Below are 46,988 nucleotides of genomic sequence, written 5' to 3'. Positions count from 1 at the left end.
TGTCCCCTTCGTCTAGTGGCCTAGGACACCGCCCTTTCACGGCGGTAACAGGGGTTCGAGTCCCCTAGGGGACGCCACGTTTACCCGCTCTGCGGGATTTTTAAGGGTCATTCAATCATTGAATGACCCTTTTGTTTTTCTGGCCTTCGGCCAATTTCTCTTTCTTCCTCAGCCTGCGCTTCTGACCGACGGTCACACTGGCGACTTGCGGAAAATTATTATGAGAATAATATTTTTTCCGTAATATTCGGAGGTAACGATGAACGACAAAAAAGCTCAAACCCGCGAACGTATTCTCCAGGCCGCCAGTTCTGCACTGATCCAGCGCGGCCCGGCCGAACCGAGTGTGGGTGAGGTGATGGGGGCTGCCGGCCTGACTGTAGGCGGCTTCTATGCGCACTTTGAGAGCAAGGATGCGCTGATGCTGGAGGCTTTCACTCAGTTGCTTTCCCATCGACGCGGCCTGCTCGATGAAATGGATGCAAGCCTCAGCGGCGAAGAGCGCCGGGCGTTGGCAGCGGCGTTCTATCTGTCGCGCAAACACCGCGATTCCACCGAGCAGGCGTGCCCGATTCCAGCCTCGGTCGGCGAACTGGGGCGTTTGCCCGAGAGCTTTCGCAAGGCCTTGAACGAACACATGGAGCTGATGGTCGCGCAACTGGCTGCCAGCCCCGAAGATACCGACAAGGCCCTGGCCGACATGGCGCTGATGGTTGGCGGCCTGTCCCTGGCGCGGGCCTTGGGGCCCGGCGAGTTGTCCGATCGTTTGCTGCGTGCCGCCAAGTCGGCGGTGCTATGACCTGAAGTGCAACGGCGAGGTAGGTGATGAGCAGATTGAGCTGGATTCGTGGCGTCAATGGCACTCTGGGGTGGGTGGCGCCGCAATGGGCGGCGAATCGGATGCGTCATTTATTCATGACCCCTCGCGAGCTGCCGCCACGAAAGTGGGAGTTGCCCCTGCTGGCGCGTGCCGAGCGCCTGACCTTGCGTTTCGGGCTTTCAGCCTTGCGTTGGGGCCAGGGGCCGACGGTATTGCTGATGCACGGCTGGGAAGGGCGGCCCACGCAGTTTGCCAGCCTGATCGAGGCCCTGGTGGCCGCCGGTTATACTGCGGTGGCGCTGGATGGCCCGGCCCATGGTCGTTCCCCGGGCGATGAGGCAAACGTGGCACTGTTTGCCCGGGCGATGCTGGAGGCAGCAGCCGAATTGCCGCCCCTGCGCGCGGTGATCGGCCACTCCATGGGCGGTGCCAGCGCCATGCTCGCGGTGCAATTGGGCCTGCGCACCGAAACCCTGGTCAGTATTGCCGCGCCGGCACGTATCCTGGCCGTGTTGCGCGGTTTTGCCAGCTACATGCGGTTGCCGCCCAGGGCGCGTTCCGCCTTTATCCGCCAGGTGGAGAAGAAGGTCGGAATGCGCGCCGCCTCCATGGACGTGGCCCAGTATCAGTTGGATATGCCCGGCCTGATCATTCACGCCGAAGATGACCTCTTCGTTCCGGTCAAGGAATCGGAGCTCATCCACCAGGCCTGGTTCGACAGCCGTCTCCTGCGCTTGAGTGAAGGTGGCCACCAGCGGATATTGGCCGACTCCCGCGTGGTGGATGCGGTGGTGGCGCTGGTCAGTGGACGGCATCTGCAAGCGCGCCAATCGGCCTGAGCATCCGTTACACTGCCCCGGTCAAAAAAACTGACCGGGAGTCGGGCATGAGTTGGGATCTGGCAACGCCATTCGTCATCGATCTGCAGGTGGCCGCCGAGGATATCGATGGCCTCGGGCACGCCAACAATGCGGTCTACGTGACCTGGCTGGAGCGTTGCGCCTGGCGACATTCGCAACGCCTGGGGCTGGACCTGGCCGAATACCGGCGCCTGGACCGGGCGATGGCCGTGGTGCGGCACGAGATCGATTACCTGGCGGCGGCCTATGAAGGCGATGAGCTGCAACTGGCCACCTGGATCGTCGATTGGGACCAGCGCCTGAAGATGACCCGGCGTTTCCAACTGATGCGCCCGAGCGACGGTACGACCCTGTTGCGGGCCCAGACCACCTTTGTCTGCATCGAGCTGTCCACCGGCAAGCCCAAGCGCATGCCCGCCGAGTTCCTGGACGGTTACGGCCCGGCCCTGCAGGGCGCCTGATACCTCCCTGTGCCCGTGCAGGCGCCGGCTTGCCAGCGAAGGCGCCTGCAACGGCTGGCTCGCCCCTGTAAAACTCCTGCTGAAGGTCGAAACCCAGTAAACTGGCGGACGTTTTTTTGCCCGTTTTCTTGTCGAGTGTGTTTCATGCAAATTGCCCTGGCGCCCATGGAGGGGTTGGTCGACAACATCCTGCGGGATGTACTGACTCGTGTTGGCGGGATCGACTGGTGTGTCACCGAGTTCATCCGCGTCAATGACCGCCTGTTGACGCCTGCCTACTTCCACAAGCTCGCCCCCGAACTGCTGCACGGTGCACACACCGCGGCCGGCGTGCCGCTGCGAGTGCAGTTGCTGGGTTCGGACCCGGTGTGCCTGGCAGAGAACGCGGCCCTGGCCTGTGAGCTGGGCAGTGAGGTCATCGACCTGAACTTCGGTTGCCCGGCCAAGACCGTCAACAAGTCCCGGGGCGGGGCGGTGCTGCTCAAGGAGCCCGAGCTGCTGAACCAGATCGTCGAGCATGTGCGGCGTGCGGTGCCGGCGCACATTCCGGTCACGGCGAAAATGCGCCTGGGCTTCGACAGCCCGGATGGCTCGTTGGTCTGTGCCACAGCGCTGGCCGAGGGTGGCGCCGAACATATCGTGGTGCACGCGCGGACCAAGGTCGACGGCTACAAGCCGCCGGCCCATTGGGAGTGGATCCCGCGGGTGCAGGAAGTGGTCAAGGTGCCGGTGTTCGCCAACGGGGATATCTGGAGCGTCGAGGACTGGCGCCGTTGCCGGGAAATCAGCGGCGTCGAGGACATCATGCTGGGTCGCGGGCTGGTCTCGCGTCCCGATCTGGCCCGGCAGATCGCCGCAGCCCGGGCCGGTGAAGAAGTGGTGGAAATGTCCTGGGCCGACCTGCAGCCGATGCTCCAGGATTTCTGGGCTCAGGTAGTGGTGCAACTGACCCCGCGTTCGGCGCCGGGGCGCCTGAAGCAATGGCTGGCGATGCTGACCCGCAACTATCCGGAAGCGGTCGAACTGTTCACCGCCCTGCGCCGGGAAACCGAGCTGGATCAGGTCGGGCGCCTGTTGGGCATGCCCCGGAGCGAGGCGGCGTAAAAAATTTTTAAGGCATGTCTTGAAACGCTGGAGCCCATCCCTATCTCTTGGGTACGCGATGCCGAATTCGGGTCGCGGAGATAACCACTCGCTGAATAATCAGGAGAAACACCCATGAGTACTGCATTTTCCTTGGCTCCACTGTTCCGTTCCTCTGTCGGCTTCGACCGTTTCAATGATCTGTTCGAGTCGGCACTGCGCAACGAACCAGGCAGCAGCTACCCACCCTACAACGTTGAGAAACACGCTGACGATCAATACCGCATCGTCATTGCCGCCGCCGGTTTCCAGGAAGAAGACCTGGAACTGCAAGTGGAAAAAGGCGTGTTGACCGTGAGCGGTGGCAAGCGCGATGCCAATGAAAGCGTCACTTACCTGCACCAGGGCATTGCCCAGCGTGCATTCAAGCTGTCCTTCCGCCTGGCCGACCATATCGAGGTCAAGGCCGCGGCCCTGAGCAACGGTCTGTTGAATATCGACCTGCTGCGGGTTGTGCCGGAAGAGGCCAAAGCCAAGCGCATCCCGATCAACGGTGCGCAGCAGGCGGCTCTGCAACACTAAGACCGCTGCAAAAAAAGGGCGCCCTGGTGGCGCCCTTTTTCGTGCCTGTCATTCCAGCAGCTTCTTGAATTCGCTCAGCGGCAACGGCCTGCTATGGAGGAAACCCTGGTACAGGTGGCACTCCAGGCCCTGGAGGAATTCGAGCTGCTGCGGGGTTTCCACGCCTTCGGCGATGACCTTGAGGTTCAGGCTGCGGGCCATGGCGACAATGGCCCGGATGATTTCCGCATCGTTGGGGTCGTGGGTCGCATCGCGGACGAAGGACTGGTCGATCTTCAAGGTGTCCACCGGCAAGCGCTTGAGGTAGGTCAGGGACGAGTAGCCGGTGCCGAAGTCGTCCATGGCAAAGCTCACTCCGAGTTTCTTCAGCCGGCGCATCTTGTTGATGGTGTCTTCCAGGTTCTGGATCACGATGCCTTCGGTGATCTCCAGCTTCAGCAGGCTCGAGGGCAGTGCGTAGGCGTGCAGGCTGTGTTCGACCCGCTCGACAAAGTCGGTCTGGCGGAACTGCCGCGGGCTGATGTTGACGCACAGGCTGAAGTGCTGGGGATCCACCAGTTTCTGATCGATCAACTGGCTGAAGGCCAGGCAGGCCTCGTCGAGAATCCAGGTGCCCACTTCGAGGATCAGGCCGCTGTCCTCCAGCACCTTGATGAACTCGGTCGGCGACTGTGCGCCCAACTCCGGGTGTTGCCAGCGCACCAAGGCTTCGGCGCCGACGATGCGGTTGTCGCGGGCGTCCACCTGGGGCTGGAAGTGCACGCTGAATTCGCCCCGGGACAGGGCCAGGCGCAGGTCGGTTTCCATGCGCAGGCGTTCGCTGGCGGCTTTTTGCATGGTGTTGTGGAACATCTGGGTGGTGTTGCGCCCTGAATCCTTGGCCCGATAAAGGGCGATGTCGGCGCGCTTGAGCAGGTCGGTGGGGGTCGAGCCGTGGTCGGGAATCAGTGCCACACCGATGCTCGGGGTGACCTGCAGGCGCTGGCCATCGAGGAACATCGGTTCGGACAGCAGTTCGCGCAGGGTGTCGGCCAACTGGCGGACCTGTTCGCTGACTTCGTTGCGCGTGCCCTCAAGGCCACTCAGCAGGACCACGAACTCATCGCCGCCCAGGCGTGCCACGGTGTCTTCCATGCGCACGCTGGCTTCGAGCCGGGCGGTGATGATTTTCAACACGGTGTCGCCCACCGGGTGGCCCAGGGAATCGTTGATGTGCTTGAAGTGATCGAGGTCGAGAAACAGTAGGGCACCGCGCAGGTTATGGCGCTTGAGCAGGGCAATCTGCTGGCTCAGGCGGTCCATCAGCAGGGCGCGGTTGGGCAGGTTGGTCAGGGGGTCGTGGTAAGCCAGGTGGCGGATCTGTGCCTGGGCGTTCTTCAGCAGGCTGACGTCCCGGGCGGTCATTAGCAGGCAGGGCGTTTCGTTGAGAGTGATGGGTTCCACCGAGACTTCCAGGGTGAGGATTTCCCCGCGCTTGTTGCACCCGAGCATTTCCAGGTGGTGCACCCGGCCCTTGATCTGGAGCTCCGCCAGCAAGGTGGAGAGTTGCGCTTCTTCGGCCCAGATGCCGATCTGGTACATGGTGCGGCCGATCACCTCGTCGTTGCGGTGGCCGGTCAGGCGGCAGAAACCATCGTTGACTTCCAGATAGCGGCCCGTGTCGCGCTCGGTGATGCTGATGGCATCAGGGCTGGAGTGAAAGGCCTTGGCGAACTTCTCTTCGCTGGCCTTGAGGGCCGCCTCCGAGCGCTGCTGCTGGGTGATGTCCCGCAGGTTGGTGACGATGCAGGGCTGCTTGTCCACGGTGATCAGGCGGCTGGAAATGATGCAGGTCAGCGGCTGGCCGTTCTTGTGGTGGACCACCACTGCCACATTATTCAGCGCCTGTTCACGAATCACCTGCTCGATGCGCCGCAGGCGCGGCGCGGCGTCTTCCCAAAGGCCGATCTGTTCGGCGCTGCGGTTGAGCACTTCGTCCAGGGTCCAGCCGAAGGTCTGGGTGAAGCTGGAGTTGATCTCGATGAACTGACCGGTTTCCAGCAAGGTCACGCAGATCGGGTCGGGGCTGACCTGGAACAGGCTGGCGAATTTCTCTTCGGAGGTGATCAGGCGCTGTTCCCGTTCCACCTGCTCGGTGATGTCCAGCAGAGTGCCGGCCATGCGCAGCGGGCTGCCCTGTTCGTCGCGGTAGAGGCGGGCGCGGCTTTCCAGGTAGCGCGAGCTGCCGTCCTCCAGTTGCACCCGGTAGGTCAGTTGATAGTTGCCCGCCGGGCCTTCGCGCAGGCTGCGGTAGGCATCGCGCATGGAGTTGCGCTCTTCGGTGGGTACGCCTTCGAAGAAGGCGTCGAAGGATTCATGGAAGGGGATGGGTTCCAGGCCGTGCAATTGCGCGGCGCGGGCCGAGCCGTAGAGCATGCCGCTGGGAATGTGCCAGTCCCAGGTGCCCAGTTGCGCCGAATCCAGGGCCAGGTCCAGGCGCTCCTGGCTGTCCTTGAGCGCCTGTTCGGATCGTTTGCGCTCGCTGGTGTCGAGAAAGGTGCTGAGCAGGTAGGCCTTGCCCTCCAGTTCAACCTTCTGGGCACTGAGGATGCCGTCATGGATCTGCCCGTTGCTGGCGCGAAATTGCACTTCGAGGCTGGCGGCCTGGCCCTTCTTCTGGACCGCCTTGATCAGTTGGGCGCGCTGTTCGGGGTTGACCCACAGGCCGATCTCCAGGGTGGTACGGCCGATCACGTGCTCGGCGGGCCAGCCGAACTGGCTTTCGAAGTACTGGTTGGCCTCGCTGATCAGGCCATCTTCCAGGCGGGTCAGCAGCACGGTGTTGGGGCACAGGTGAAACAGCGTGGCAAAGCGCTTTTCCGAACTGCTGAGGGCTTCTTCGCGTTGGCGCTGGTGGGTGATCTCGCGGATTACCCCGATCATTCGCGGCTTGCCGTGCTTGTCCGGTAACACGCTGCCGTTGATCTCCAGCCAGTGCAGGCTGCCGTCGGGCCAGCGGATGCGGTGGTGCATGGCGTGTTCCAGCGGCGCGCCGGCCAGCACTGAATGAAAGGCGCGAATCGTCCTGGCCCGGTCCTCGATGGGCAGCAGGTCGAGGTATTCGAGGTTTTCCGGCAAGGGCTGGCGCGGGTCGAAGCCGAACAGCGCCTGGGTGCCCCGGGACCAACTGATCTGCCCGCTTTCAATATCCCAATACCAGGCCCCTAGGCGCGCACCATTGAGGGCGGCGAGCAGCTGCGGTGCGTTTTCCCAGCTTTGCTCCGACTCCCGGGGGTCGACAGCATGGATACGCGGCAAGGGCGGAATACGGTCAGCGGGTTTGGGCATGGAGGTCAGGCCTTGAGCTGAGTCATTCGTCGGGTGCGGGATACTCATGGCGCTGCGGCGTGGCACGGGCGATACCCGGAGTGTTATGCCGGGTTCCCTGGCCAATCGACTTGTGCATCCAGTAAGGCCATGAAAGCCCGCGCAGCGTTCGAAAGTGTCCGTTCGGTATGCAGGATATAGCCTAGCTGGCGGTGCAGCTGTATGCCCGGTAAAGGAATGCGCGCCACCTGGTCGTCGAGCATGGTGCGTGGCAGCACGCTCCAGGCCAGGCCGATGGACACCATCATCTTTATAGTTTCCAGATAGTTAGTACTCATGGCGATGTTCGGCGTCAGGCCCTGGGCTTCAAACAGGCGTTGGACAATATGGTGGGTAAAGGTATTGCCGCCGGGGAAAACTGCGGGATGCAGGGCAATATCCGCCAGGCTCACCTGGCCGCTGCTGACCAGCGGGTGTTCCGGCGCGGCGACGAAGTCCAGCGGGTCGTCCCAGACCGCAGTGGCCTTGACCAGGGAGTGGGGCTCGGGGGCCAGGGTGATCACTGCCAGTTCGGCGCGGCCATGGAGGATTTCCTCGTAGGCCACTTCGGAGTCGAGGAACTGGATGTCCAGGGCCACTTGCGGGTAGCGCCGGGTGAAGGCCCGCAGCAATGGCGGCAGGCGGTGCAGGCCAATGTGATGGCTGGTGGCCAGGGTCAGGCGGCCACTGACTTCGCCGGTGAGGTTGGTCAGGGCGCGGCGGGTGTCATCCAGCACATTGATGATCTGGTAGGCCCGGGGTAGCAGGGCACGCCCGGCCTCGGTCAGGCCGATCTCCCGCCCCAGGCGGTCGAACAGCCGCACGTTGAGTTGCTGCTCCAGGCCGGCGATGCGTTTGCTGATGGCTGGCTGGGTCAGGTGCAGGCGTTCGCCGGCGCCGGAAAAGCTGCCGGTCTCGGCGATGGCTATAAAGGCGTTGAGGTTGGCCAGGTCCATAGTTGCATTCCAGTTGGTTATCCAAAGCATGAAAAATATGAATTTGAGTTATTTAATCTAACGCCATAGGATCGGCCTCACAAGCCAAAGGGTTATTGATCGGCGCACGATCGGAGCCCGGGGCATAGAAACAAGCTGATGAGGAATGGTCCGATGGCCGGCAAGACGCTCTACGACAAGCTCTGGGATTCGCATTTGGTCAAGCAGCGCGACGATGGTTCGGCGCTGATCTATATCGATCGTCACATCATCCACGAAGTGACCTCGCCGCAAGCCTTCGAAGGCCTGCGTCTGGCCGGGCGCAAGCCATGGCGAATCGATGCCAACATCGCCACCCCGGACCACAACGTACCGACCACGCCGGAGCGCAAGGGCGGGATCGAAGCGATCGCCGACCAGGTTTCCCGCCTTCAGGTACAGACCCTCGACGACAACTGCGATGAATACGGCATTGTCGAATTCAAGATGAACGACGTGCGCCAGGGCATCGTCCACGTGATCGGCCCGGAGCAGGGCGCCACCTTGCCGGGCATGACCGTGGTCTGTGGTGACTCCCACACCTCGACCCACGGGGCTTTCGGCGCTCTGGCCCATGGCATCGGCACCTCCGAGGTGGAGCACGTGCTCGCCACCCAGTGCCTGGTGGCCAAGAAAATGAAGAACATGCTGGTGCGCGTGGAAGGCACCTTGCCTTTCGGCGTGACCGCCAAGGACATCGTCCTGGCCGTGATCGGCAAGATCGGCACCGCTGGCGGTAACGGCCATGCCATTGAGTTCGCCGGTAGCGCGATTCGCGAGCTGTCCGTCGAAGGCCGCATGACCATCTGCAACATGTCCATCGAAGCCGGTGCCCGTGTCGGCCTGGTGGCAGCGGACGAAAAGACCGTGGCATACGTCAAGGGACGTCCGTTCGCCCCCAAGGGCGCCGAATGGGACTTGGCCGTCGAGGCCTGGAAGGACCTGGTGTCCGATGCCGACGCCAAGTTCGATACCGTGGTCGAGCTCGATGCCGCACAGATCAAGCCGCAAGTCAGTTGGGGCACTTCGCCGGAAATGGTTTTGGCCGTGGATCAGAACGTGCCGGACCCGGCCAAGGAAATGGATCTGGTCAAGCGCGATTCCATCGTCCGCGCCTTGAAGTACATGGGCTTGAGCGCCAACCAGGCGATCACCGACATTCAGTTGGACCGCGTCTTCATCGGCTCCTGCACCAACTCGCGGATCGAAGACTTGCGCGCCGCCGCGGTCATCGCCAAGGGCCGCAAAGTGGCTTCCACCATCAAGCAGGCGATCGTGGTGCCGGGCTCGGGCCTGGTCAAGGCGCAGGCCGAATCGGAAGGCCTGGACAAGATCTTCCTCGAAGCCGGTTTCGAATGGCGTGAACCGGGCTGCTCGATGTGCCTGGCGATGAACCCGGACCGCCTGGAGTCCGGCGAGCATTGCGCCTCGACCTCGAACCGCAACTTCGAAGGGCGCCAGGGTGCCGGTGGGCGTACCCACCTGGTCAGCCCGGCCATGGCCGCCGCCGCCGCTGTCAGCGGTCGTTTCGTCGACGTCCGTGAATTGATCTAAGGAGCGCAGCATGAAAGCTTTCACTCAGCACAATGGTTTGGTCGCGCCTCTGGATCGTGCCAACGTCGACACCGACCAGATCATTCCCAAGCAGTTTCTCAAGTCGATCAAGCGCACTGGCTTTGGCCCCAACCTGTTCGACGAATGGCGCTACCTGGACGTGGGCCAGCCCTACCAGGACAACTCCAAGCGCCCGTTGAACAAGGATTTCGTGCTCAACGCCGAGCGTTACCAGGGTGCCAGCGTGTTGCTGGCCCGGGAGAACTTCGGTTGCGGCTCCAGCCGCGAGCACGCGCCGTGGGCCCTGGAGGAGTACGGTTTTCGCAGCATTATCGCGCCCAGCTACGCCGACATCTTCTTCAACAACAGCTTCAAGAACGGCTTGCTGCCGATCATCCTGAGCGACGCTGAAATCGACGAGCTGTTCCAGCAGGTCGAGGCTACTCCGGGCTACCAGTTGCGCATCGACCTCCAAGCGCAGACCGTGACCCGCCCCGACGGCAAGGTGCTGAAGTTCGAGATCGATGCCTTCCGCAAGCATTGCCTGCTCAACGGTCTGGACGACATCGGCCTGACCCTGCAGGACGGCGACGCCATCGCCGCCTTCGAGGCCAAGCATCGCGCCAGCCAGCCCTGGCTGTTCCGCGACGCCTGATTGCCTGATCGACGGCAAGCCGGCCCCTACGGATGGCGTTGTAGGAGCTGGCTTGCCAGCGAACGCCGTTTCCCTTGCCCAAAAGGATCGCCCCATGACCAGCAACGCCCACAGCCAGGTAGTACAGAAGCAATTTGGCGAGCAGGCTTCGGCTTACCTGAGCAGCACCGTGCACGCTCAGGGTGCCGAATTCGCCTTGCTGCAGGCCGAGGTGGCAGGCAAGGGCACAGCCCGGCTCCTGGACCTGGGCTGCGGTGCCGGCCACGTCAGTTTTCATGTCGCGCCGCAGGTCAGGGAAGTGGTGGCCTACGACCTCTCCCAGCAGATGCTGGATGTGGTGGCAGGGGCGGCGCAGGAGCGCGGGCTGGGTAACATCCGCACCGTACTGGGCGCCGCCGAGCGCCTGCCGTTCGCCGATGGCGAGTTCGACTTCGTCTTCAGCCGTTACTCGGCCCACCATTGGAGCGACCTGGGCCTGGCCCTGCGGGAAGTGCGCCGGGTACTGAAGCCGGGCGGCTTGGCGGCGTTCATCGATGTCTTGTCGCCGGGCAGTCCGCTGCTGGACACTTACCTGCAAAGCGTCGAAGTGCTGCGCGATACCAGCCATGTGCGCGATTATTCGGCGGGTGAATGGCTGCGCCAGGTCAGCGAGGCCGGCCTGCACACCCGCAGTACCAGCCGCCAGCGCCTGCGCCTGGAGTACAGCTCCTGGGTCGAGCGCATGCGCACTCCCGAGCCGTTGCGGGGGGCGATCCGCCAGTTGCAGCAGGCAATGGGTAACGAAGTGCGTGAATATTTTGAGATTGCGGTCGATGGTTCGTTCAGTACAGATGTACTGGTGCTGTGGGCCGAGCGATAGACTTTTTCCGGGCACGCCTGCGGGCGTGCCGACAGAGCAAACGAGGAACGCATGAGCAAGCAGATTCTGATTCTCCCCGGTGACGGTATTGGCCCGGAAATCATGGCCGAGGCGGTCAAGGTCCTGGAATTGGCCAACGACAAGTACAGCCTGGGCTTCGAGCTGAGCCACGACGTGATCGGCGGTGCGGCCATCGACAAGCACGGTGTGCCCCTGGCCGATGAGACCCTGGATCGTGCCCGGGCCGCCGATGCGGTGCTGCTGGGCGCCGTGGGCGGCCCGAAGTGGGACAAGATCGAGCGTGACATCCGCCCTGAGCGCGGCCTGCTGAAGATTCGTGCGCAACTGGGCCTGTTCGGCAACCTGCGCCCGGCGATCCTCTACCCGCAATTGGCCGATGCTTCGAGCCTGAAACCGGAAATCGTCTCCGGCCTGGACATCCTCATCGTTCGGGAACTGACCGGTGGCATCTACTTCGGCGCGCCACGGGGCACCCGCGAACTGGAAAACGGAGAACGCCAGTCCTACGACACCCTGCCGTACAGCGAGAGTGAAATCCGCCGTATTGCCCGGGTCGGCTTCGACATGGCCCGCGTGCGCGGCAAGAAGCTGTGCTCGGTGGACAAGGCCAACGTCCTGGCGTCCAGCCAACTGTGGCGTGAAGTGGTCGAGCAAGTGGCCAAGGACTACCCGGATGTCGAGTTGAGCCACATGTACGTGGACAACGCCGCCATGCAACTGGTGCGTGCGCCGAAGCAGTTCGATGTGATCGTCACCGACAACATGTTCGGCGATATTCTTTCCGACGAAGCCTCGATGCTCACCGGTTCCATCGGCATGCTGCCGTCGGCGTCCCTGGACGCCAACAACAAGGGCATGTACGAGCCATGCCACGGTTCGGCGCCGGACATCGCCGGGCAGGGCATTGCCAACCCGCTGGCGACCATCCTCTCGGTGTCGATGATGTTGCGCTACAGCTTCAACCTGACCGAGGCCGCGGACGCCATCGAGCAGGCCGTGAGCCGGGTCCTGGACCAGGGTTTGCGCACCGGCGACATCTGGTCGGCCGGTTGCACCAAAGTCGGTACGCAGGAAATGGGCGATGCAGTAGTCGCCGCGCTGCGGAATCTGTAATCTTTCGGGCCCACTGCACAGACAGTGGCCCACTTTTGTATAGGTGTAGTTGCGATGAAACGTGTAGGTCTGATCGGTTGGCGCGGTATGGTCGGTTCCGTGCTCATGCAGCGGATGCTGGAAGAGCAGGACTTCGATCTTATTGAACCGGTGTTTTTCACCACTTCCAATGTCGGTGGCCAGGGGCCGTCGGTGGGCAAGGATATTGCTCCGCTGAAGGACGCCTACAGCATTGAAGAGTTGAAAACCCTCGACGTGATTCTGACCTGCCAGGGTGGCGACTACACCAGCGAAGTCTTCCCCAAGCTGCGTGAAGCCGGCTGGCAGGGTTACTGGATTGACGCCGCTTCCAGCCTGCGCATGGAAGATGATGCGGTGATCATCCTTGACCCGGTGAACCGCAAGGTCATCGACCAGCAACTGGATGCCGGGACCAAGAACTACATCGGTGGCAACTGCACCGTCAGCCTGATGCTGATGGGCCTGGGCGGCCTGTTCGAAGCCGGTCTGGTGGAGTGGATGAGCGCCATGACCTACCAGGCAGCCTCCGGCGCCGGCGCGCAGAACATGCGTGAGCTGATCAAGCAAATGGGCGCGACCCACGCGGCCGTCGCTGATGACCTGGCCAACCCGGCCAGCGCCATCCTCGACATCGACCGCAAAGTGGCCGAAGCCATGCGCAGCGATGCCTATCCGACCGAGAACTTCGGCGTGCCGCTGGCCGGTAGCCTGATCCCGTGGATCGACAAGGAACTGCCCAACGGCCAGAGCCGTGAAGAGTGGAAGGCCCAGGCCGAGACCAACAAGATCCTCGGTCGCTTCAAGAGCCCGATCCCGGTGGATGGTATCTGCGTGCGCATCGGCGCCATGCGCTGCCACAGCCAGGCGCTGACCATCAAGCTCAACAAGGATGTGCCAATCGCCGATATCGAAGGGCTGATCAGCCAGCACAACCCTTGGGTCAAGCTGGTGCCGAACCAGCGTGATATCAGCATGCAGGAGCTGAGCCCGACCAAGGTCACCGGCACCCTGAACATTCCGGTGGGCCGCCTGCGCAAGCTGAACATGGGCTCGCAGTTCCTGGGCGCCTTCACTGTCGGCGACCAGTTGCTGTGGGGGGCGGCCGAGCCGCTGCGCCGCATGCTGCGGATCCTGCTGGAGCGTTGATTCTCTGAGCGCTTGAAATAGCCCGCCCCTTGCACAAGGCGCGGGCTTTTTCATGCCCACCGCAGGAGTGGGCTTGCCCGCCAAGAGTGCTTCGTTCCAGCCACAGCTCCCCCCGCGAATTGCCTCGCCACCCCGTGCCGGGTAAAGTGCCGCTCCCCCCGTTTCGCCTGAGGTAGCACCATGACTCCTTCCCTTGATATTGCCGTGATCGGTGCCACCGGTACTGTCGGCGAAACCCTGGTGCAGATTCTGGAAGAACGTGACTTCCCCGTTGCCAACCTGCACCTGCTGGCCAGTAGCGAGTCGGCCGGTCATTCGGTGCCGTTCCGCGGCAAGAACGTGCGGGTGCGTGAAGTCGACGAGTTCGATTTCAGCAAGGTCCAGCTGGCATTCTTCGCGGCCGGCCCGGCGGTGACCCTGAGTTTTGCCCCGCGTGCCACGGCGGCCAACTGCGCGGTGATCGATCTTTCCGGTGCCTTGTCTTCGGCCCAGGCGCCCAATGTCGTTCCCGAAGTCAATGCCCAGGTGCTGGCCGGCTTGAAAAAACCATTGCAACTGAGCAGCCCGAGCGCTTCGGCTACCGCCCTGGCCGTGGCGCTGGCGCCGTTGCAAGGCTTGCTGGACATCCAGCGGGTCAACCTGACCGCCAGCCTGGCGATCTCCAGCCAGGGCCGTGAGGCCGTCAGCGAGCTGGCCCGGCAGACGGCCGAACTGTTGAATGTGCGCCCCATGGAGCCACGCTTTTTTGATCGACAAGTGGCCTTCAACCTGCTGGCCCAGGTCGGCACTCCAGACGCCCAGGGCCATACCCTGCTGGAAAAGCGCCTGGTCCGGGAGTTGCGCGAGGTGCTGGGGCAGCCTTTATTAAAGATTTCTGTCACTTGCATTCAAGCGCCGGTATTTTTTGGCGATAGCTATAGCGTGACTCTGCAGTCAGGCAGCGCCGTTGACCTGGCGGCAGTCAATGCAGCACTGGAAGCGGCCCCCGGCCTGGAGCTGGTGGAGGCGGGCGACTATCCGACTGCCGTGGGTGACGCCGTGGGCCAGGATGTTGTCTATGTGGGGCGGGTTCGTTCCGGGGTCGACGACCCGACGGAACTGAATCTGTGGCTGACCTCGGATAACGTACGCAAAGGTGCGGCCTTGAACGCTGTGCAGCTGGCTGAATTGTTGATAAAAGACCTGCTGTAAAAGATACTTGGCAACAATTTGCAGAATGAATCTAGCTGGGCGCTATGCTTGGCAAGTTGCTGGAGGTGAGTGGCCGTCAGGTGCTCCCGGGGCATGCAAGAAATAATCGCGCGTCGTGGTCGTTGATGGTCCCGCGCAATGCCTGTTGGCAGCCGCTACAAAACCTTCTCGCTGGCCGAGGAATGTTCAAACAAAGGATGAGGCTATGGTTCAAGTTCGCAAACTGGTGTTAGCAATAGCGGCCGCCTCGGCGCTGTCCTCCGGTATGGCGCAGGCGCTTGGGCTTGGGGAGCTGACCCTGAAGTCGAGTCTGAACCAGCCTCTGGTAGCAGAAATCGAATTGCTCGATGTCAAGGACCTCACTGCCGCCGAGGTAGTGCCCAGCCTTGCGCCGGCAGAAGAGTTCGCCAAGGCCGGCGTTGATCGCCAGGCCTTTCTCAACGACCTGCGTTTCACCCCGATTCTCAATCCCGGCGGCAAGAGCGTGCTGCGGGTGACCTCGAGCCAGCCGCTGTCGGAGCCGATGGTCAAGTTCCTGGTGCAGGTGATGTGGCCCAACGGCCGCCTGCTGCGCGACTACAGTGTGCTGCTGGACCCATCGAAATTCTCCCCGCAGGCCGCCGCCGCTGCCCAGAGCGCGCCAGTAGGCGCCCCGGCGGTGAGTGCCCCGGTCACCCGCGCCAACAAGTCCGGCAAGCCGGAGCAGTACACCACCTCGGCCCGTGACACCTTGTGGGAAATCGCCGCCAAGAACCGCAACGGTGCCTCTATCCAGCAGACCATGCTGGCGATCCAGGCGCTGAACCCGGATGCCTTTATCGATGGCAACATCAATCGGCTGAAGACCGGCAAGGTGCTGCGCCTGCCCGATGTGGTGCAGAGCACCGCGCTGCCGCAGCCCAAGGCAATTGCTGAAGTGGCGGCGCAGAATGCTGCCTGGCGCCAGGGCCGCCGCGCCGGTGCCCGTGGCCAGCAGCAGGTGGACGCGACTCGTCGCGCCGGTGCCGACAAGACGCCCAAGCAGGTCAACACCAAGGACAACCTGAGCCTGGTGTCCGCTGAAAACGGCAAGACCCGGGGCAAGGGCGCAGCCGGCGATGCCAAGGCGCTGAACAACAAGCTGGCGGTGACTCAGGAAAGCCTCGACGCAACCCGTCGTGACAACGCCGAGCTCAAGGAGCGCATGGCGGACCTGCAAAGCCAGCTGGACAAGCTGCAGCGCCTGATCGAATTGAAGAACAACCAGTTGGCCAAGATGCAGGCCGAGGGCGCAGGTACTGCGGTACCTAGTGCCCAGCCAGCTCCGGCAATGCCAGCTGAGTTGGTGGCCAAGCCCGAAACGCCAGCCCCAGTGGTGGCGCCAGCGGCCCCGGCCAGCGAGCCGGCTGCCAAGCCTGCTGAGGATGCCGTTCCCGCCAAGAGCGACGAGGATAAATACTCCGATCTGCTGACCAACCCGATCCTGCTGGGGCTGGTGGGTGGTGGTGCGGTATTGGCCTTGTTGCTGCTGTTGCTGTTGCTGGCTCGTCGCCGCAAGGCTCAGCAGGAAGCGGAGAAGCACTTGCGCATGGCGCGGGCACTGTCGGAGGAGAGCGATTTCACCGAGGAAATGGACCTGCCGGAAAGCAGCTTCGAAGGCCTTGAGGTTCCAGCCCCAAGCGTTAATCTCGCTCCAGCTCCAGCTCCAGCTCCAGCTCCAGCTCCAGCGCCGGTGGTGGCGCCCGCTCCGGTAGCCCCGGTCGAGCGCGCCACCGATGTGCTGGGCCAGGCTCAGAATCACATCGATGCCGGCCGCCTGAACCAGGCCGCGGCGATTCTCGAAGAAGCGGTCAAGTTGGAGCCGCAACGCAGTGATCTGCGTCTGAAGCTGATGGAGGTCTACGCGCATCAGGGGGACCGCAGCGCCTTTGTCGCCCAGGAGCGGCAGTTGGTGGCCAATGGCGATAACCACGCTCAGGTCGAGCAACTGAAAAGTCGCTTCCCGGCAATGGTCGCGGTAGCGGCGGCAGCTGGCCTGGCCACTGCGGCCGTGGCAGCCGAACTGGATGCCGAGTACGTCAAGGAGCTGCTGCAGGACGAACCGCCAGCGCCTGAGCCGGCTGCTCCGGTAGAAGGCCTGGATGCGGATTTTGACCTGAGCCTGGATGACCTGGAGGCGGCTTCACCGGCAGTGCTCACCCCTGAACCTGAAACCGAGCTGGAAGACTTCCCGCTGGATGACGACCTGAGCTTTGGCTCGGTGCTCGAGCAGCAGCTTGCTCCCGAGGAAAACCTGGACGACCTGGGTGATTTCGATCTGGACCTGGGGGCTGATCTACCGGCGGCGAAGCCGAGCGATGAAGATTTCCTGCTGAGCCTGGATGACGACCTCAAGGACCTGCCGGCAGGCGACGTGCCTACCGTCACTGACCCGGCCCTGGATGACCTGGACCTGTCGGCGGACTTCGATCTGTCCCTGGCCGATGAGCTGGATGCTGGCGCGGACTCCAAGGACGCCTTCACTTCCGAGCTGGATGATGTCAACGCTGAACTGGATCGTCTGAGCCAGAGCCTTGATCAGCCGGAGCCGGCGATCCCCAGCTTCACTGCCGAGGATGCCGCTGCAGCGCCTGATGAGGCGGACTTCGACTTCCTCTCCGGCAGCGACGAGGTGGCCACCAAGCTCGATCTGGCCCAGGCCTATATCGATATGGGGGATAACGACGGTGCGCGGGACATCCTCGGTGAGGTGCTGAGCGAAGGTAACGAAGGGCAGAAGAGCGAAGCCCAGGAGATGTTGGGGCGACTGGCCTGAAGCAACCTGATGCTTGAACAGAACGGCAGCCGATGAGGCTGCCGTTTTTGTTGGTGGCGCTGCGGTGGCGGTGAGGCTCAGGCCAGCAGGTCTTCGTAAAAGGCACCGAAGGGCCGGGTAGGGTGGGAGATCTGGATTTCCAGGATCCACAGACCCACTTGCGGGCAGGCGGCGAAATCTCCCAGGTCCCCAGCGCGGTAGATGGCGTGGGGAAAGTCGCTGACCCGATGGCCCTTGATATCCAGATTGAGTACCCAGCCCATGGCTCGGGCCTGTTCCTGTGCATAGCGATAGAGTTCAGGGCCAGCCATCTGGTGGCTCTGCCAGTGGTCGTGGACCTGGTCGAACAGGCTTTTCGCCGCGGCGGCACAGGCATGCATTTCAGCGTCGTCGCCGACCACGAACGTCGCCCCGCAATCACCTTCATGGCGATCCCAGACCACGCCCAGGTCGATGAAGAACAGATCGTTTTCCTGGAGTAGCGGATCGCCATCGGAGCGTTGCTTGAAGGTTTTCAGGGTATTGGCGCCAAAGCGGATCAGCAGCGGATGCCAGATTCGCTCCATACCCATCTCCCGCAGGACTTCCAGGCCCATTTCCCTGGCGGCGGATTCCTGCATGCCTGGCTTGACCTGCCGGGCGATCTGCCCGATGGCCTCCCAGGTCATGCGCTTGGCATGGAGCATGCCCTCCAGGCTGTAGGCCAGGCCTACGGCTTCTTTGCTGGTTGCGATCATTCATCGGTTCTCGATCAGGGGGGGGGCTTTGTTGTTTTCGATATATAAAAAACTATATAGCGTTTGCCCGGGGGCGGATGCAATCGCCCTGTGGGCGGCTGTATGGCTGATCAATCTGCAAACAAAGCCCGACAGCCCGTGGCGTCTATTGTCTGCGGCCCTATAATGAGCGCCTTTGCGCATATCAGCAGGCTGTAAGTTCTTGGCAAATATAGATAACCCGGCCGCCGAAATGGCAGCCGAAGGCTTTTCCCGAATCGCCCTGGGTGTGGAATACAAGGGCTCGCGCTACCGCGGCTGGCAGCGTCAGGCTTCCGGTGTGCCCAGTGTCCAGGAAACCCTGGAGAAGGCCCTGTCCCGGGTCGCGGATTCTCCGGTGGTGGTGTCCTGTGCCGGACGCACCGATGCCGGGGTGCATGCCTGCGGGCAGGTGGTGCATTTCGATACTCAGGCCGTGCGTTCGATGAAGGCCTGGGTGATGGGGGCCAATATCAATTTGCCCCACGACATCAGCGTCAGCTGGGCCAAGGAGATGCCCGCGCATTTTCACGCACGGTTCAAGGCGATCGCCCGGCGTTACCGTTATGTGATCTACAACGATCAGATCCGTCCAGCCCATCTCAACGAAGAAATCACCTGGAACCACCGGCCGCTGGATATCGAGCGCATGGCCCAGGCTGCCGCGTTCCTGGTGGGCACCCATGATTTCAGCGCGTTCCGGGCCGGGCAGTGCCAGGCCAAGTCGCCGATCAAGGAGATCCATCACCTTCGGGTCACCCGGCACGGCAAGATGATCGTCCTGGATATTCGTGCCAGCGCCTTCCTGCATCACATGGTGCGCAACATCGCCGGGGTGCTGATGACCATCGGTGCCGGCGAGCGGCCGGTGGAGTGGGCGCGAGAAGTGCTGGAAAGCCGGATCCGGCGTACCGGCGGCGTCACCGCCCATCCTTTTGGTCTGTACCTGGTGCAGGTCGAATACAAGGACGAGTTCCAGTTGCCCGAGCGATACATCGGGCCACATTTCCTCAGCGGATTCTCGGAACTTGACGGCTGACGCCCGGAAAAGCATTTGCTACCATCCGGGACTTTCCGGATTTGCCCCCGAGGTTCATGACATGCCAGCTGTTCGCAGCAAGATCTGCGGGATTACCCGCATAGAAGATGCGCTGGCAGCAGTGGCGGCGGGGGCCGATGCCATCGGCCTGGTGTTCTATGCCAAGAGCCCGCGGGCGGTGAATGTGCAGCAGGCGCGGGCAATCATCGCCGCCTTGCCGCCGTTCGTGACCAGCGTCGGCCTCTTCGTCAATGCCAGTCGTTGCGAGCTGGGGGAGATCCTCGACGCCGTACCGCTGGACTTGCTGCAGTTTCATGGCGATGAGTCGGCGGCTGATTGCGAGGGCTATCACCGGCCCTATATCAAGGCGTTGCGGGTCAAGGCCGGGGATGACATCGCGGCGGCCTGCCTGGCCTATCCGCGGGCCAGCGGGATTCTGCTGGATACCTATGTCGAAGGCGTGCCGGGTGGAACCGGCGAGGCGTTCGACTGGTCCCTGGTTCCTCAGGGGCTGAGCAAGCCGATCATTCTTGCCGGTGGCCTCACGCCAGATAACGTGGCGGCAGCCATCGCCCGGGTGCGCCCGTATGCGGTGGATGTCAGCGGCGGGGTGGAGCAGGGCAAGGGCATCAAGGACCCGGCAAAGATTCAGGCATTTATGCAGGCAGTGCGTCGCAGCAACGAGTCGATGTGACGGCTGGCAGTCTGCCGCCGTCCATAACACCACTGTACAAAACAGGCAGGCGTCGCCTTCAGGCGGGGTCGGAATCGAGTGGCAACCGCTCTGGAGCGGGTTGTCGGGATGGCTGAGGAAAGGTTCGTTGCAGGCAGGTCGAGCCCGGTGCTGACCGCGGCAGCGAACTGATCATCGCCGCACACATGAATTTAGCTCAAGGGCATACACGGGGCTGCGAACCAGAGCGTTCGGGCCGCCGGTACTGGAGAAAGAAAGCATGAGCAACTGGTTAGTAGACAAACTGATCCCTTCGATCATGCGTTCCGAGGTGAAGAAAAGCTCGGTGCCTGAAGGTCTTTGGCACAAGTGCCCATCCTGCGAGGCGGTGCTCTATCGTCCGGAGCTGGAAAAGACCCTGGATGTTTGCCCCAAGTGCAACCACCACATGCGCATCGGTGCGCGTGCCCGTATCGATATCTTCCTCGACGCCGAAGGCCGTGCCGAACTGGGCGCTGACCTGGAGCCAGTGGACCGTCTGAAGTTCCGCGACGGCAAGAAGTACAAGGACCGCCTGACCGCTGCGCAGAAGCAGACCGGCGAGAAAGATGCGCTGATCTCCATGAGTGGCACCCTGCTGGGCATGCCGGTGGTGGTCTCGGCTTTCGAATTTTCCTTCATGGGGGGCTCCATGGGCGCCATCGTCGGCGAGCGTTTCGTGCGCGCCGCCAACTACGCCCTGGAAAATCGCTGCCCGATGATCTGCTTCTCCGCCTCCGGTGGTGCGCGGATGCAGGAAGCCCTGATCTCTCTGATGCAGATGGCCAAGACCTCCGCGGTACTGGCGCGCTTGCGTGAAGAAGGCATCCCGTTCATCTCCGTGTTGACCGACCCGGTCTACGGCGGCGTTTCCGCCAGCCTGGCGATGCTGGGCGACGTGATTGTCGCCGAGCCAAAAGCCCTGGTGGGCTTCGCCGGTCCTCGAGTGATCGAGCAGACCGTGCGGGAAAAACTGCCTGAAGGTTTCCAGCGCAGTGAGTTCCTGCTGGAGCATGGTGCGATCGACATGATCATCTCCCGTCAGGAACTGCGTCCGCGCCTGGGCAATCTGCTGGCTCAGCTGATGGGCCTGCCGACGCCGGAATTCGTCGCGGCGCCGGTCGAGCCGATCGTGGTGCCGCCGGCTCCAGCAAACCTATGACCCAACGTACCCTGGGCGAATGGCTCGCCTACCTCGAGCAGTTGCACCCCTCGGCCATCGACATGGGGCTGGCGCGCTCGCAGCAGGTAGCGTCCCAGATGGGGCTGGGCAAGCCGGCGCCCCGGGTGGTCACGGTCACCGGTACCAATGGCAAGGGCTCTACCTGCGCTTTTGTCGCTTCCCTGCTGCGGGCCCAGGGCCTGCAGGTGGGGGTCTACAGTTCGCCGCACCTGCTGCGCTATAACGAGCGGGTGCAGATCAATGGCGTCGAGGCCACTGACGAGCAGTTGTGCGAAGCCTTTGCTGCGGTAGAGGCGGGGCGCGGCGAAGTCACCCTGACTTACTTCGAGATGGGCACTCTGGCAGCGTTCTGGCTGTTTCAGCAGGCGGCGCTGGATGCCGTGGTCCTGGAGGTGGGGTTGGGTGGCCGCCTGGATACGGTCAATCTGGTGGATGCCGACCTGGCGCTGGTGACCAGTATTGGTGTCGATCACATCGAATACCTGGGCGATTCCCGCGAATCCGTGGCCTTCGAGAAGGCCGGGATCTTTCGTCCTGGCGCTCCGGCGCTATGTGGCGACCTGGATCCGCCGCAACCCTTGCTGGACAAGGCGCGGGAGCTGGGCTGCCCGTTTTTCCTGCGGGGGCGGGACTTTGATCTTGGGGGCACTGACCAGCATTGGCAGTGGCGTGGCCTGGATGCCCAGGGCAAGCCGGTCGAGCTGCAAGACCTGCCATTGCTGGATCTGCCTATGGAAAATGCCGCTCTGGCGTTGCAGGCCTATCTGCTCACCGGTTTGCCATGGCAGCCGGAGCGGATCAGCGCGGCCTTGCGCCAGACCCGGGTTACCGGGCGTCTGGATCGCCGGCAGGTCGACTGGCAGGGCAAGCGCCTGAACCTGCTGCTGGACGTCGGTCACAACCCCCATGCCGCCCAGTACCTGGCTGAGCGCCTGGCGCGCCGGCCTGTGCCGGGCAAGCGTCTGGCGGTGTTCGGGCTACTGGCGGACAAGGATCTGGAGGGCGTGATTGGCTGCCTGAAAGGGGCGGTCCGGCACTGGGCGGTAGCGCCTCTGGATACGCCGCGGGCGCGCCCGGTGGAGGATTTGCAGCAGGCTCTGGAGAACCTTGGTGCTCCGGTAGCGTCCTATTCCAGTGTGGCTGCCGCGCTGGAAGCGCAATGCGCGCAAGCCACTGCAGATGACGAAATTCTGCTGTTCGGTTCTTTTTATTGTGTTGCCGAGGCGCTTGAGTGGCTCGCCCGGCGCTCCACGGAGGAAGCTGCACATGGCAATGCTGGATAACGTCTACAAGCAGCGAATGGTCGGAGCACTGGTGTTGGTGGCCTTGGCGGTGATCTTTCTGCCAATGCTGTTCTCGCGCGAGGATGAGCAGCGTCATGTGACGGTGGATGTGCCGTCGGCGCCGCAAGCCGCGGCCATGCCGCAGGTCCAGGTCGAGCCGGTAGTTGTGCCTGAGCCTCAGGTACTGCCCGAGGGCTCTGTGCCAGCCGACGAGCACGAGCCTGTGGTGCAACAAGCGCCATCGACCCCGATCGCACCGGCCCCGGTGGTGGCTCCTGCTCCGACCGTGGCCAGCAAGCCTGCGCCTGTGGCCAAGCCTGCGCCGACACCGGCTCCGGTTCCGCCGCAGCCCGTGGCCAGTGCCAAGCCCGATACCAGCCAGAGCCGGGTCGATGCCAATGGCTTGTCCGTCAGTTGGTCGGTGCAACTGGCCAGTCTGTCGAGCCGTGAAAGCGCGGAAAACCTGCAGAAAACCCTGCGCAGCCAGGGTTATAACGCCTATATCCGTTCCGCCGAAGGCAAGAACCGGGTATTTGTCGGGCCGCTGATCGAGCGCGCCGAAGCTGATCGCCTGCGTGACCTGCTGGGGCGTCAGCATAATCTCAAGGGCTTCGTGGTGCGCTTCCAGCCAGAGCGTGGCTAAGGCTATCCGCTTGATTTTAAAAGCACAGTGAATCGCAGCTTACCGACAGCCAAGCGCTCTGTTAAAATGCGCCGCCTTATCCGTCTGTAGGCTGCACTGTGCCATTTACCTGGGTTGACTGGGCGATCGTTGCAATAATCGCCATCTCCGCTTTGATCAGCTTGAGCCGCGGTTTCGTCAAAGAAGCCTTGTCGTTGCTTACCTGGATCATCGCAGGAGTCGTTGCCTGGATGTTTGGTGGCTCACTGTCCGAGTACCTTGGCGGTTATATCGAAACTCCCTCGGCTCGCGTGATCGCGGGCTGCGCAATCATGTTTGTCGCCACCTTGCTGGTGGGGGCAATGGTCAACTATCTCATCGGCGAGTTGATTCGCGTCACCGGCCTCTCCGGGACCGATCGATTCCTCGGCATGGCCTTCGGCGCTGCGCGTGGCGCGCTGCTGGTGGTCGTGGCGATCGGGCTCCTGAGCCTGGGGCCGGTACAGCAGGATTCCTGGTGGCAACAGTCGCGACTGGTGCCACAATTTCTATTGGTTGCAGACTGGTCCAAGAACCTCATATTGGGGTGGAGCAGTCAGTGGCTGGCCAGCGGTATCAGCGTACCCGCTGAAATACCGTTCAAGGAGCACCTCTTACCGGCCAAAACGCCTCAGTAAGATGGGTTCAGTTCAGTTTCATTAAGTAGGGGTTGCGTCGCATGTGTGGCATCGTCGGTATCGTCGGTAAGTCGAACGTCAATCAGGCGCTGTATGACGCGCTAACCGTCCTCCAGCACCGCGGCCAGGACGCTGCCGGTATCGTGACCAGCCATGATGGCCGGTTATTCCTGCGCAAGGACAACGGCCTGGTGCGTGATGTGTTCCAGCAGCGGCACATGCAGCGCCTGGTAGGCCACATGGGCATCGGCCATGTCCGCTATCCAACCGCGGGCAGCTCGACCTCGGCCGAGGCTCAGCCGTTCTACGTCAACTCGCCTTACGGCATCACCCTGGCGCACAACGGCAACCTGACCAATGTGGAGCAGTTGGCCAAGGAGATCTACGAGTCCGACCTGCGCCACGTCAACACCAACTCCGACTCTGAAGTGCTGCTCAACGTGTTCGCTCACGAGCTGGCCCAGCGCGGCAAGTTGCAGCCTACCGAGGAAGACGTGTTTGCCGCCGTCACCGACGTGCACAACCGTTGCGTGGGTGGCTACGCGGTGGTGGCCATGATCACCGGCTACGGCATTGTCGGTTTCCGTGACCCCCACGGTATCCGTCCGATCGTCTTCGGCCAGCGTCATACCGACGAAGGCGTGGAATACATGATCGCCTCGGAAAGCGTTTCCCTGGATGTGCTGGGTTTCACCCTGATTCGCGACCTGGCTCCGGGCGAAGCGGTCTACATCACTGAAGAGGGCAAGCTCTATACCCGCCAGTGCGCCACCAACCCGCAACTCACGCCGTGCATCTTCGAGCACGTATATCTGGCCCGCCCGGATTCGATCATTGATGGCGTCTCGGTGTACAAGGCGCGCCTGCGCATGGGTGAGAAGCTGGCAGAGAAGATCCTGCGCGAGCGCCCTGAGCACGATATCGACGTGGTGATCCCGATTCCGGATACCAGCCGCACTGCGGCGCTGGAGCTGGCGAACCATCTGGGGGTCAAGTTCCGCGAAGGTTTCGTCAAGAACCGCTACATCGGCCGTACCTTCATCATGCCGGGCCAGGCGGCGCGGAAGAAATCCGTACGCCAGAAGCTCAATGCGATCGAACTGGAATTTCGCGGCAAGAACGTGATGCTGGTGGACGACTCCATCGTCCGTGGCACCACCTGCAAGCAGATTATCCAGATGGCCCGTGAAGCGGGCGCGAAGAACGTCTACTTCTGCTCGGCTGCACCTGCCGTGCGTTACCCGAACGTGTATGGCATCGACATGCCGAGCGCCCACGAGTTGATCGCCCACAATCGTTCGACCCAGGACGTGGCAGACCTGATCGGCGCCGACTGGCTGATCTACCAGGACTTGCCGGACCTGATCGAGGCGGTCGGTGGTGGCAAGATCAAGATCGAGACCTTCGACTGCGCGGTGTTCGACGGCAAGTACGTTACCGGCGACGTCGACGAGGCCTACCTGAACAAGATCGAGAACGCTCGTAACGATGCGTCCAAGGCCAAGACCCAGGCGGTCAGCGCCATCATCGATCTGTACAACAACTGATCCGAGCATTTTAAGAAGACATTAGGAGTAGGCGGCATGAGTCAGGATTGGGATGCCGGTCGGCTGGACAGCGACCTTGAAGGCGTAGCGTTCGATACCCTGGCGGTGCGCGCTGGCCAACACCGCTCGCCGGAAGGCGAGCACGGTGACCCGATGTTCTTCACCTCCAGCTATGTGTTCCGTACGGCCGCCGATGCGGCGGCGCGGTTTGCTGGCGAAGTGCCGGGCAACGTCTATTCGCGCTACACCAACCCCACCGTGCGTTCCTTCGAAGAGCGCATCGCGGCGCTGGAAGGGGCTGAGCGGGCTGTGGCGACCGCCACTGGCATGGCGGCCATTCTCTCGGTGGTCATGAGCCTGTGCAGCGCCGGCGATCATGTGCTGGTGTCGCGCAGCGTGTTCGGCTCCACCATCAGCCTGTTCGAGAAGTACTTCAAGCGCTTTGGTGTTGAAGTCGATTACGTGCCTCTGGCGGACCTGTCCGGCTGGGATGCGGCGATCAAGAGCAATACCAGGCTGCTGTTCGTCGAGTCGCCCTCCAATCCGCTGGCCGAGCTGGTGGATATCGCCGCGTTGGCGGAGGTGGCCCATGCCAAGGGCGCAATGCTGGTGGTGGATAACTGTTTCTGCACTCCGGCTTTGCAGCAGCCGTTGAAGCTGGGAGCGGACGTGGTGGTGCATTCGGCGACCAAGTTCATCGACGGCCAGGGTCGTTGCATGGGCGGCGTGGTGGCCGGGCGCAGCGAGCAGATGAAAGAAGTGGTGGGTTTCCTGCGTACCGCGGGGCCGACCCTGAGCCCGTTCAACGCCTGGATCTTCCTCAAGGGCCTGGAAACCCTCAACCTGCGGATGCGTGCTCATTGTGCCAATGCCCTGGCCCTGGCTGAGTGGCTGGAGCAGCAGGACGGCGTCGAGAAGGTGCACTACGCAGGCCTTGCCAGCCATCCGCAGCACGAGCTGGCCAAGCGTCAGCAGCGTGGTTTTGGCGCGGTGGTGAGTTTTGAGGTCAAGGGCGGCAAAGAGGGCGCCTGGCGCTTTATCGATGCCACGCGACTGATCTCCATTACCGCCAACCTCGGCGACAGCAAAACCACCATCACCCATCCGAGCACCACGTCCCACGGGCGCCTGGCGCCTCAGGAGCGTGAAGCGGCGGGCATTCGCGACAGCCTGATCCGCATCGCGGTGGGGCTGGAGGACGTGGTCGACCTGCAAGCCGACCTGGCTCGCGGCCTGGCAGCCTTGTGATCGAGTTGTCCACGCCCCAGGGCGGCGGCAACGGGCGTGTCGCGCTGGTGACCGGCGCGGCCCGGGGTATCGGCCTGGGTATCGCTGCCTGGCTGATCAGCGAAGGCTGGCAGGTGGTGTTGACCGACCTCGATCGTGAGCGTGGCTCCAAGGTGGCCAAGGTGCTGGGTGAAAGCGCCTGGTTCATCACCATGGACGTGGCCGATGAAGTGCAAGTGGCCCAGGGGGTGGCTGAGGTGCTGGGGCAGTTCGGGCGTCTCGACGCCCTGGTCTGCAATGCTGCTGTGGCTGACCCGCACAACATCACCCTGGAAAGCCTGGATCTGGCCTACTGGAATCGTGTCATGGCGGTGAACCTGGGCGGGCCGATGCTGCTGGCCAAGCACTGTGCGCCGTATTTGCGCGCCCATGGCGGCGCCATCGTCAATCTGGCCTCTACCCGCGCCAGGCAATCGGAGCCTGACAGCGAAGCCTACGCGGCGAGCAAGGGGGGGCTGCTGGCCTTGACTCATGCCCTGGCGATCAGCCTGGGGCCGGAGATTCGGGTCAATGCGGTAAGCCCCGGCTGGATCGATGCCCGGGATCCTGCGGTGCGTCGCGCAGAGCCGTTATCCGATGCCGATCATGCCCAGCATCCAGCAGGCAGGGTAGGGACGGTGGAAGATGTGGCCTCCATGGTGGCCTGGCTGCTGTCCCGCAATTCGGGCTTTGTCACCGGCCAGGAATTCGTGGTGGACGGTGGCATGACCAAGAAAATGATTTATCAGGAATAAGGGTGGTAGCGAGTTTGTGGCTGCAAGCCCAAGAGGAGCACCTCTGGCTCTTGGTGCGAAGTTTCTGCTTGCTGCTGTTTTTGAAAAAAACTTCAAGCCTGCTATTGACTTAGCTTCGTTACCTGCGTAAATTTCGCGGCCTCAGCGAAGCAAAGGGTGATTAGCTCAGCCGGGAGAGCGTCTGCCTTACAAGCAGAATGTCGGCGGTTCGATCCCGTCATCACCCACCATTCCCTGAGTCTCTTTCGCAAGAAAGAGGGAAGCTTCCAAGGAAGCCTCCAACCGACGCGCAGCGGTAGTTCAGTCGGTTAGAATACCGGCCTGTCACGCCGGGGGTCGCGGGTTCGAGTCCCGTCCGCTGCGCCATATTTTCCAGGTCGGGTTCGCCTGGCTTGAGATTGAGGAAGCATCGAAGCTCTTCAATCAGATGATTTAAACGGTTCACATGGACGCAAGTCCAAGCGATACGCAGCGGTAGTTCAGTCGGTTAGAATACCGGCCTGTCACGCCGGGGGTCGCGGGTTCGAGTCCCGTCCGCTGCGCCATATCAGCCTCAAGGATCACTGAACGCCTTGAAGCAACGAAATAAGCCAACAGCTTGTTTCGCATCGATAGCAAAGACCCTGGTCGCAAGACCGGGGTTTTTTGTTTTCGGGAATCGCTCTTTGGCAGCGTCTTTTGCTTGCTGCTGATCGAACACAAAAAACCGCCTGCTCGGCGGTTTTTTTGTGCTTGTAAGGAGGTTTGGCTTTCAGAAGCCGAGCTTGTCCCGAAGGCTGTAGTACCAAGCGCCCAGGGCGGTGAATGGCGTGCGCAGCAACTGGCCGCCGGGGAAGGGGTAGTGAGGCAGGTCGGCAAAGGCGTCAAAGCGCTCAGCCTGGCCGCGCAGGGCCTCCGCCAGGACTTTCCCGGCCAGGTGGGTGTAGGTCACGCCGTGGCCGCTGCAGCCCTGGGAGTAGTAGATATTGTCCCCCAGGCGCCCAACCTGGGGCAGGCGCGACAGCGTCAGCAGGAAGTTGCCGGTCCAGGCGTAATCGATCTTCACGTTCTGCAGTTGCGGGAAGGCCTTGAGCATCTTCGGTCGGATGATGGCCTCGATGTTCGCCGGGTCGCGGGCGCCATACACCACGCCGCCACCGAAAATCAGGCGCTTGTCGCCGGAGAGGCGGTAGTAGTCCAGCAGGTAGTTGCAGTCTTCGACGCAGTAATCCTGGGGCAACAGGCTGGCTGCCAGCTCATCGCTCAGGGGCTCGGTGGTGATGACCTGGGTTCCGCAAGGCATGGACTTGGCTGCCAGCTCCGGAACCAGATTGCCCAGGTAGGCATTGCCGGCAACGATGATGAATTTGGCGCGGACCTTTCCTTGGGGTGTGTGGACCACCGGATTGGCGCCGCGCTCGATGCGGATTGCCGGGGACTGTTCATAGAGGGTGCCGCCCAGCGACTCCACGGCAGCCGCTTCACCCAGTGCCAGGTTCAGTGGATGGATGTGGCCGCCGCTCATGTCGAGCATGCCGCCCTTGTATTGATCGCAGGCCACGATTTCGCGGATACGCCGCTCATCCAGCAATTCCAGCTGGGTGTGGCCGTAGCGCTCCCACAGGCGCTTCTGCGACTCCAAATGACCCATCTGCTTGCTGGTCAGTGCTGCGAATACACCACCGTCCTTCAGATCGCACTGGATCTGGTATTTGGCCACCCGTTCACGAATGATCCGGCCGCCCTCAAAGGCCATCTGCCCCAGCAGTTGTGCCTGCTTGGGGCCGACGCTGCGTTCGATCACGTCGATATCGCGGCTGTAGCTGTTGACGATCTGCCCGCCATTGCGCCCTGAAGCGCCAAAGCCGACCTTGGCGGCCTCCAGTACGGTCACACGAAAGCCGTTTTCCAGGAGGAACAGGGCGCTGGACAGGCCGGTATAACCCGCACCGATCACGCAGACATCGGTTTCAATCTCGCCTTGGAGCATCGGACGTTCCGGAGCCGCATTGGCCGATGCCGCGTAATAGGACTGTGGGTAGGGAATGTTCGCCATCCTGCGACCTCATGTGTTTAATATATTTTACGAGTGCGCCGATGCTACCTGAGTTGCAAATGAGCTGCCAGACAGAAGAAAAAACTTCTTCATCCCACGAAAATTAAAAAATTCGCATATTCATAGGCTTAGCTGCAAAAAAGGTGTTGACACCCCTTTGGAATTCCGTAGAATGCCGCCTCACAGCAGGCACGTAGCTCAGTTGGTTAGAGCACCACCTTGACATGGTGGGGGTCGTTGGTTCGAGTCCAATCGCGCCTACCAAACAAAATCCGCTCTGCTGGGCGGTCTAGAAGGGGTTCACCGAAAGGTGAGCCCCTTTTTTGTTTCTGGCCATTTTGATGGCTTTGCACGATCCGCCAAGAAGCCCACTGGCATTGCAGCGCTCGCTGCGATCTTGGCCAGTGATCAGTCGGGGCGGATGTGCTCCTGCCAATGTTCAAACAGCGCCTCGACATTGGCACTGGTCATCAGTGGCATCACTGCTTTCAACTGCTCGCTGCTCCAGTTCCACCACTGCATTTCCACAAGCATCTCGATACGCCGATCATCGAAGCGCTTGCGAATCGTCTTGGCGGGGTTACCGCCGATGATTGCGTAGGGTTCCACGTCCCGTGTCACCAGGGCTCGAGTGCCTATCACGGCGCCATCGCCGATCCTGATGCCCGGCATGACAATGGCTTCGGAACCGATCCAGACGTCATTGCCTATCACCGTGTCGCCTGCGGCTTGATATCCATTCTGCGCGCCCGCGAAGGCCGGTTCCTCGGGCATCCAGTAGAGCGGAAAGGTGCTGATCCACTCGCTTCTATGCCCCTGGTTGCCGGCCATGATGAATGCGGCTCCCGAGCCGATTGAGCAGAAAGAGCCGATTATCAGCTTGTCCGCACCTTCCTCGTGGGGCAGGTAGCGCGCGCACTCATCGAAACTATGGCCGTGGTAGTAGCCTGAGTAGTAGCTGAAACGACCTACTCGAATATTCGGGTGGGTGACTTGCCGATCAAGCGTGATGCCCTTGAAGGGGCTATCGAAGTAGTTGTTCATCGGGACTCTGCTCCATGTCTTCAGCGTCCTCTGCATTTGCCGCATCGGTCACCGGTTCAAGATCTTTTACGTATTGCCCTCTGTAGCCACCAACCTGGTTCGGGGAGCCGTCGTGACGATCGGCTTCCCGAACCAGGGCGGGTCAGTCCAGAGGGGTGAAGGCGCTACCACTGAAGGTGCGCACGGCATTGCCCCGTTCAACCCGGTGATGGGCGTCACGACGCTGCAAGCGCAGTTCCTGTACGGATTGCTCTTGCCGATCGGCAAGCCGTTGCTGGATCAGTAGACGAGCCAGGCGCTTGTTATCGTGCTGGCTGCGTTCGGACTGCACCTTGACGCTGATGCCGGTCGCTACATGGGTGGCACGTACCGCGGAGTCGGTCTTGTTCACATGCTGCCCGCCAGGGCCGGAAGCGCGCATGGCCTCGAAGCGGATCTCGCCGCCTTCGGCTTCTTCAGGGGCGCTGAATGGCTGGCCGGCGAAATACCAGTTCTTGCGTCGATGTGCGGGCCGCAGAGGGCTTTTGCAGATCCACAGCAGGGTGCCTGTCCAGCGTCGGGCCAGGTTTGCGGCGTGCTCGCCATCCAGGCTGACCAGCACCGAGCGATGGGCGTCGCGAGCCTGGCTGGCAACCTGCTCGATGATGCCGAGGCGCACGTTCTGCGCTTCGGCTTCGTGATGCAGGCGGCGTAATGCGTGGGTTACTGCCAATTCGCATTCGGCAGGCCCTTGGGCGGAGGACAGCTGTAGCAACATCATCAGCAGCACCCCCGGCGTTTGTAGGTCAGTACCGGTTTGAGTCGGGCGATGATCTTCACCAGGCCGGCGTCGCGCAGGCTGCCCACCACGCTGTCGATGCTCTTGTAGGCTTCGGGAGCCTCTTCGTACATCAGGCCGCGGTCCTCGCAGATCACTCGGCTGCCCAGCTGGGTGCGCTTGAGTTGATCGAAGCTGAAGCGCGTTGCCAGCCGGCCCTTGCAGTCGCTGCGCAGCCACTTGCGCCCGGCGCCGTGCGCCAGGGAGTAGAGGCTGAACGATTGGGGGAGCGGTTGCACCAGGTAGCTGTAGTCGCCACGAGAGCCGGGAATCACCACCGGACCCTGGTCCGATGGCGTGGCGCCCTTGCGATGCAGCCAGCCCGATACGCCGTCGACCTGCGCCGCAGACACCAGGTTGTGATTGATATCCAGCAGCGGCTGGCCCTTGGCCCGCAGATTGTGCAGCAGGCGCTCGGCGATCAGCCGTCGATTGGCCTCGGCAAAGCGCAAGGCCTGGTCGTGCTGCTCCAGGTACTGGGCGCCGGCGGTGCTGGTCATCAACAGGCCGTTGTGGCCGTGTTGGTCGACGTGGCTGCGCAAAATGGCCTCTCCCAGCCCTCGGGAGCCGCTGTGCACCAGCAGCAGCAAGGCTTTCGGGTCCAGTGCCAGTGCTTGCAGGGTGTCGGCGTCATGGACCTGATCGAGTTGTTGCAGTTCGGCGAAGTGGTTGCCGCCGCCGATGGTACCCAGGGAGTGCTCATGACCGCTGACGGGCAATGCCAGTTGCGCGCGTTGTTCATCCCACTGCTCATCCAGGGGCAGGTCGATATTGCCGATTTTCTTTTCCAGCTTGTCGAGGTTGAGGCGAGTGCTGGAGAGGTCGGTTTGCCACAGCGCCATGCCGCAGCCGATGTCGTTGCCCACCAGCGCCGGGTAGGCCACTTCGGTGGAAAAAAATGCTGCGCCCACCGGATAGCCCCGGCCTGGATGCAGGTCGGGCATGCCGACGACCTGGCGCATGCCGGGCAGTTGTGCGGTGGTGTGCAGTTGCTGGAGCGCTTTGTCTTCGATCCAGGTGGTGTCGGAGGCGATCAGAGAGACGCCGTTCGACAAATGACGGATGCAAGTGTCCATGTCCAATTCCTGATTGGAAAAAAATATTCAGGTAGTGGCAGGACGAAGCGGGGGTTAAGCGAAGGCGCTAGCGGGTAGCGGTTGCAGCGTTTAAACCAGGCACGTCCTGCAAGGGGTGATCAGCTGTTGCATGGTGGATCTCCTTGGCAAAAGTGTGGAAAGGGCGCGCAGGTTAATCTTTTGCCCGGGGGCTGGCAATGGTGTGGGCAAACAAAGTGCACCTTCTGCGGCCGATACGGTCGTAAAACCATCACCTTGTTGAATGAGGATGGTTATGCAGACCTTTGGTGAGCGCTTGAAAGAACAGCGCAAGGCGTTGGGGCTCTCCCAGCAGGAATTCGGTGCCATTGGCGGTGTTGAAGCCAACGCCCAGGGCCGTTACGAGAGCGGTGAGCGGGTGCCCAAATCGGATTACCTGATGGCCATCGGGCGCCACGGCGTTGACCTGCTTTATGTGTTGACCGGCGAGCGCTCGCGCTTGTCCGAGGGCAGCCTGAGCCTGGATGAAAGCACCATTATTCAGAACTACCGCCACCTCGGAGATGAGGACCAGGAGGCGATCGCCCAGCTGGCGTCCTCCCTGGCGGAGTGCTGAGTGGGCGCGGGGGAGTTTTTCTGCTGTTCGCGCGCCTTTTTAACGCGGCCTGAGCGATACTCTCGCGTTTTCAGGAGGAGGAGGCAGCATGCGGGTTTTGATGGCGGTAATGGTGGCGGCGCTATTGGCTGGTTGTGCGAGCTCTACCATGGATGAAGCTCGGGCCCGAACGCCCAACAAAACCCTGGCCTCGGCCAAGGCTGATCAACTGGTAGCGCAATGTGTGCAGTTCGCCTGGCAGGACGAGTCGGTCTTTGGTGTCGATGCCGCTGCCTATCTGCAACCGGGCAAGGCAGGGGGGTACACCGTGTATACCCGTTCCGCCGAGACTTTTGTCGATATCAAGGCCGAGGCAGCGACGACCACCGTCCACTTTTATGCGGTTGCAGACAGCTATGTCTCGAAGCGTCGCCTGGCGGCGCTAGCGACCTGTCTGTAACGCAGAGGATAGTCACTGGCGTTGGTATTTGACGCTATCAGGTACAAACCCGGCATCGGCCGGGTTTTGTCATTTCTGGGGAAGGGTTTCCAGCTGGTCAGGCCAGCTGTTATTGGCGATCTGTGGAAACACCCAATAAGCCTGTAGCAAAGCGTGTAATACATTGCCTCTTCAAACTGTCAGTTGAAATAAGGAAGTCCAGGGATTAAGGGGGCTGGGGCGGACTTTTGTAAATTGTCCTGAATGGTTAGTTTTTGTGGTGATGAAAAAAGCAGGGAAAAGTGCGCTAAGTTGAGGGTGCTCAATAAGGAGCAGTAGTTAATTAATCAATGGAGTGAAAGATATGAATAAGCCACAGGCTCAACTAAAACATGGTCGCGTTGTTTCTCCGTCCAGCCGCGGTGCGGTAGCGGTAGAACTGGGGCTGCTGGGAACCTGGCAGGTCAACGAGATGGAAGGCGGGAAAAACTTTCCGGCCCTCGCCGCCGGTCCTTTCCCAAAGCCTTACGACAGCGATGTGGCCAGTGTCGCGCCACCCGCCGACGGTCATATTCTCAGTGGCGGCAAGGTTGATGATCGCGATTGCATCAACTTCACCAACGAGGAAATGTCGAAAAAGATCAACCGGCCCTTCACTTGGCCGCTGGTGAACGTGAACCCGGGCCAGGTGTTCCAGGTGCAGTGGGAATACACCGCCCCTCACGTTACCCGGGGCTACAACTGGTTCATCACCAAGGACGGCTGGGACCCGAAACAGCGCATCAGTCGCGCCCAGCTGGAACCCCAGGCTTTTTATCAGGACTTCTACACCGAAGTGCCATTCGACAAGTTCGGTTCGGTATTGAAAGCCAAGACTCATCATGAAGTTGTGCTGCCCAAAAATAAAAAGGGCCACCATGTTGTAGTACTGGTGTGGATTGTTGCCAATACCGGCAATGGCTTTTATCAGGCTTTCGATCTGGACTTTAAATAAGTTTCAGGTAGTTAATATTTTCTGACAGTTCTGAAGGATTAGAACGTGGATAAGATCGATTTTGCATTAATCAAGAGTCAGGCCGCAGATGCTGCTTCCCTGATGCCGAGCATTGCCGGCAAGAAGGTGCTCATGGGCTTCTGGCACAACTGGGCTGCCGGTCACAGCGACGGCTACCAGCAGGGGCAATTCGCCAACCTGGATCTGGTGGACGTGCCCAAGGAATACAACGTGGTTGCAGTGGCCTTCATGAAGGGCAACGGTATTCCCACCTTCAAGCCCTACAACCTTTCGGACGCCGAGTTCCGGCGCCAGGTGGGCGTGCTCAACAGCCAGGGCCGGGCGGTATTGATCTCCCTGGGCGGCGCCGATGCCCATATCGAATTGCACAAGGGCAACGAACAGCCCCTGGCCAACGAAATCATCCGTCTGGTGGAAACCTACGGCTTCGATGGCCTGGATATCGACCTGGAGCAGAGCGCCATCGACTTTGCCGACAACAAGAGTGTGCTGCCTGCCGCCTTGAAGCTGGTGAAGGATCATTACGCCGGCCAGGGCAAGCACTTCATCATCAGCATGGCGCCTGAGTTTCCCTACCTGACCAGCAATGGCAAGTACGTGGCCTACCTGCAGGCCCTGGAAGGCTATTACGACTTTGTCGCGCCGCAGTTCTATAACCAGGGAGGCGACGGGCTCTGGGTGCAGGAGGCCAATGGCGGGCAGGGCGCCTGGATCGCCCAGAACAATGACGCGATGAAAGAGGATTTCCTCTACTACCTGAGCGAAAGCCTGGCCTCCGGTACCCGTGGTTTCACTCGCATTGCCGCGGACAAGCTGGTGATAGGCCTGCCAAGCAACGTCGATGCCGCGGCCACCGGCTATGTGATCGACCCGTCGGCGGTGAGCAATGCGTTCAAGCGCTTGCAGGGCGCCGGTCACGCCATCAAGGGGTTGATGACCTGGTCGGTGAACTGGGATGCCGGCATCAGTCGGCAGGGTGTGCCCTACAACTGGGAGTTTCGTCATCGCTATGCGCCGCTGATCCATGGCGATGGCGGTGAGCCGGAGCGCCCAGGTGCTCCTGGAAACCTGATGGTACTGGGCACCAGTCGCAGCAGCGTCAACCTGAGCTGGGGTGTTTCCGGTAGTGTGCGGCCGGTGGAGTTCTACACCTTGTACCGCGACGGCAATGCGGTCGCTCGCACCCCCTCTCCGGGCTTCGAGGATCAGGGGCTGAGTGCGGACACCCAATACAGCTATTTTGTGACCGCTACCGACACTCAGGGCCAGGAGTCGCTCCCCAGCCGCAGTGTGAGTGCCAGGACCGCAGGCGGTGCGGTCGATCCGAGCTTTCCCGAGTGGCGCACCAGCCAGCACTACCTCAGGGAGGATGGAGTGACTTACGAAGGCAATCGTTACCTGTGCCTTCAGGAGCACACCTCCAACCCGGGCTGGACGCCATCCGTAGCGTTCACCCTGTGGAGCAAGGTGCTGCAGGAGCGTCATGGCTGAGTTGTGACGGCCATTGATGAAGTTGAGTGGCCAGGCGGTTCTTGCGGAAGTTGTCGATCCGTGCGAGCCGCCTTTTTCGTTTCCGCTGGCCGGCAACAGCCCGGGTTATGAGCTATTACTGAGCTGCCCGGATGTGTCGATCAATCAAGCGGAGATGAGCTCGATGTTGCAGCAATGGTTGCTGGCGGCTGTGCATTTGCTGGCGTTTGCCAGTGCCTTTGCCGGGGTACTGGCGCGTGCTTCGGCATTGCGTCGCCTGAGCGGCGGCGCTGCGGCGCCCGGGCAGGTGTTGCGGGCCGACAATGTCTGGGGGCTGATGGCCGCGGTGTTGTTGATCACCGGGTTGTTGCGGGCTTTTGGCGGTTATGGCAAGGGTACGGAGTATTACCTGCACCAGCCGCTGTTCCATCTGAAGATGACGCTGTTCGTGATCATCCTGTTGCTGGAGGTCCTGCCGATGCTGACCTTGATCCGCTGGCGCATGGCCCTGGGGCGAGGGGTGGCGCCACAGATCGGGCGGGCGCTGCTGTTCGCCCGTATCAGCGATGTGCAGGCCCTGCTCATGGTGTTGATGGTCATCGCCGCCAGCGGCATGGCGCGTGGGGTGACCTGGGCTCAGTTGTAATCATTGGTAAGCGGAGCTGCACTGCATGGCTGCTTGAGAGTAGGCTCGCGGCTCTATCAATGAGCAATGGAAGCCTTCGATGTTTCAAATGAATGACCTGGTGCCGGAGATGCTGGTCACCGACCTGCAGCGCAGTCTGGCCTTCTACTGCGATCTTCTGGGTTTCAAGGTGGAGTATCAGCGGCCGGAACACTTCTTTGCTTTCCTCTCCCTCAATGGTGCCCAACTGATGCTGGAGCAGGATGACCAGCAGGAGTCGGAGTGGCGCGTGGGGCCCTTGCAGGCTCCATTTGGCCGCGGCATGAACCTGTCCATCGAGTGCCCGGATATTCGCCAGTTGGCAGCCGCCCTGGCTCGGGCGGGCATTGCCTTGCGTCGAGAGATTCAGGAGTGCTGGTACCGTCACGACGAATTGCTGCACGGCGAGTTGAACCTGCTGGTACTCGACCCGGATGGTTACCTGCTGCGCTTTACCCAGGACCTGGGCTTCAAGCCTGTGGAGCCTGCAGCGGGCGCCTGACCGCCGCACCGGTGCGCCGCCTGCAATGCAGCGGCGGCGTGTGTCGGGAATCAACGGTCGGGCTCGCTATCGCGAAAGGGCGATAATCAGTGGTTGACGACAGTCTGATGGGCGGGAATCTGCTGTGGCTGCAACCGGGCGAGGGTGTGCGGGCCGTCTGCGGGGAAAAGCTCAAGGCAAACAAGACAGGCGCTGCGCCAGCCGTTGTGCGCGGGCAAAAGGCTGGTGCTCATGCTGTTCAGGGGGTTTCGCGTTTGTCCGGAGCGGTCAGGCCTGCCTGAATGCGTTGATAGATTTCTTCACGGTGTACCGCGACGTCTTTTGGCGCGTTGATACCAATGCGCACTTGCTGGCCGCTGACGCCGAGAATGGTGATCGTAATGTCGTCACCGATGTTTATGCTTTCACCGACTTTGCGGGTGAGTATCAGCATGATCTTCTCCTTGATAGCTTTGTAGGGCACCAGATTCAAACAGTGCAGAGGTCGGTCTTAGGTATAGATTAGTGCGAAGTTCCACTGAGTGGGTGCCTCTTTCTGACGCGCAGAAGATCTATTAATTCCCAAGGCGCAACTATACATAGGCAATAAATATCATTCTTCCTGTTTCGGTCCGATTTTGTGACGAGGTCTCTCGGGTCATGAGTGCTAAAATCGCCATCTCAGACTTTCTAGGGGTTAGGTTGTGCGCACAGTAGCGATGATGATGGCGGTATTGGCGTTGGCCGGTTGTGGGGAAGGCAAGCGGGTCGAAGCGAACAAGAGCACGGCGGTGGCAGTACAGACCCAGCCGGCCTCGACCGAGCCGCAATGGGATGTGCTGGTGGGCAGCCCGCTCCCCCTGGCGGTGAGTGACCTGACCGGCTGGCTGATCGAGCACGGGGTGATTTCCAATGTGGTGACCGTGGACGGCAAGCGTCTGGTCGTGGTCGGTCCGTTTGCTTCCCAGGCCGAGGCCGAGGCGAAGAAGAATGAAGTGACCGAAAAGCTGGTCAAGGCCAAGAAGCGTGACATCGAAGTCACGGTCATCGAGCATCAAGCCGCGCAGTAAGCCCGTTTCCATAGGCTCAATGATCGCCCGCCACCCGCGGGCGATCTGCGTTCAGCCACAAGCCTTGAGGTTGACTGCGCCGACGAATTCATTGCCGCGCCCCATCACGCAAGCCACGCTCTGATTGCGCTGGCGCTCCCAGGCCTGTACTGGATAGGTCCTGTTCCAGGCTTCGAAGAGCTGCCGATCCTGTTTGGAAAGGCGCAGGCCGTACTGCTTGCTCATGTAGAAGTAGGTGCGGGCAATCATCCCGCGAATCGAAGGGCGAGGCATGACCTTCTTGGCCTTGAAGTCGACCTGGGTCAGGCACGAACCGTACTGGCCCGATTGTTCCGGCAGCCAGCCGAAGCTGAAATTGCTGCGATCACCATTCACTTCGCCAATGCTCGGTACCAGATTGTGCAGGTCGGCCTCGGCGCGCTGATAGACCGAATCGGTGCGTGTGCAGTTCTTGCGACCGCCTTGTTGCCAGCACTGGCGCTGATGGCCGATCTGCCAGGCCGGCACTATATGCTCCCATTCAATGCGTTCGGCGCGTTTGGCGTTCTTGCGCGGAACATAGCCGCAGGCCGCCAGGTTCACCCGGTTGCCGTTGTATTTGCAGCCGCAATAGAACTCGGTGGATTGGGGGGCGTAGAGCTTCCAGGCGACTTTCTTGGCTTCGCTGAAGGTGCGGGGTGCATCGGCTTGGGCGGAACAGGCGAGAAACAGCAACAGCAGGGCAAAACAACGGACACTCATCGACTCAATCTTCCTTCGGCACGACCCAGAAAATCTGCACACCGCCATCGTCGCGGTAGGCGAGGGTGACGTTGTCGTTTTCGGCGATCTCCTCCAGCAGGCGTTCCCACTCATCCTGTGGCTCATCGGCGAGGCGGAAGATCAGCGCTGCCTTGGCCTTTTGTGCGGTGGGAGAGTTGATGATTTTCTGGATGCGCACACCCAGGCGTTCGTAGGAGCTGAGGGGCGTTTGGGTCGTGGCCACGGAACATTCCTTATTAAGCTGTACGTGCATACAGTATTTAACTGTAGGGCATTTCGCAACTGCTTAAAATTCAAGAAGTTCCTCTGACAACGCTTTATGCATTTGTCTCACGAGGAGAGCAGATTTTTTTGCATGGGGGAAAGAGGGGGGAACCACCCGCCCGGGCGGGCGAGTGGTTGCAAGCATGCTCGACCGGGGCCGGTCGAGCAGAGGGGCTGTCAGTATTCCCAGAACATGCGTTGCAGTTCCTTGCTGTCCTGGGTCTTGGTCAGGGCGACCATGGCCAGGATGCGGGCTTTCTGCGGGTTCAGGTCATGAGCCACGACCCAGTCGTACTTGTCGTCAGGCTGTTCGGCGTTGCGCAGTACGAAGCCGCCGGCATTGACGTGGGAAGAACGAATGATCTGTACGCCATTCTTGCGCAGTTCCTGCAGGGCAGGGACCACACGGGAAGACACCGAGCCGTTGCCGGTACCGGCGTGGATGATGGCTTTGGCGCCACCTTGGGCCAGGGCCTTGTAGGCGGTGTCGCTGACGTTACCGTAGCCGTAGGCGATTTCTACGTCAGGCAGGCTCTTGATGTTCTTGATGTCGAATTCCGAATCCATGGTGTGGCGCTTGGCTGGCAGGCGGAACCAGTAGGATTTGCCTTCCACCACCATGCCCAGCGGGCCCCATGGGCTCTTGAAGGCTTCGGTCTTGATGTTGATCATCTTGCTGACATCGCGGCCGGACTGGATTTCGTCGTTCATGGTCACCAGTACGCCTTTGCCGCGGGCGTTCTTGCTGCCGGCCACAGCCACAGCGTTGTACAGGTTGAGCATGCCGTCAGCCGACATTGCGGTACCCGGGCGCATGGAGCCGACTACAACGATTGGCTTGTCGGTCTTTTCCACCAGGTTGAGGAAGTAGGCGGTTTCTTCCAGGGTATCGGTACCGTGGGTGATGACGATGCCATCGACGTCCTTGCTGTCGGCCAGTTCGGCAACGCGGCGGCCCAGTTGCAGCAGGTTTTCGTTGGTGATGCTTTCCGAGGCGATCTGCATGACTTGCTCGCCACGCACGTTGGCCAGTTGGCTCAATTCGGGGATGCCGGCGATCAATTGTTCGATGCCGACCTTGGCCGCCTGGTAGGTGGCACTGTTGGCCGCGCTGGCGCCGGCGCCGGCGATGGTGCCGCCGGTGGCGAGAACCACGACGTTGGACAGTTTCTGTTGGGTTTCAGCTTCTTTGGCTTGCAGGGCTGCAGGTAGAAGCAGGAGGAGGGCCAAAGCGCCCGGGGCGAAGGATTTGAAGGCAGATTTCATTATTTTCTCTCTAGTAGTGAGACGGTGCTGATGCAGGTTCATCTAGAAACACCCCGGCGGCAGATCTGTATGCGCCGGGGCAGCGAGGGTGGAGCAGGATCTGTACCAGCGCTACCTTGGCTGGATGACTATTTTAAGTTACTGATTTATATCAATTTTATTTCTGTTTTTATGCGTAAGAAATCATGTGGCGTCCGGGTTTCCGAACGTTTTCAAGGTGGCGCGTTCGGCAATCCGAAAATGCTCGTCACAAGTCCCGGGATGACTTCTCGCTCATCCATTAAAGATTGTTCTGCAGCGGTCGATGATCCTTCTAGGATTTTTCACCAGGAGTTCCCATGTCACTGTCAGTAGGATTTCCAGGGGCAGGAGCCATTCTGATCAATGGCAAGTCGCCCGCGACCATCGATGCGTTGAGTAATGCCGCCGCCGAACAGGCGTCTACGGCGTTGGGTACCGACGAGTCGGGCACTTTGCGGGTCGGCTCCAGCAAGCAGGCCGAACAGTCTGAAAGCGAAAGCCAAAGCGAAGACAAGCACGGCATCGTGGTAAAGATGCTGCTCAAGCGCATGCAGGAGCTGCAGCAGCAACTTCGCGAGCTGCAACAGCAACTGGCTGCCGCCCAGGCCGCCAACTACCCAACCCCTGAGGCCAAGCAGACGGCAGTGATGGCCATTCAAGGGCAAGTCGCCGATACCAACGGCGCGCTGGCGGAAGTCTCTGGCAACCTGGTCCGGGAGTTGGCCAAGGAGTCGTCTTCCGGTGGCCTGGTGAACACCACTGCCTGAATCATCAGCCTGTCCGGGAGCATTTTTCGGGCAGGTTTTTCTCCTCGTGGCCGGCTGCGGATGGCTACCCACTCTCTCTGATCGCACTTTGAACAGCGTTGACAAACGCTGGCGAGGTTCGCATAGTTCGTTTTACGCAAACGTTTGCGCGGCCTTCGGACAAGGATAATCGTCTATCTTTGCAAGGTTCGCCGTCGGCCAGTGGGGCTGCCTACCTGGCGGTTCCGTTTGACGAACGTTGCTCACAATAATCATAAGATCGGAGTGAACCCATGAAGCTGCCCTTTGCTGGACGTCTCCTCGCTGTCGCCGTTCTCGCCGCTGCATCCGCGGCCCTTCCTTTCTCCTCGGCTCAAGCCGATACCCCGCAGAAACCCAAGGTCGCCCTGGTCATGAAATCCTTGGCCAACGAGTTCTTCCTGACGATGGAAGATGGTGCCAAGGCCTATCAGAAAGAGCATTCCGCCGATTTCGACCTGGTGTCCAACGGCATCAAGGATGAAACCGATACCGCCAACCAGATCCGCATCGTCGAGCAGATGATCGTCTCCAAGGTCAACGCCCTGGTGATTGCCCCGGCTGACTCCAAGGCCATGGTTCCGGTGATCAAGAAGGCCGTGGACGCCGGGATCACGGTGATCAACATCGACAACCAGCTCGACCCCGGCGTGCTGAAGAGCAAGAACATCAGCGTGCCTTTCGTTGGCCCGGACAACCGCAAGGGCGCGCGTCTGGTGGGTGAGTACCTGGCCAAGCAACTCAAGGCCGGTGACGAAGTGGGAATCATCGAAGGGGTTTCCACCACCACCAACGCACAGCAGCGCACCGCCGGCTTCAAGGATGCAATGGAAGCCGCGCAGATCAAGGTGGTGTCGCTGCAGTCGGGCGACTGGGAAATCGACGCCGGCAATCGTGTGGCCTCGGCCATGCTCAGCGAATACCCGAACCTCAAGGCATTGCTGGCCGGTAACGACAGCATGGCGGTAGGCGCGGTTTCGGCAGTCCGGGCTGCCGGCAAGGCAGGCAAGGTGCAGGTCGTGGGCTACGACAACATCAACGCCATCAAGCCGATGCTCAAGGATGGCCGGGTCCTGGCCACTGCCGATCAGTTCGCTGCCAAGCAGGCGGTGTTCGGTATCGAGACCGCGCTGAAGATCCTCAAGGGCGAGAAAGTCGACAGCGGCACCAATGGCGTGATCGAAACTCCGGTTGAACTGGTCACTCAGTAGTCATTGCGGCGGTACAACGGCGCTCGCCCGGTTGGGCGGGCGCATGGAGAGTTTCCTATGTCAGTTTCTGCTGCCAACGCTGTCCTATCGGTCAGCGGTATCGGCAAGACTTATGCGCAACCGGTGTTGACCGGCATCGACTTGACGCTGTTGCGCGGTGAAGTGCTGGCGCTCACCGGCGAGAACGGTGCCGGCAAGAGCACCCTGTCGAAGATCATCGGTGGCCTGGTCAGCCCCACCACAGGGCACATGCAGTTCAATGGCCAGGATTATCGTCCGGGCAGTCGCGCCCAGGCCGAGGATCTGGGCATTCGCATGGTGATGCAGGAGCTCAACCTGCTGCCGACCCTGTCGGTGGCCGAGAACCTGTTCCTCGACAACCTGCCCAGCAGTGGTGGCTGGATCAGCCGCCGGCAATTGCGCAAAGCGGCGATCGAGGCCATGGCCCAGGTCGGTCTGGATGCCATCGACCCCGACACCCTGGTGGGCGAGCTGGGCATCGGCCACCAGCAGATGGTGGAGATCGCCCGTAACCTGATCGGCGACTGCCATGTGCTGATTCTCGATGAGCCCACCGCCATGCTCACGTCCCGCGAGGTAGAAATGCTCTTCGAGCAGATCACCCGCCTGCAGGCCCGCGGCGTGTCGATCATCTATATCTCCCATCGCCTGGAAGAGCTGGCCCGGGTTGCCCAGCGCATCGCGGTATTGCGTGACGGCTGCCTGGTCTGTGTCGAGCCGATGGCCAACTACAACAGCGAGCAACTGGTGAACCTGATGGTGGGTCGCGAGCTGGGCGAGCACATCGACCTGGGCGAGCGCCGGATCGGCGCGCCGGCCTTGACGGTGAGCAACCTCAGCCGCTCGGACAAAGTCCGTGATGTGTCCTTCGAGGTCCGCAGTGGCGAGATCTTCGGGATTTCCGGGTTGATCGGGGCAGGGCGCACCGAGCTGCTGCGCCTGATCTTCGGTGCCGATGTCGCCGACAGCGGCACCATCGCCCTGGGCACCCCGGCGCGCCCGGTGAGCATCCGCTCGCCAGTGGATGCGGTGGCCAACGGCATCGCCCTGATTACCGAGGACCGCAAGGGTGAGGGGCTGCTGTTGACCCAGTCCATCAGCGCCAATATCGCCCTGGGCAACATGCCGGCGATTTCCAGCAGTGGCCTGGTCAATGGCCAGGACGAGGAGCATCTGGCGCGGCGCCAGATCGACGCCATGCGTATCCGCAGCTCCAGCCCGGCGCAACTGGTCAGCGAGCTGTCCGGTGGCAACCAGCAGAAGGTGGTGATCGGCCGCTGGCTGGAGCGCGACTGTTCGGTGCTGCTGTTCGATGAGCCGACCCGTGGCATCGATGTCGGCGCCAAGTTCGATATCTACGGCCTGTTGGGGGAGTTGACCCGGCAGGGCAAGGCCCTTGTGGTGGTGTCCAGCGACCTGCGCGAGCTGATGCTGATCTGCGATCGCATCGGCGTGCTCTCGGCCGGGCGGCTGATCGATACCTTCGAGCGCGACAGCTGGACCCAGGATGAACTGCTTGCCGCGGCATTTGCCGGCTATCAAAAACGAGATGCGCTGATCGATGAAGCGGCGCCTAGGAATGCATCATGAAAACTGCAGCAAGCGGCAAGCGAGGCGGCCACTACTACGGCCTCGGCACTTACCTGGGGTTGGCGGGGGCGCTGCTGGGGATGATCGTGCTGTTCTCCCTACTCAGCAGTCATTTTCTGTCCTATGACACCTTCAGTACCCTGGCCAACCAGATTCCCGACCTGATGGTGCTGGCGGTGGGCATGACCTTCGTCCTGATCATCGGTGGCATCGACCTGTCCGTGGGCTCGGTGCTGGCCCTGGCGGCGTCGACCGTCAGCGTGGCGATTCTCGGCTGGGGCTGGAGCGTGGTGCCCGCGGCGTTGCTGGGCATGGCTTGCGCGGCGCTGGCGGGAACGGTGACCGGTTCGATCACCGTGGCTTGGCGCATTCCTTCGTTCATCGTGTCCCTGGGTGTACTGGAAATGGCCCGCGGCGTGGCCTACCAGATGACGGGCTCACGCACCGCCTACATCGGTGACGCCTTCGCCTGGTTGTCGAATCCGATTGCCTTCGGCATTTCGCCGTCGTTTATCATTGCCCTGCTGATTATTTTCCTGGCCCAGGCGGTGCTGACTCGCACCGTGTTCGGTCGCTACCTGATCGGCATCGGTACCAACGAAGAGGCAGTGCGTCTGGCGGGGATCAACCCCAAACCCTACAAGATCCTGGTCTTCAGCCTGATGGGGTTGCTGGCAGGTATCGCTGCACTGTTTCAGATTTCTCGCCTGGAAGCGGCAGACCCGAACGCGGGCTCCGGTCTGGAGTTGCAAGTCATCGCTGCGGTGGTGATCGGCGGCACCAGCCTGATGGGCGGGCGCGGTTCGGTGATCAGTACCTTCTTTGGCGTCTTGATTATTTCCGTGCTGGCTGCGGGCCTGGCGCAAATCGGCGCATCCGAACCGACCAAGCGCATCATCACTGGTGCGGTCATCGTGATTGCCGTGGTGCTGGACACTTATCGCAGCCAGCGCGCCAATCGGCGGGTTTGATTCATGGCAACAATCAAGGATGTGGCGGCGCTGGCGGGGATTTCCTACACCACGGTGTCCCATGTGCTGAACAAGACGCGGCCAGTCAGTGAGGAAGTTCGGGTCAAGGTCGAGGCCGCTATCGCGCGCCTGGACTATGTGCCCAGCGCGGTGGCGCGTTCGCTGAAGGCCAAGACCACGGCTACCATCGGCTTGCTGGTACCCAACAGCCTCAACCCGTACTTCGCCGAGTTGGCTCGGGGGATCGAGGATTATTGCGAACGCAACGGCTACTGCGTGATCCTCTGCAACTCCGACGACAACCCGCAGAAGCAGCGCAACTACCTGCGGGTATTACTGGAAAAACGTATCGACGGGTTGATTGTCACCTCGGCCGGTGGCGACAGCGGCCTGGCCCAGGGGCTGGCCGGCGTGCGCACGCCGATGGTGATTGTCGACCGTGGGCTGGAAGGGGTGAACGCCGACCTGGTGCGTATCGACCACCAGCACGGTGCCTACCTGGCCACCCGACACCTGCTGGAGCTGGGGCATCGGGACATTGCCTGCATCGGCGGCCCGGGCAATACCAGTGTGGCGCAGATGCGCCTGGCGGGATTCCAGCAGGCGCTGCGTGAGGCCGGTGTCGAGGCGCCTGCCGAGCGCATCCTGGAAAGTGATTTCAGTAGCACTGGTGGTTATCGCGCAGCCGCGCAGTTGCTCGATGGCGGACAGCCGCCGAGCGCGATTTTCGCTGGCAACGACATGATGGGCATCGGGGTGCTGCGCGCGGCAGCGGAGCGCAATATCCGCGTGCCCAGCGAGCTTTCGGTGATCGGCTTCGACGACATCCTCATGAGCCGCTACGTCTACCCGGCGCTGACCACGGTCGGCCAGTCGATCCTGCAACTGGGGGAAACCGCGGCAGAGTTGCTGCTGCGGCGGATCGCCTGCCGGGAGCTGCCGGTCGACCAGCGCATCGTTACGCCGAATATCGTCTTGCGGGAGTCGACGGCGCCGCTGGGTGGCGCTTTCGCCGAATACCGCTGAACCCAACTGATTGAGTACCGATGTATGTCAGCAAAAGTAGTGGTAGTGGGTAGCCTCAACATGGACCTGGTGACTCGGGCCGAGCGCCTGCCCCGAGGGGGCGAGACGCTGATTGGCAAATCCTTCGCCACGGTATCCGGTGGCAAGGGCGCCAATCAGGCGGTGGCTGCGGCCAGGCTGGGAGCGCAGGTGTCGATGGTCGGCTGTGTCGGCGACGATGCCTATGGCGAGCAACTGCGAGGTGCCTTGCTGGCCGAGCAGATCGATTGCCAGGCGGTGAGTGTGGTCGAAGGCTCCAGTGGGGTGGCGCTGATCGTGGTGGATGACAGTAGCCAGAATGCGATTGTCATCGTCGCCGGCGGCAATGGCCAGCTCACTCCCGAGAAGGTCGCCGGGTTCGATGGGGTGCTGCAGGATGGGCAAGTCATCATCTGCCAGCTTGAAGTGCCGCTGGCGACTGTGGGCTACACCCTCAAGCGCGGGCGCGAACTGGGCAAGACGGTGATCCTCAATCCGGCGCCGGCCAGTGGCCCGCTGCCGGCGCAGTGGTATGGCGCGATCGACTACCTGATTCCCAACGAGAGCGAGGCTTCGGCCTTGAGCGGGGTAGCGGTGGACTCCCTGGAGAGCGCTGAAGTGGCTGCCGGTCGCTTGATCGCTGCGGGTGCTGGCAAGGTGATCATCACCCTCGGTGCACAAGGCTCGCTGTTTGCCGATGGCCAGCGTTTCGAGCACTTCCCGGCGCCCAGGGTCAAGGCAATCGATACCACGGCGGCCGGGGACACCTTTGTCGGCGGATTTGCCGCGGCCCTGGCTGCCGGCAAGAGCGAAGCCGAGGCCATCCGCTTTGGCCAGGTGGCTGCGGCGCTGTCGGTGACGCGCGCCGGTGCGCAACCTTCCATTCCCACGCTGTCCGACGTTCAGGCGTTTATCCCTTCATGAAAAAGACACCTTTGCTCAACATTGCACTGTCACGCTTGATCGCGTCCCTGGGCCACGGCGATATCGTGGTGATCGGCGATGCCGGCCTGCCGGTGCCCCCGGGCGTGGAGTTGATCGACCTGGCGC

The 46,988-nt window shown here is 61.6% G+C and carries 47 protein-coding genes and 5 tRNA genes (1 of these 52 only partly in view); 40 read left to right on the top strand and 12 right to left on the bottom strand.

The genetic code is table 11. The annotated features are described in order from the left end of the window. The first annotated feature begins 1 nt into the window (after position 1). From AC1RCO_RS29590 to AC1RCO_RS29565, 6 genes are all read left to right on the top strand, one after another. A tRNA-Glu gene (locus AC1RCO_RS29590) sits at positions 2 to 77 on the top strand. A gap of 182 nt (positions 78 to 259) precedes the next feature. Next, the gene (locus tag AC1RCO_RS29585) at positions 260 to 799 is read left to right on the top strand and encodes a TetR/AcrR family transcriptional regulator (RefSeq protein WP_011060368.1); all 540 of its coding nucleotides are present in this window, start codon (positions 260 to 262) and stop codon (positions 797 to 799) included. A 26-nt stretch (positions 800 to 825) separates the two neighbouring features. After that, a complete protein-coding gene (locus AC1RCO_RS29580; RefSeq protein ID WP_053157343.1) occupies positions 826 to 1,659 on the top strand; it encodes an alpha/beta fold hydrolase in 834 nt (277 codons plus the stop codon). 47 nt (positions 1,660 to 1,706) lie between these two features. Further along, positions 1,707 to 2,141: an acyl-CoA thioesterase gene (locus AC1RCO_RS29575; protein WP_011060370.1), complete on the top strand. Its 435-nt coding sequence runs from the start codon at positions 1,707 to 1,709 to the stop codon at positions 2,139 to 2,141. Positions 2,142 to 2,285: 144 nt separating this feature from the next. Next, a complete protein-coding gene (locus tag AC1RCO_RS29570) occupies positions 2,286 to 3,245 on the top strand; it encodes a tRNA dihydrouridine synthase (RefSeq protein WP_011060371.1) in 960 nt (319 codons plus the stop codon). Between the two features lie 114 nt (positions 3,246 to 3,359). Then, entirely contained in the window at positions 3,360 to 3,806 is a 447-nt protein-coding gene (locus AC1RCO_RS29565; protein WP_011060372.1) for an Hsp20 family protein, read from the top strand. A 48-nt stretch (positions 3,807 to 3,854) separates the two neighbouring features. Here AC1RCO_RS29565 and AC1RCO_RS29560 read toward each other — a convergent pair whose 3' ends face one another. Together AC1RCO_RS29560 and AC1RCO_RS29555 are read right to left on the bottom strand one after the other, a co-directional pair. After that, positions 3,855 to 7,133, bottom strand: coding sequence for an EAL domain-containing protein (locus tag AC1RCO_RS29560; protein WP_401335927.1), 3,279 nt, complete (start codon positions 7,131 to 7,133; stop codon positions 3,855 to 3,857). Between the two features lie 83 nt (positions 7,134 to 7,216). Further along, positions 7,217 to 8,107, bottom strand: coding sequence for a LysR family transcriptional regulator (locus tag AC1RCO_RS29555; RefSeq protein WP_011060374.1), 891 nt, complete (start codon positions 8,105 to 8,107; stop codon positions 7,217 to 7,219). A gap of 153 nt (positions 8,108 to 8,260) precedes the next feature. Here AC1RCO_RS29555 and leuC point away from each other — a divergent pair, with 153 nt between their 5' ends. From leuC to AC1RCO_RS29520, 7 genes are all read left to right on the top strand, one after another. Continuing rightward, complete coding sequence (leuC, locus tag AC1RCO_RS29550; RefSeq protein WP_015634895.1) at positions 8,261 to 9,679, top strand: 3-isopropylmalate dehydratase large subunit; 1,419 nt, start codon at positions 8,261 to 8,263, stop codon at positions 9,677 to 9,679. 10 nt (positions 9,680 to 9,689) lie between these two features. After that, complete coding sequence (gene leuD / locus AC1RCO_RS29545; protein WP_015634896.1) at positions 9,690 to 10,334, top strand: 3-isopropylmalate dehydratase small subunit; 645 nt, start codon at positions 9,690 to 9,692, stop codon at positions 10,332 to 10,334. A gap of 94 nt (positions 10,335 to 10,428) precedes the next feature. Then, positions 10,429 to 11,193: a class I SAM-dependent methyltransferase gene (locus tag AC1RCO_RS29540; protein WP_207238994.1), complete on the top strand. Its 765-nt coding sequence runs from the start codon at positions 10,429 to 10,431 to the stop codon at positions 11,191 to 11,193. A gap of 51 nt (positions 11,194 to 11,244) precedes the next feature. Then, a complete protein-coding gene (leuB, locus tag AC1RCO_RS29535) occupies positions 11,245 to 12,327 on the top strand; it encodes a 3-isopropylmalate dehydrogenase (protein ID WP_011060378.1) in 1,083 nt (360 codons plus the stop codon). A gap of 54 nt (positions 12,328 to 12,381) precedes the next feature. Beyond that, positions 12,382 to 13,494, top strand: coding sequence for an aspartate-semialdehyde dehydrogenase (gene asd / locus AC1RCO_RS29530; protein WP_103289783.1), 1,113 nt, complete (start codon positions 12,382 to 12,384; stop codon positions 13,492 to 13,494). A 180-nt stretch (positions 13,495 to 13,674) separates the two neighbouring features. Then, complete coding sequence (locus AC1RCO_RS29525) at positions 13,675 to 14,685, top strand: aspartate-semialdehyde dehydrogenase (RefSeq protein ID WP_492618322.1); 1,011 nt, start codon at positions 13,675 to 13,677, stop codon at positions 14,683 to 14,685. 205 nt (positions 14,686 to 14,890) lie between these two features. Next, the gene (locus AC1RCO_RS29520; protein WP_103289786.1) at positions 14,891 to 17,479 is read left to right on the top strand and encodes a FimV/HubP family polar landmark protein; all 2,589 of its coding nucleotides are present in this window, start codon (positions 14,891 to 14,893) and stop codon (positions 17,477 to 17,479) included. Between the two features lie 77 nt (positions 17,480 to 17,556). On the opposite strand, the gene AC1RCO_RS29515 is transcribed toward AC1RCO_RS29520, so the two are convergent. After that, a complete protein-coding gene (locus AC1RCO_RS29515; protein ID WP_103289788.1) occupies positions 17,557 to 18,216 on the bottom strand; it encodes a M24 family metallopeptidase in 660 nt (219 codons plus the stop codon). Between the two features lie 232 nt (positions 18,217 to 18,448). Here AC1RCO_RS29515 and truA point away from each other — a divergent pair, with 232 nt between their 5' ends. From truA to AC1RCO_RS29455, 12 genes are all read left to right on the top strand, one after another. After that, on the top strand, positions 18,449 to 19,273 hold the full coding sequence (truA, locus tag AC1RCO_RS29510) for a tRNA pseudouridine(38-40) synthase TruA (protein WP_011060382.1): 825 nt from the start codon (positions 18,449 to 18,451) through the stop codon (positions 19,271 to 19,273). 61 nt (positions 19,274 to 19,334) lie between these two features. Then, entirely contained in the window at positions 19,335 to 19,967 is a 633-nt protein-coding gene (locus tag AC1RCO_RS29505; protein ID WP_011060383.1) for a phosphoribosylanthranilate isomerase, read from the top strand. Positions 19,968 to 20,226: 259 nt separating this feature from the next. Continuing rightward, positions 20,227 to 21,147 carry an acetyl-CoA carboxylase, carboxyltransferase subunit beta gene (accD, locus tag AC1RCO_RS29500; RefSeq protein WP_019094939.1) on the top strand — a complete coding sequence of 307 codons (921 nt, stop codon included), beginning with the start codon at positions 20,227 to 20,229 and terminating at the stop codon, positions 21,145 to 21,147. Then, entirely contained in the window at positions 21,144 to 22,451 is a 1,308-nt protein-coding gene (gene folC, locus AC1RCO_RS29495) for a bifunctional tetrahydrofolate synthase/dihydrofolate synthase (protein WP_492618321.1), read from the top strand. The genes accD and folC overlap by 4 nt, the downstream gene beginning before the upstream one ends. Next, positions 22,435 to 23,094, top strand: a complete 660-nt coding sequence (locus AC1RCO_RS29490; protein ID WP_015634906.1) for an SPOR domain-containing protein — start codon at positions 22,435 to 22,437, stop codon at positions 23,092 to 23,094. The genes folC and AC1RCO_RS29490 overlap by 17 nt, the downstream gene beginning before the upstream one ends. A 98-nt stretch (positions 23,095 to 23,192) precedes the next feature. Continuing rightward, the gene (locus tag AC1RCO_RS29485) at positions 23,193 to 23,750 is read left to right on the top strand and encodes a CvpA family protein (protein ID WP_019094938.1); all 558 of its coding nucleotides are present in this window, start codon (positions 23,193 to 23,195) and stop codon (positions 23,748 to 23,750) included. A gap of 41 nt (positions 23,751 to 23,791) precedes the next feature. Further along, complete coding sequence (purF, locus tag AC1RCO_RS29480; RefSeq protein WP_492618320.1) at positions 23,792 to 25,297, top strand: amidophosphoribosyltransferase; 1,506 nt, start codon at positions 23,792 to 23,794, stop codon at positions 25,295 to 25,297. A gap of 36 nt (positions 25,298 to 25,333) precedes the next feature. After that, complete coding sequence (locus AC1RCO_RS29475) at positions 25,334 to 26,545, top strand: O-succinylhomoserine sulfhydrylase (protein ID WP_492618319.1); 1,212 nt, start codon at positions 25,334 to 25,336, stop codon at positions 26,543 to 26,545. Continuing rightward, positions 26,542 to 27,318, top strand: coding sequence for an SDR family oxidoreductase (locus AC1RCO_RS29470; protein WP_041117029.1), 777 nt, complete (start codon positions 26,542 to 26,544; stop codon positions 27,316 to 27,318). Before AC1RCO_RS29475 ends, AC1RCO_RS29470 begins: the two co-directional genes overlap by 4 nt. Before the next feature lie 154 nt (positions 27,319 to 27,472). Next, positions 27,473 to 27,548, top strand: a tRNA-Val gene (locus AC1RCO_RS29465). Positions 27,549 to 27,607: 59 nt separating this feature from the next. Then, a tRNA-Asp gene (locus AC1RCO_RS29460) sits at positions 27,608 to 27,684 on the top strand. Positions 27,685 to 27,786: 102 nt separating this feature from the next. Further along, a tRNA-Asp gene (locus AC1RCO_RS29455) sits at positions 27,787 to 27,863 on the top strand. An 8-nt stretch (positions 27,864 to 27,871) separates the two neighbouring features. Here AC1RCO_RS29455 and AC1RCO_RS29450 read toward each other — a convergent pair. Continuing rightward, the gene (locus tag AC1RCO_RS29450; RefSeq protein ID WP_220223966.1) at positions 27,872 to 28,018 is read right to left on the bottom strand and encodes a hypothetical protein; all 147 of its coding nucleotides are present in this window, start codon (positions 28,016 to 28,018) and stop codon (positions 27,872 to 27,874) included. Positions 28,019 to 28,069: 51 nt separating this feature from the next. Beyond that, positions 28,070 to 29,353: an NAD(P)/FAD-dependent oxidoreductase gene (locus tag AC1RCO_RS29445; RefSeq protein WP_011060391.1), complete on the bottom strand. Its 1,284-nt coding sequence runs from the start codon at positions 29,351 to 29,353 to the stop codon at positions 28,070 to 28,072. Between the two features lie 187 nt (positions 29,354 to 29,540). Between AC1RCO_RS29445 and AC1RCO_RS29440 the strand changes: the two genes are divergently transcribed. Continuing rightward, a tRNA-Val gene (locus AC1RCO_RS29440) sits at positions 29,541 to 29,617 on the top strand. A 144-nt stretch (positions 29,618 to 29,761) separates the two neighbouring features. On the opposite strand, the gene catB is transcribed toward AC1RCO_RS29440, so the two are convergent. From catB to AC1RCO_RS29425, 3 genes are all read right to left on the bottom strand, one after another. Then, entirely contained in the window at positions 29,762 to 30,397 is a 636-nt protein-coding gene (gene catB, locus AC1RCO_RS29435; RefSeq protein ID WP_011060392.1) for a type B chloramphenicol O-acetyltransferase, read from the bottom strand. A 142-nt stretch (positions 30,398 to 30,539) separates the two neighbouring features. Further along, entirely contained in the window at positions 30,540 to 31,157 is a 618-nt protein-coding gene (gene prfH, locus AC1RCO_RS29430; protein WP_041120596.1) for a peptide chain release factor H, read from the bottom strand. Next, a complete protein-coding gene (locus AC1RCO_RS29425) occupies positions 31,157 to 32,290 on the bottom strand; it encodes an RNA ligase RtcB family protein (protein ID WP_072444830.1) in 1,134 nt (377 codons plus the stop codon). Before AC1RCO_RS29425 ends, prfH begins: the two co-directional genes overlap by 1 nt. A gap of 274 nt (positions 32,291 to 32,564) precedes the next feature. Here AC1RCO_RS29425 and AC1RCO_RS29420 point away from each other — a divergent pair, with 274 nt between their 5' ends. From AC1RCO_RS29420 to AC1RCO_RS29395, 6 genes are all read left to right on the top strand, one after another. Then, on the top strand, positions 32,565 to 32,885 hold the full coding sequence (locus AC1RCO_RS29420) for a helix-turn-helix domain-containing protein (RefSeq protein WP_011060395.1): 321 nt from the start codon (positions 32,565 to 32,567) through the stop codon (positions 32,883 to 32,885). 88 nt (positions 32,886 to 32,973) lie between these two features. Then, the gene (locus AC1RCO_RS29415) at positions 32,974 to 33,324 is read left to right on the top strand and encodes a hypothetical protein (protein ID WP_041117035.1); all 351 of its coding nucleotides are present in this window, start codon (positions 32,974 to 32,976) and stop codon (positions 33,322 to 33,324) included. Between the two features lie 343 nt (positions 33,325 to 33,667). Beyond that, positions 33,668 to 34,297: a lytic polysaccharide monooxygenase auxiliary activity family 9 protein gene (locus AC1RCO_RS29410; RefSeq protein ID WP_011060397.1), complete on the top strand. Its 630-nt coding sequence runs from the start codon at positions 33,668 to 33,670 to the stop codon at positions 34,295 to 34,297. A 45-nt stretch (positions 34,298 to 34,342) separates the two neighbouring features. After that, positions 34,343 to 35,809 carry a glycosyl hydrolase family 18 protein gene (locus AC1RCO_RS29405; protein ID WP_015634913.1) on the top strand — a complete coding sequence of 489 codons (1,467 nt, stop codon included), beginning with the start codon at positions 34,343 to 34,345 and terminating at the stop codon, positions 35,807 to 35,809. Between the two features lie 163 nt (positions 35,810 to 35,972). Further along, positions 35,973 to 36,434 carry a DUF2214 family protein gene (locus tag AC1RCO_RS29400; protein WP_041752738.1) on the top strand — a complete coding sequence of 154 codons (462 nt, stop codon included), beginning with the start codon at positions 35,973 to 35,975 and terminating at the stop codon, positions 36,432 to 36,434. Between the two features lie 79 nt (positions 36,435 to 36,513). Beyond that, a complete protein-coding gene (locus AC1RCO_RS29395; RefSeq protein WP_053157365.1) occupies positions 36,514 to 36,954 on the top strand; it encodes a VOC family protein in 441 nt (146 codons plus the stop codon). A 238-nt stretch (positions 36,955 to 37,192) separates the two neighbouring features. On the opposite strand, the gene csrA is transcribed toward AC1RCO_RS29395, so the two are convergent. Then, positions 37,193 to 37,387 carry a carbon storage regulator CsrA gene (gene csrA / locus AC1RCO_RS29390; protein ID WP_007920550.1) on the bottom strand — a complete coding sequence of 65 codons (195 nt, stop codon included), beginning with the start codon at positions 37,385 to 37,387 and terminating at the stop codon, positions 37,193 to 37,195. Positions 37,388 to 37,652: 265 nt separating this feature from the next. On the opposite strand from csrA, the gene AC1RCO_RS29385 reads away from it, so the two are divergent. Next, positions 37,653 to 38,003 (top strand): hypothetical protein, encoded by a 351-nt coding sequence (locus tag AC1RCO_RS29385; RefSeq protein WP_011060401.1) that lies wholly within the window; start codon positions 37,653 to 37,655, stop codon positions 38,001 to 38,003. 51 nt (positions 38,004 to 38,054) lie between these two features. Here the strand turns inward: AC1RCO_RS29385 and AC1RCO_RS29380 are convergent, their stop codons facing one another. From AC1RCO_RS29380 to AC1RCO_RS29370, 3 genes are all read right to left on the bottom strand, one after another. Beyond that, entirely contained in the window at positions 38,055 to 38,744 is a 690-nt protein-coding gene (locus tag AC1RCO_RS29380) for an endonuclease (RefSeq protein ID WP_053157368.1), read from the bottom strand. A 4-nt stretch (positions 38,745 to 38,748) separates the two neighbouring features. After that, the gene (locus tag AC1RCO_RS29375) at positions 38,749 to 39,018 is read right to left on the bottom strand and encodes a DUF1654 domain-containing protein (protein WP_015634917.1); all 270 of its coding nucleotides are present in this window, start codon (positions 39,016 to 39,018) and stop codon (positions 38,749 to 38,751) included. A gap of 188 nt (positions 39,019 to 39,206) precedes the next feature. Next, on the bottom strand, positions 39,207 to 40,295 hold the full coding sequence (locus AC1RCO_RS29370; RefSeq protein ID WP_011060404.1) for an asparaginase: 1,089 nt from the start codon (positions 40,293 to 40,295) through the stop codon (positions 39,207 to 39,209). Positions 40,296 to 40,633: 338 nt separating this feature from the next. Between AC1RCO_RS29370 and AC1RCO_RS29365 the strand changes: the two genes are divergently transcribed. The 7 genes from AC1RCO_RS29365 to rbsD all read left to right on the top strand — a co-directional run. Further along, on the top strand, positions 40,634 to 41,083 hold the full coding sequence (locus tag AC1RCO_RS29365) for a hypothetical protein (protein WP_445496294.1): 450 nt from the start codon (positions 40,634 to 40,636) through the stop codon (positions 41,081 to 41,083). 272 nt (positions 41,084 to 41,355) lie between these two features. Further along, entirely contained in the window at positions 41,356 to 42,312 is a 957-nt protein-coding gene (locus tag AC1RCO_RS29360) for a sugar ABC transporter substrate-binding protein (protein WP_011060406.1), read from the top strand. A gap of 57 nt (positions 42,313 to 42,369) precedes the next feature. Continuing rightward, the gene (locus AC1RCO_RS29355; RefSeq protein ID WP_015634919.1) at positions 42,370 to 43,923 is read left to right on the top strand and encodes a sugar ABC transporter ATP-binding protein; all 1,554 of its coding nucleotides are present in this window, start codon (positions 42,370 to 42,372) and stop codon (positions 43,921 to 43,923) included. Continuing rightward, on the top strand, positions 43,920 to 44,894 hold the full coding sequence (locus AC1RCO_RS29350) for an ABC transporter permease (protein ID WP_011060408.1): 975 nt from the start codon (positions 43,920 to 43,922) through the stop codon (positions 44,892 to 44,894). Before AC1RCO_RS29355 ends, AC1RCO_RS29350 begins: the two co-directional genes overlap by 4 nt. Before the next feature lie 3 nt (positions 44,895 to 44,897). Then, entirely contained in the window at positions 44,898 to 45,920 is a 1,023-nt protein-coding gene (locus AC1RCO_RS29345) for a LacI family DNA-binding transcriptional regulator (RefSeq protein WP_011060409.1), read from the top strand. 24 nt (positions 45,921 to 45,944) lie between these two features. After that, positions 45,945 to 46,862 (top strand): ribokinase, encoded by a 918-nt coding sequence (gene rbsK / locus AC1RCO_RS29340; protein WP_053157380.1) that lies wholly within the window; start codon positions 45,945 to 45,947, stop codon positions 46,860 to 46,862. Next, positions 46,859 to 46,988, top strand: partial view of a D-ribose pyranase gene (rbsD, locus tag AC1RCO_RS29335; RefSeq protein ID WP_445496287.1) — the 5' end (the start) only. 275 nt of this gene lie beyond the right edge of the window; only the first 130 of its 405 coding nucleotides appear in the window; its start codon is at positions 46,859 to 46,861; its stop codon lies beyond the right edge, outside the window. Before rbsK ends, rbsD begins: the two co-directional genes overlap by 4 nt.

It is taken from the genome of Pseudomonas sp. GW823-FHT03E05, assembly GCF_058796855.1.
Note: the sequence above shows the minus strand (reverse complement) of the source record. Positions and strands in the feature narration are given on the sequence as shown.

Excerpts from the sequence above, each read along its gene's own strand:
- AC1RCO_RS29585 (WP_011060368.1), top strand. The coding sequence starts at position 260 with ATGAACGACAAAAAAGCTCAAACCCGCGAACGTATTCTCCAGGCCGCC.
- AC1RCO_RS29580 (WP_053157343.1), top strand. The coding sequence starts at position 826 with ATGAGCAGATTGAGCTGGATTCGTGGCGTCAATGGCACTCTGGGGTGG.
- AC1RCO_RS29575 (WP_011060370.1), top strand. The coding sequence starts at position 1,707 with ATGAGTTGGGATCTGGCAACGCCATTCGTCATCGATCTGCAGGTGGCC.
- AC1RCO_RS29570 (WP_011060371.1), top strand. The coding sequence starts at position 2,286 with ATGCAAATTGCCCTGGCGCCCATGGAGGGGTTGGTCGACAACATCCTG.
- AC1RCO_RS29565 (WP_011060372.1), top strand. The coding sequence starts at position 3,360 with ATGAGTACTGCATTTTCCTTGGCTCCACTGTTCCGTTCCTCTGTCGGC.
- AC1RCO_RS29560 (WP_401335927.1), bottom strand. The coding sequence starts at position 7,133 with ATGCCCAAACCCGCTGACCGTATTCCGCCCTTGCCGCGTATCCATGCT.
- AC1RCO_RS29555 (WP_011060374.1), bottom strand. The coding sequence starts at position 8,107 with ATGGACCTGGCCAACCTCAACGCCTTTATAGCCATCGCCGAGACCGGC.
- leuC (WP_015634895.1), top strand. The coding sequence starts at position 8,261 with ATGGCCGGCAAGACGCTCTACGACAAGCTCTGGGATTCGCATTTGGTC.
- leuD (WP_015634896.1), top strand. The coding sequence starts at position 9,690 with ATGAAAGCTTTCACTCAGCACAATGGTTTGGTCGCGCCTCTGGATCGT.
- AC1RCO_RS29540 (WP_207238994.1), top strand. The coding sequence starts at position 10,429 with ATGACCAGCAACGCCCACAGCCAGGTAGTACAGAAGCAATTTGGCGAG.
- leuB (WP_011060378.1), top strand. The coding sequence starts at position 11,245 with ATGAGCAAGCAGATTCTGATTCTCCCCGGTGACGGTATTGGCCCGGAA.
- asd (WP_103289783.1), top strand. The coding sequence starts at position 12,382 with ATGAAACGTGTAGGTCTGATCGGTTGGCGCGGTATGGTCGGTTCCGTG.
- AC1RCO_RS29525 (WP_492618322.1), top strand. The coding sequence starts at position 13,675 with ATGACTCCTTCCCTTGATATTGCCGTGATCGGTGCCACCGGTACTGTC.
- AC1RCO_RS29520 (WP_103289786.1), top strand. The coding sequence starts at position 14,891 with ATGGTTCAAGTTCGCAAACTGGTGTTAGCAATAGCGGCCGCCTCGGCG.
- AC1RCO_RS29515 (WP_103289788.1), bottom strand. The coding sequence starts at position 18,216 with ATGATCGCAACCAGCAAAGAAGCCGTAGGCCTGGCCTACAGCCTGGAG.
- truA (WP_011060382.1), top strand. The coding sequence starts at position 18,449 with ATGGCAGCCGAAGGCTTTTCCCGAATCGCCCTGGGTGTGGAATACAAG.
- AC1RCO_RS29505 (WP_011060383.1), top strand. The coding sequence starts at position 19,335 with ATGCCAGCTGTTCGCAGCAAGATCTGCGGGATTACCCGCATAGAAGAT.
- accD (WP_019094939.1), top strand. The coding sequence starts at position 20,227 with ATGAGCAACTGGTTAGTAGACAAACTGATCCCTTCGATCATGCGTTCC.
- folC (WP_492618321.1), top strand. The coding sequence starts at position 21,144 with ATGACCCAACGTACCCTGGGCGAATGGCTCGCCTACCTCGAGCAGTTG.
- AC1RCO_RS29490 (WP_015634906.1), top strand. The coding sequence starts at position 22,435 with ATGGCAATGCTGGATAACGTCTACAAGCAGCGAATGGTCGGAGCACTG.
- purF (WP_492618320.1), top strand. The coding sequence starts at position 23,792 with ATGTGTGGCATCGTCGGTATCGTCGGTAAGTCGAACGTCAATCAGGCG.
- AC1RCO_RS29475 (WP_492618319.1), top strand. The coding sequence starts at position 25,334 with ATGAGTCAGGATTGGGATGCCGGTCGGCTGGACAGCGACCTTGAAGGC.
- AC1RCO_RS29445 (WP_011060391.1), bottom strand. The coding sequence starts at position 29,353 with ATGGCGAACATTCCCTACCCACAGTCCTATTACGCGGCATCGGCCAAT.
- catB (WP_011060392.1), bottom strand. The coding sequence starts at position 30,397 with ATGAACAACTACTTCGATAGCCCCTTCAAGGGCATCACGCTTGATCGG.
- prfH (WP_041120596.1), bottom strand. The coding sequence starts at position 31,157 with ATGATGTTGCTACAGCTGTCCTCCGCCCAAGGGCCTGCCGAATGCGAA.
- AC1RCO_RS29425 (WP_072444830.1), bottom strand. The coding sequence starts at position 32,290 with ATGGACACTTGCATCCGTCATTTGTCGAACGGCGTCTCTCTGATCGCC.
- AC1RCO_RS29420 (WP_011060395.1), top strand. The coding sequence starts at position 32,565 with ATGCAGACCTTTGGTGAGCGCTTGAAAGAACAGCGCAAGGCGTTGGGG.
- AC1RCO_RS29415 (WP_041117035.1), top strand. The coding sequence starts at position 32,974 with ATGCGGGTTTTGATGGCGGTAATGGTGGCGGCGCTATTGGCTGGTTGT.
- AC1RCO_RS29410 (WP_011060397.1), top strand. The coding sequence starts at position 33,668 with ATGAATAAGCCACAGGCTCAACTAAAACATGGTCGCGTTGTTTCTCCG.
- AC1RCO_RS29400 (WP_041752738.1), top strand. The coding sequence starts at position 35,973 with ATGTTGCAGCAATGGTTGCTGGCGGCTGTGCATTTGCTGGCGTTTGCC.
- AC1RCO_RS29395 (WP_053157365.1), top strand. The coding sequence starts at position 36,514 with ATGTTTCAAATGAATGACCTGGTGCCGGAGATGCTGGTCACCGACCTG.
- csrA (WP_007920550.1), bottom strand. The coding sequence starts at position 37,387 with ATGCTGATACTCACCCGCAAAGTCGGTGAAAGCATAAACATCGGTGAC.
- AC1RCO_RS29385 (WP_011060401.1), top strand. The coding sequence starts at position 37,653 with ATGATGATGGCGGTATTGGCGTTGGCCGGTTGTGGGGAAGGCAAGCGG.
- AC1RCO_RS29380 (WP_053157368.1), bottom strand. The coding sequence starts at position 38,744 with ATGAGTGTCCGTTGTTTTGCCCTGCTGTTGCTGTTTCTCGCCTGTTCC.
- AC1RCO_RS29375 (WP_015634917.1), bottom strand. The coding sequence starts at position 39,018 with ATGCACGTACAGCTTAATAAGGAATGTTCCGTGGCCACGACCCAAACG.
- AC1RCO_RS29370 (WP_011060404.1), bottom strand. The coding sequence starts at position 40,295 with ATGAAATCTGCCTTCAAATCCTTCGCCCCGGGCGCTTTGGCCCTCCTC.
- AC1RCO_RS29365 (WP_445496294.1), top strand. The coding sequence starts at position 40,634 with ATGTCACTGTCAGTAGGATTTCCAGGGGCAGGAGCCATTCTGATCAAT.
- AC1RCO_RS29360 (WP_011060406.1), top strand. The coding sequence starts at position 41,356 with ATGAAGCTGCCCTTTGCTGGACGTCTCCTCGCTGTCGCCGTTCTCGCC.
- AC1RCO_RS29355 (WP_015634919.1), top strand. The coding sequence starts at position 42,370 with ATGTCAGTTTCTGCTGCCAACGCTGTCCTATCGGTCAGCGGTATCGGC.
- AC1RCO_RS29350 (WP_011060408.1), top strand. The coding sequence starts at position 43,920 with ATGAAAACTGCAGCAAGCGGCAAGCGAGGCGGCCACTACTACGGCCTC.
- AC1RCO_RS29345 (WP_011060409.1), top strand. The coding sequence starts at position 44,898 with ATGGCAACAATCAAGGATGTGGCGGCGCTGGCGGGGATTTCCTACACC.
- rbsK (WP_053157380.1), top strand. The coding sequence starts at position 45,945 with ATGTCAGCAAAAGTAGTGGTAGTGGGTAGCCTCAACATGGACCTGGTG.